This is a genomic window from Pseudomonas sp. M5 (assembly GCF_016907075.1).
Lineage (GTDB): Bacteria > Pseudomonadota > Gammaproteobacteria > Pseudomonadales > Pseudomonadaceae > Aquipseudomonas > Aquipseudomonas putida_E.
Window position 1 is genome coordinate 1408266 of the sequence record NZ_JAFBBH010000001.1, and the last position, 56881, is coordinate 1465146.

Annotated in this window: 54 protein-coding genes and 1 pseudogene (2 of these 55 only partly in view); 19 read left to right on the forward strand and 36 right to left on the reverse strand. The window is 61.9% G+C overall.

Going from position 1 to position 56881, the window contains the following annotated elements; translation table 11 throughout:
• Both JOE27_RS06430 and JOE27_RS06435 read right to left on the reverse strand, forming a co-directional pair.
• On the reverse strand, window positions 1-207 hold the start of the coding sequence (locus JOE27_RS06430; protein WP_204920623.1) for a zinc-dependent alcohol dehydrogenase family protein. Its footprint begins 795 nt before the window's first position; 207 of the gene's 1002 nt are visible here — the first part of the coding sequence; its start codon is at window positions 205-207; its stop codon lies off the left edge, out of view.
• A gap of 49 nt (window positions 208-256) precedes the next feature.
• Window positions 257-1438, reverse strand: coding sequence for a serine hydrolase domain-containing protein (locus JOE27_RS06435; protein WP_204918294.1), 1182 nt, complete (start codon window positions 1436-1438; stop codon window positions 257-259).
• Between the two features lie 115 nt (window positions 1439-1553).
• Between JOE27_RS06435 and JOE27_RS06440 the strand changes: the two genes are divergently transcribed.
• Complete coding sequence (locus JOE27_RS06440; protein ID WP_204918296.1) at window positions 1554-2432, forward strand: LysR family transcriptional regulator; 879 nt, start codon at window positions 1554-1556, stop codon at window positions 2430-2432.
• A gap of 201 nt (window positions 2433-2633) precedes the next feature.
• Here the strand turns inward: JOE27_RS06440 and JOE27_RS06445 are convergent, their stop codons facing one another.
• From JOE27_RS06445 to JOE27_RS06455, 3 genes are all read right to left on the reverse strand, one after another.
• Complete coding sequence (locus tag JOE27_RS06445; RefSeq protein WP_204918298.1) at window positions 2634-3218, reverse strand: tyrosine-type recombinase/integrase; 585 nt, start codon at window positions 3216-3218, stop codon at window positions 2634-2636.
• A gap of 134 nt (window positions 3219-3352) precedes the next feature.
• On the reverse strand, window positions 3353-3778 hold the full coding sequence (locus JOE27_RS06450; RefSeq protein WP_204918300.1) for a hypothetical protein: 426 nt from the start codon (window positions 3776-3778) through the stop codon (window positions 3353-3355).
• Between the two features lie 619 nt (window positions 3779-4397).
• Complete coding sequence (locus JOE27_RS06455) at window positions 4398-4841, reverse strand: MarR family transcriptional regulator (protein ID WP_012051939.1); 444 nt, start codon at window positions 4839-4841, stop codon at window positions 4398-4400.
• 80 nt (window positions 4842-4921) lie between these two features.
• Between JOE27_RS06455 and JOE27_RS06460 the strand changes: the two genes are divergently transcribed.
• The gene (locus JOE27_RS06460) at window positions 4922-6088 is read left to right on the forward strand and encodes a PLP-dependent aminotransferase family protein (RefSeq protein ID WP_204918302.1); all 1167 of its coding nucleotides are present in this window, start codon (window positions 4922-4924) and stop codon (window positions 6086-6088) included.
• Window positions 6089-6493: 405 nt separating this feature from the next.
• Here the strand turns inward: JOE27_RS06460 and JOE27_RS06465 are convergent, their stop codons facing one another.
• Together JOE27_RS06465 and JOE27_RS24800 are read right to left on the reverse strand one after the other, a co-directional pair.
• A complete protein-coding gene (locus tag JOE27_RS06465; RefSeq protein WP_167059207.1) occupies window positions 6494-7249 on the reverse strand; it encodes a DUF3944 domain-containing protein in 756 nt (251 codons plus the stop codon).
• A gap of 447 nt (window positions 7250-7696) precedes the next feature.
• Window positions 7697-7807, reverse strand: a pseudogene (locus JOE27_RS24800) (GNAT family N-acetyltransferase); the annotation flags it as partial.
• A 178-nt stretch (window positions 7808-7985) separates the two neighbouring features.
• On the opposite strand from JOE27_RS24800, the gene JOE27_RS06470 reads away from it, so the two are divergent.
• Window positions 7986-9119, forward strand: coding sequence for an aminotransferase class V-fold PLP-dependent enzyme (locus JOE27_RS06470; RefSeq protein WP_204918304.1), 1134 nt, complete (start codon window positions 7986-7988; stop codon window positions 9117-9119).
• 61 nt (window positions 9120-9180) lie between these two features.
• Here JOE27_RS06470 and JOE27_RS06475 read toward each other — a convergent pair whose 3' ends face one another.
• Window positions 9181-10041: a CAP domain-containing protein gene (locus JOE27_RS06475; protein ID WP_204918306.1), complete on the reverse strand. Its 861-nt coding sequence runs from the start codon at window positions 10039-10041 to the stop codon at window positions 9181-9183.
• Between the two features lie 286 nt (window positions 10042-10327).
• On the opposite strand from JOE27_RS06475, the gene JOE27_RS06480 reads away from it, so the two are divergent.
• Window positions 10328-11365, forward strand: a complete 1038-nt coding sequence (locus JOE27_RS06480) for a sensor domain-containing diguanylate cyclase (protein ID WP_204918308.1) — start codon at window positions 10328-10330, stop codon at window positions 11363-11365.
• Window positions 11366-11513: 148 nt separating this feature from the next.
• Here JOE27_RS06480 and JOE27_RS06485 read toward each other — a convergent pair whose 3' ends face one another.
• Together JOE27_RS06485 and JOE27_RS06490 are read right to left on the reverse strand one after the other, a co-directional pair.
• Window positions 11514-12896: an amidohydrolase gene (locus tag JOE27_RS06485; RefSeq protein WP_204920624.1), complete on the reverse strand. Its 1383-nt coding sequence runs from the start codon at window positions 12894-12896 to the stop codon at window positions 11514-11516.
• 40 nt (window positions 12897-12936) lie between these two features.
• Window positions 12937-14310, reverse strand: coding sequence for a nucleobase:cation symporter-2 family protein (locus JOE27_RS06490; RefSeq protein ID WP_115274432.1), 1374 nt, complete (start codon window positions 14308-14310; stop codon window positions 12937-12939).
• A gap of 138 nt (window positions 14311-14448) precedes the next feature.
• Between JOE27_RS06490 and JOE27_RS06495 the strand changes: the two genes are divergently transcribed.
• Window positions 14449-15339, forward strand: coding sequence for a LysR family transcriptional regulator (locus tag JOE27_RS06495; RefSeq protein ID WP_012314987.1), 891 nt, complete (start codon window positions 14449-14451; stop codon window positions 15337-15339).
• A 20-nt stretch (window positions 15340-15359) separates the two neighbouring features.
• On the opposite strand, the gene JOE27_RS06500 is transcribed toward JOE27_RS06495, so the two are convergent.
• The 8 genes from JOE27_RS06500 to JOE27_RS06535 all read right to left on the reverse strand — a co-directional run bounded on the left by JOE27_RS06500 (window position 15360) and on the right by JOE27_RS06535 (window position 24401).
• Window positions 15360-15776, reverse strand: coding sequence for a DUF6691 family protein (locus tag JOE27_RS06500; RefSeq protein WP_204918311.1), 417 nt, complete (start codon window positions 15774-15776; stop codon window positions 15360-15362).
• A gap of 2 nt (window positions 15777-15778) precedes the next feature.
• Window positions 15779-16213: a YeeE/YedE family protein gene (locus JOE27_RS06505; RefSeq protein WP_204918313.1), complete on the reverse strand. Its 435-nt coding sequence runs from the start codon at window positions 16211-16213 to the stop codon at window positions 15779-15781.
• A 94-nt stretch (window positions 16214-16307) separates the two neighbouring features.
• Complete coding sequence (locus tag JOE27_RS06510) at window positions 16308-17627, reverse strand: serine hydrolase (RefSeq protein WP_046785773.1); 1320 nt, start codon at window positions 17625-17627, stop codon at window positions 16308-16310.
• A 20-nt stretch (window positions 17628-17647) separates the two neighbouring features.
• The gene (locus tag JOE27_RS06515) at window positions 17648-19489 is read right to left on the reverse strand and encodes a DUF1302 domain-containing protein (protein ID WP_348632631.1); all 1842 of its coding nucleotides are present in this window, start codon (window positions 19487-19489) and stop codon (window positions 17648-17650) included.
• Window positions 19490-19739: 250 nt separating this feature from the next.
• Window positions 19740-20171, reverse strand: coding sequence for a thioesterase family protein (locus JOE27_RS06520; RefSeq protein WP_115274428.1), 432 nt, complete (start codon window positions 20169-20171; stop codon window positions 19740-19742).
• A 2-nt stretch (window positions 20172-20173) separates the two neighbouring features.
• Window positions 20174-21337, reverse strand: coding sequence for an iron-containing alcohol dehydrogenase (locus tag JOE27_RS06525; RefSeq protein WP_204918317.1), 1164 nt, complete (start codon window positions 21335-21337; stop codon window positions 20174-20176).
• Between the two features lie 41 nt (window positions 21338-21378).
• Window positions 21379-23166, reverse strand: coding sequence for an acyl-CoA dehydrogenase C-terminal domain-containing protein (locus JOE27_RS06530; RefSeq protein ID WP_204918319.1), 1788 nt, complete (start codon window positions 23164-23166; stop codon window positions 21379-21381).
• Window positions 23163-24401: a 3-hydroxyacyl-CoA dehydrogenase gene (locus JOE27_RS06535; RefSeq protein ID WP_204918321.1), complete on the reverse strand. Its 1239-nt coding sequence runs from the start codon at window positions 24399-24401 to the stop codon at window positions 23163-23165. Before JOE27_RS06535 ends, JOE27_RS06530 begins: the two co-directional genes overlap by 4 nt.
• Before the next feature lie 100 nt (window positions 24402-24501).
• Here JOE27_RS06535 and JOE27_RS06540 point away from each other — a divergent pair, with 100 nt between their 5' ends.
• Together JOE27_RS06540 and JOE27_RS06545 are read left to right on the forward strand one after the other, a co-directional pair.
• Window positions 24502-25401 (forward strand): LysR family transcriptional regulator, encoded by a 900-nt coding sequence (locus JOE27_RS06540; RefSeq protein WP_204918323.1) that lies wholly within the window; start codon window positions 24502-24504, stop codon window positions 25399-25401.
• A 101-nt stretch (window positions 25402-25502) separates the two neighbouring features.
• Window positions 25503-27461, forward strand: a complete 1959-nt coding sequence (locus JOE27_RS06545) for an alkyl sulfatase dimerization domain-containing protein (RefSeq protein WP_204918325.1) — start codon at window positions 25503-25505, stop codon at window positions 27459-27461.
• Between the two features lie 18 nt (window positions 27462-27479).
• Here the strand turns inward: JOE27_RS06545 and JOE27_RS06550 are convergent, their stop codons facing one another.
• The 3 genes from JOE27_RS06550 to JOE27_RS06560 are packed head-to-tail and all read right to left on the reverse strand — an operon-like array spanning window position 27480 to window position 29533.
• On the reverse strand, window positions 27480-27779 hold the full coding sequence (locus tag JOE27_RS06550) for a DUF202 domain-containing protein (RefSeq protein ID WP_174142486.1): 300 nt from the start codon (window positions 27777-27779) through the stop codon (window positions 27480-27482).
• On the reverse strand, window positions 27772-28158 hold the full coding sequence (locus JOE27_RS06555; protein WP_204918327.1) for a DUF202 domain-containing protein: 387 nt from the start codon (window positions 28156-28158) through the stop codon (window positions 27772-27774). The genes JOE27_RS06550 and JOE27_RS06555 overlap by 8 nt, the downstream gene beginning before the upstream one ends.
• 28 nt (window positions 28159-28186) lie before the next feature.
• A complete protein-coding gene (locus tag JOE27_RS06560; RefSeq protein WP_204918329.1) occupies window positions 28187-29533 on the reverse strand; it encodes a DUF1329 domain-containing protein in 1347 nt (448 codons plus the stop codon).
• A 155-nt stretch (window positions 29534-29688) separates the two neighbouring features.
• Here JOE27_RS06560 and JOE27_RS06565 point away from each other — a divergent pair, with 155 nt between their 5' ends.
• Window positions 29689-30651, forward strand: a complete 963-nt coding sequence (locus JOE27_RS06565; RefSeq protein WP_115274421.1) for a LysR family transcriptional regulator — start codon at window positions 29689-29691, stop codon at window positions 30649-30651.
• Here the strand turns inward: JOE27_RS06565 and JOE27_RS06570 are convergent.
• The 7 genes from JOE27_RS06570 to JOE27_RS06600 all read right to left on the reverse strand — a co-directional run bounded on the left by JOE27_RS06570 (window position 30636) and on the right by JOE27_RS06600 (window position 40132).
• Complete coding sequence (locus JOE27_RS06570; protein ID WP_187306343.1) at window positions 30636-31910, reverse strand: MFS transporter; 1275 nt, start codon at window positions 31908-31910, stop codon at window positions 30636-30638. The genes JOE27_RS06565 and JOE27_RS06570 overlap by 16 nt on opposite strands.
• 105 nt (window positions 31911-32015) lie before the next feature.
• A complete protein-coding gene (locus tag JOE27_RS06575) occupies window positions 32016-33179 on the reverse strand; it encodes an acyl-CoA dehydrogenase family protein (RefSeq protein WP_204918331.1) in 1164 nt (387 codons plus the stop codon).
• 15 nt (window positions 33180-33194) lie between these two features.
• Entirely contained in the window at window positions 33195-34742 is a 1548-nt protein-coding gene (locus JOE27_RS06580; RefSeq protein WP_204918333.1) for an AMP-binding protein, read from the reverse strand.
• 165 nt (window positions 34743-34907) lie between these two features.
• Complete coding sequence (locus tag JOE27_RS06585) at window positions 34908-36164, reverse strand: OprD family porin (protein WP_204918335.1); 1257 nt, start codon at window positions 36162-36164, stop codon at window positions 34908-34910.
• A gap of 65 nt (window positions 36165-36229) precedes the next feature.
• Entirely contained in the window at window positions 36230-37534 is a 1305-nt protein-coding gene (locus JOE27_RS06590; RefSeq protein ID WP_161871517.1) for a citrate:proton symporter, read from the reverse strand.
• Window positions 37535-37658: 124 nt separating this feature from the next.
• The gene (locus JOE27_RS06595; protein ID WP_125924022.1) at window positions 37659-38975 is read right to left on the reverse strand and encodes a dicarboxylate/amino acid:cation symporter; all 1317 of its coding nucleotides are present in this window, start codon (window positions 38973-38975) and stop codon (window positions 37659-37661) included.
• 77 nt (window positions 38976-39052) lie between these two features.
• Window positions 39053-40132, reverse strand: coding sequence for a 4-oxalomesaconate tautomerase (locus JOE27_RS06600; RefSeq protein WP_204918337.1), 1080 nt, complete (start codon window positions 40130-40132; stop codon window positions 39053-39055).
• Between the two features lie 147 nt (window positions 40133-40279).
• On the opposite strand from JOE27_RS06600, the gene JOE27_RS06605 reads away from it, so the two are divergent.
• Window positions 40280-41173 (forward strand): LysR family transcriptional regulator, encoded by an 894-nt coding sequence (locus JOE27_RS06605; RefSeq protein WP_012315010.1) that lies wholly within the window; start codon window positions 40280-40282, stop codon window positions 41171-41173.
• A gap of 95 nt (window positions 41174-41268) precedes the next feature.
• Here the strand turns inward: JOE27_RS06605 and JOE27_RS06610 are convergent, their stop codons facing one another.
• From JOE27_RS06610 to JOE27_RS06620, 3 genes are all read right to left on the reverse strand, one after another.
• Window positions 41269-42048, reverse strand: coding sequence for a MetQ/NlpA family ABC transporter substrate-binding protein (locus JOE27_RS06610; protein WP_012315011.1), 780 nt, complete (start codon window positions 42046-42048; stop codon window positions 41269-41271).
• Window positions 42045-43220 carry an N-methyl-L-tryptophan oxidase gene (gene solA / locus JOE27_RS06615; protein WP_204918339.1) on the reverse strand — a complete coding sequence of 392 codons (1176 nt, stop codon included), beginning with the start codon at window positions 43218-43220 and terminating at the stop codon, window positions 42045-42047. Before solA ends, JOE27_RS06610 begins: the two co-directional genes overlap by 4 nt.
• Window positions 43221-43324: 104 nt before the next feature.
• Window positions 43325-44569: an MFS transporter gene (locus JOE27_RS06620; RefSeq protein ID WP_115274412.1), complete on the reverse strand. Its 1245-nt coding sequence runs from the start codon at window positions 44567-44569 to the stop codon at window positions 43325-43327.
• A gap of 115 nt (window positions 44570-44684) precedes the next feature.
• On the opposite strand from JOE27_RS06620, the gene JOE27_RS06625 reads away from it, so the two are divergent.
• Window positions 44685-45611, forward strand: a complete 927-nt coding sequence (locus tag JOE27_RS06625; RefSeq protein WP_046785754.1) for a LysR family transcriptional regulator — start codon at window positions 44685-44687, stop codon at window positions 45609-45611.
• Here JOE27_RS06625 and JOE27_RS06630 read toward each other — a convergent pair.
• Complete coding sequence (locus JOE27_RS06630) at window positions 45608-46555, reverse strand: MerR family transcriptional regulator (RefSeq protein WP_046785753.1); 948 nt, start codon at window positions 46553-46555, stop codon at window positions 45608-45610. The two genes, JOE27_RS06625 and JOE27_RS06630, sit on opposite strands and share 4 nt — an antisense overlap.
• 96 nt (window positions 46556-46651) lie before the next feature.
• Between JOE27_RS06630 and JOE27_RS06635 the strand changes: the two genes are divergently transcribed.
• The 7 genes from JOE27_RS06635 to JOE27_RS06665 all read left to right on the forward strand — a co-directional run bounded on the left by JOE27_RS06635 (window position 46652) and on the right by JOE27_RS06665 (window position 52159).
• Entirely contained in the window at window positions 46652-47098 is a 447-nt protein-coding gene (locus tag JOE27_RS06635; RefSeq protein WP_119687337.1) for a PAS domain S-box protein, read from the forward strand.
• Window positions 47099-47198: 100 nt separating this feature from the next.
• Complete coding sequence (locus tag JOE27_RS06640; RefSeq protein ID WP_115274410.1) at window positions 47199-47621, forward strand: nuclear transport factor 2 family protein; 423 nt, start codon at window positions 47199-47201, stop codon at window positions 47619-47621.
• The gene (locus JOE27_RS06645; protein ID WP_046785750.1) at window positions 47618-48370 is read left to right on the forward strand and encodes an SDR family NAD(P)-dependent oxidoreductase; all 753 of its coding nucleotides are present in this window, start codon (window positions 47618-47620) and stop codon (window positions 48368-48370) included. Before JOE27_RS06640 ends, JOE27_RS06645 begins: the two co-directional genes overlap by 4 nt.
• A 7-nt stretch (window positions 48371-48377) precedes the next feature.
• Entirely contained in the window at window positions 48378-49625 is a 1248-nt protein-coding gene (locus JOE27_RS06650; protein WP_161871511.1) for an FAD-dependent oxidoreductase, read from the forward strand.
• Window positions 49622-50434 carry a DUF1365 domain-containing protein gene (locus JOE27_RS06655; RefSeq protein WP_046785748.1) on the forward strand — a complete coding sequence of 271 codons (813 nt, stop codon included), beginning with the start codon at window positions 49622-49624 and terminating at the stop codon, window positions 50432-50434. Before JOE27_RS06650 ends, JOE27_RS06655 begins: the two co-directional genes overlap by 4 nt.
• The gene (locus JOE27_RS06660) at window positions 50409-51668 is read left to right on the forward strand and encodes a cyclopropane-fatty-acyl-phospholipid synthase family protein (protein ID WP_046785747.1); all 1260 of its coding nucleotides are present in this window, start codon (window positions 50409-50411) and stop codon (window positions 51666-51668) included. The genes JOE27_RS06655 and JOE27_RS06660 overlap by 26 nt, the downstream gene beginning before the upstream one ends.
• Before the next feature lie 2 nt (window positions 51669-51670).
• On the forward strand, window positions 51671-52159 hold the full coding sequence (locus JOE27_RS06665) for a DUF2878 domain-containing protein (protein WP_125924005.1): 489 nt from the start codon (window positions 51671-51673) through the stop codon (window positions 52157-52159).
• Window position 52160: 1 nt separating this feature from the next.
• On the opposite strand, the gene JOE27_RS06670 is transcribed toward JOE27_RS06665, so the two are convergent.
• Both JOE27_RS06670 and JOE27_RS06675 read right to left on the reverse strand, forming a co-directional pair.
• Window positions 52161-52697: a DUF3833 domain-containing protein gene (locus JOE27_RS06670; protein WP_115274406.1), complete on the reverse strand. Its 537-nt coding sequence runs from the start codon at window positions 52695-52697 to the stop codon at window positions 52161-52163.
• 2 nt (window positions 52698-52699) lie between these two features.
• Complete coding sequence (locus JOE27_RS06675) at window positions 52700-53254, reverse strand: chalcone isomerase family protein (RefSeq protein WP_046785744.1); 555 nt, start codon at window positions 53252-53254, stop codon at window positions 52700-52702.
• Window positions 53255-53517: 263 nt separating this feature from the next.
• Between JOE27_RS06675 and JOE27_RS06680 the strand changes: the two genes are divergently transcribed.
• Window positions 53518-54816, forward strand: coding sequence for an MFS transporter (locus tag JOE27_RS06680; RefSeq protein ID WP_046785743.1), 1299 nt, complete (start codon window positions 53518-53520; stop codon window positions 54814-54816).
• Between the two features lie 68 nt (window positions 54817-54884).
• Here JOE27_RS06680 and JOE27_RS06685 read toward each other — a convergent pair whose 3' ends face one another.
• Both JOE27_RS06685 and JOE27_RS06690 read right to left on the reverse strand, forming a co-directional pair.
• Window positions 54885-55637: a TerC family protein gene (locus JOE27_RS06685; protein ID WP_012315026.1), complete on the reverse strand. Its 753-nt coding sequence runs from the start codon at window positions 55635-55637 to the stop codon at window positions 54885-54887.
• Window positions 55638-55662: 25 nt separating this feature from the next.
• Entirely contained in the window at window positions 55663-55902 is a 240-nt protein-coding gene (locus tag JOE27_RS06690) for a hypothetical protein (protein WP_012315027.1), read from the reverse strand.
• A 134-nt stretch (window positions 55903-56036) separates the two neighbouring features.
• On the opposite strand from JOE27_RS06690, the gene nhaR reads away from it, so the two are divergent.
• On the forward strand, window positions 56037-56881 hold the 5' portion of the coding sequence (gene nhaR / locus JOE27_RS06695) for a transcriptional activator NhaR (protein ID WP_119687339.1). 49 nt of this gene lie beyond the right edge of the window; the window shows 845 of its 894 coding nt (coding positions 1-845); the start codon lies at window positions 56037-56039; the stop codon falls past the right edge of the window.

Genomic DNA, 56881 nt, shown 5'->3' on the forward strand with positions numbered 1-56881 from the left:
GATCCCGGCCGCTTCGTAGCCGAGGCGACTCGGAAATGTTGCGGCTTCCAAGTACGCGCCACTGCGATACATCGACTCGGCGCGATTGAGTCCGATTGCATGCACTTCGATGAGCACTTCGCCTGCACCGGGTTGAGCGGCAGGCAAATCTTCGAGGTGAAGCACTTCAGGGCCACCATAATTATGGAAGCGTACGACCTTGGGCATTATTAAACCTCTGGCTGTTTGATGTTCGTTGATCGGCCCAACACGTGGTTCAGCCATCGGCTCCATAAATAGCGGACACGACAAGCTGTCCGAGACTATGCCCAGAGCCTTCAATGTAATTGTTGACCAGCATGACCATGGACAGCTTTTGCGCGGGATCCACGCACCAGGTATGTCCCGCCAGACCGAAGTGTCTCCAGGTGCCAGGAGCTTCAGCGGTGCTCGCCGTAACTGGGTCTTGCAGCACGCTGAAGCCCAGCCCCAGGCCGCGTCCTGGTTGACCCGCGAGCGGATATGCCCCTGGTTGCGGGGTTGCCATTTCCTCGATGTAGCTCGCCGGAATCAGCTGAGCGCCACCAGTGCGTAGGGTTTCAAGCAGAGTCAGATAGTCGCTGGCGGTACCGATTAGACCGAAACCGGCTGAGGCAAACTGCACCTGATCCTCGTGGCGTTGTGGGTCGACCCGCAGACCGACGCGTCGCGGCGCCAGCGAGAGGGTGTGGGCGCCGGACAGGCGCACGGTACGTGCGCCGCAGGTGCGGTAAGCCGCGCACAGACGCTCGGTATCCACCGCCTGAAAGCGCGTATCACGCATTTTGAGCGGGTCGAGCACCAGGTTTCTCAATGCCTGCTGCACCGATTGCCTGCCATCGATGGAGGCGAGCAAAGCGCCCACTACATCGGTCGCCAATGAGTAGCGACAATCACTGCCCGGTGGATAGCGCAGCGCTTGACGCGCGATGCGCTCGATGTTCTCTTGCAGCGTCAAAGCGGTGCGGTCGAGTCCATCGGAAATGCCGGCGCGCTGGTACGACGGCTGGCTAGAGTCCTGCAGAAAGCCATAGTCCAGGCCGGCGGTGTGACTTAGCAGGTGCCTAAGGGTGATGTTCGATGGACTGCCCTGAAACCCGGTGGTCTTAAAGCAGGGCAGCCAGCGGCTGATGGGATCTTCAAGCCCGATGCGCCCTTGCGCCACCAGCACCATCGCAGCTGTACTGGTAATCAGCTTGGATAGGGATCCCAATTGGAACAGCGAGTCAACTGCCATGGCACGCCCTGCTTCCCGGTCGGCGAAGCCGAGCGCGGTTTGGCAGACCAGTTCGCCGCCGTATTTGACGAGCACCACTGCGCCGGTGATCCGATCGTCGGCTATGGCCGTCTCGACGATGTTGCGGATGGCCTGCGAGGTTTTGGACGCAGTGCGGCGTCTTTGGTGGGGGCGATGGGACATGGTGCGGACGCCGACTCAGGAAGTACCGACATCCTAGAAGAGCTCAGGTAATCGAAAAATACGCTACGATTCCGATTATTAAGGACTAAATCATCCGCAATGGAGGCAGGTAGCCGTGAGCAAGCTCAGTGGTATCGGGGACTTCGTCCAAGTGGCTCAGGCCGGTAGCTTCGTGGCAGCAGGTCGAGCGCTTGGCATTTCGGCCTCCGCTGTTGGCAAGAGTATCGCGCGTCTGGAGACGCGTCTGAGCACGCGGTTGTTTCACCGCAGCACCCGTAGCCTGCACCTAACCGCAGAGGGGGCGTTGTTTCTCGCGCGATGCCTGCGCGTGATTGATGAACTGGATACTGCCGAATCCGAGCTGTCCGAGTCAGCAGGCGAAGCACGTGGCCGGTTGCGCGTCAGTCTGCCGATGGCGGGGCAGTTCCTGTTTTCCATGCTGGCCGATTTCATGCAGGCCTTTCCGGCCATCCAACTGGAAGTCGATTTCAGTGACCGACTGGTGGATGTGATCGAGGAAGGCTTCGACGTGGTCATTCGTACCGGTTCGCTCAGTGATTCGAGGCTGGTCTCCAGGGCACTGGGCACTTTCGATTTCCATCTGGTGGCAGCGCCGGAGTACCTGCGCCGCACTGGCACGCCCGTGACGGTCGACGATCTCGAAGGGCATGCCTGCTTGTTCTATCGCTTGCCCTCCAGCGGCCGCCTGGAAGCCTGGCCGTTGGGTGTCGAGCACGAGGCGCTGGCAGCCCAGCTACAGCCCGCGATGACCAGCAACAGTCTCGAAATGATCGTCACCGCCGCCGTGGCTGGACGTGGCCTGGCTTGTCTACCCGATTTCGCGGTGAGAACGGCGTTGAAGGAAGGGGCATTGCAGGTCGTTCTGGCTGACCAAGTCACGCGTACGCTGAATTTCAACATCCTGTGGACTTCGCACCGTTTCATCACGCCGAAGTTGCGTTGTTTTGTCGATTACGTGTCGCGGTCGTTGTAGTCCCAGCAACGACTTATGTGACCGCCTGCTGACCCCAAAGAAATTGATTGCCTCATCCTGATCGTTGGTCGCCTGGAACATGCGACCAACCGCTGCTCGACCAATAGCTCCGGTTTGTCGCTGGTCGCCGGTACCCGCCAGGAAACGAGCGAGTTTTCGCCGGCGCCGACTATCAACTGGCACGTGACCTCAACTGCAGTACTACGCGGCGCATATGATGGCTTGAATGGTCCGTGCATTATTTAATTTGCTGGTTGCCAGATGGACTGCCCTCAGATTCTTGGTTCTGCGATAGATAAATGAGGCCTTCGTTCGCCGCAGCGTGTGGGTGCCGTACAGCGCTGGATCAAGGCCAATGGCTGTCACCCAGGCTTTCACTATTCGAGCGTATTGCCTGGTGGACAGATGATCTGAACCATGTAGCCGACTCGGAAACAGACAGTCGTCGCTACGGAGGTGAGCCTGATGCATCCAGGCTTCCAAAGCCATACGGGTTTGCTCAGTGATCTCAAATTGCACCGGATGTTGAGTTTTCTGCTGCATCACGATCGCTCGTGACGACACATGCTCTCCATGGGCTACGTCCCGTACACGAAGCTTGGTTAAGTCGCAGGCTCGCAGCTTGCTGTCGATGGCCAAGTTGAACAACGCCAGATCCCTAGATTTCTTTGCGATCTGGAGCCTTACCCGGATGGCCCAGATATCTCTGAGTCGGAGCGGGGCTTTCTGCCCGACTAGCTTTCCCTTGTTCCATGGACGATGGGCGTAGGTAGCAGCGGTTTTCATGGGTTGTCCTCCGTATTAGAGGAGAACAAGGGTGAACTCGATACGGTGGACGGTCGCTATCGACCCAAAGCTGCCATGGCGAGAGTACAGCTCTTGCTGATTTTTCTAGGCCGGCGGGGGCCTGTGGGAGCGGGTCAGCAGTTGTACTTCCCCAAGTAGGTGATAGTGGCAGTACTTTCCGGCAAGCGCGTTACGGGCTCGACTTGAGATGAAAGCGAGCGACGGTCGTGCCAGATGGCCTCCCGACTCGTGCCAATCATGATGAAATGAGAGAACGGCGCCCCCTTGGCGATGACATCGGCCCGCTCAGCCGGGCTGCTTATCTGAGAAACGACGCGATCGAGGCCACCTGGCAGTTCCACAAAGTCGGAATCCATGTGGAATTCAAGCTCGTCAGCCATTCGCCAGGTTGGGTTGCGCTCTTCCCAGTCACTGTATTCAGTATCGGAGGCAGCTTCGGGAGGTTCTGGCTCCCATTGCTCGAAGGCGTATGACTCTGCTTCTTCATCACTGGCAAAGTTCGCGCCGAACAGGTGAAAGCCCCACAGTTCTTCATCCATTGACCAAGCCTCATGAAAAGGAAACAGGGATCGCTAACGAATCGCTTGTCGTGCCCGTTCCGCGGTTAGCAGGATGCGCTGGTACAGCAGCTGGAGAGCGATGCATCAGCGGTCACCCGTCGAGTTGCCCAGGTGGTGAGCCCGACAAAGCAGGATGAGTTGCGGAACACTTCTGCTTTCTTGGGCGCAATAGAAAACCGCAGACGTTAATCTGCGGGGCTTTCGAATAATGGAGGCCGAGATCGGAATCGAACCAGCGTAGACGGATTTGCAATCCGATCCAAGAAAACCCCGCCCATGCGGCTTGAAGCACTTTATCAGTTCCAAAATGAAATCGAAACGGCGCGCCTACAGGCCGCATTCTAGAAGGGTCGCCGAAATAGTCTTGGAACCGATTTTTCTACTGCCAAGCACCATGTCAGTTGCCCTCCCTGAAACATGAGCACGCCCTGCGCCGCATCAGTCCCTACACCGACCTCAAAGGGGGGTATCCAAATATCCGAAAGCAGCAGGTCACGACTGACCGCTGTCGACCCATTGCGGACAATCAAATCTGCTCAGCATACGCATGTTCCTAATGAAACCGCGTCTACAGAGGCCTTCTTCCGGGTATCCGGGTTCACGTTGAATTTTGTATCTTCCCCAATGCCGCATTGACAGCCAGCCATCCCTCTACAGCCGGCGCTCCGGCCTCACCGAATGCCCGTTCAAGCAGCTTTACTTGTTCACGTCGCAGCATTTCCTCAAGTCGCGAGCCTTCTTTGGTCAACTGAAGCAAACGCATCCGTTTGTCGGTATGCGATGCCACGCTGTCCACTAAGCCCATCTCTGCCAATTGCCGGAGCGGTATGTTCAGCGCCTGCTTGGTCACGCCGAGCAGAGCCAGCAGCTGCTTGACGCTGAGGTGCGGGTGCCGGGCTATGAAAAAAACGATCCTCTGATGCACACGGCCCAAGCCCCTGCGCTCAAGCATCTCGTCGGCCTTGGTGGTGAACGCCTGATAGCCAAAGAAAAACGCCTCCATGGCCTGCTGCTGTGCTTCCTGGTTTTTTAGGTCAATCATGTTGACTTATTCTCGACGAGCGTTCTACTTTAGGTAAAGGAGTTTGACCTATATTGTTCGAGCTTGGCCAGAGGTGATCCATGGCATTTTCTGAACGTGTTTCGCGCCTTAAAAGCTCTTTGATTCGTGAAATTCTGGCCGCCGCGCAGCGCCCAGGGATGATGTCTTTTGCAGGGGGGCTGCCGGCAGAGGAGAAGCTGCCCTCTGTGGACTGGGCTGAAATGCCCACCAGCATGGGCCAGTACGGGATGAGCGAGGGTGAGCCGATGTTGCGTGAGGCGCTGGCCAGGGAAGCCCGTGCGTTGGGAATCACGTGCGAGGCTAGCCAAGTGCTCATTCTCAGCGGCTCGCAGCAGGCTCTGGACCTGACATCAAAACTGTATATCGACAAAGGAACGCCGGTACTGCTGGAAGCCCCTACCTATCTGGCTGCATTGCAAAGCTTCCAGTTCTTCGGCGCGCACTGCCTTTCGCTGCCGATGGAGCGGGATGGCCCGGACCTGGAGTCGCTGCGCGAACTGCTGAGCCTGAACCGCCCCGCGTTCATCTATCTGATTCCAACGTTCCAGAACCCGACGGGGCTGCGCTACAGCGACAGGAAAAGGGACGAAGTCGCGGCGCTTCTCGATGAGTTCAACGTCACATTGATCGAAGATGAGCCTTATCGAGAGCTGAGCTTTGACAGCGTCGCGGCCATGCCGGTTGTAAGCCGTCTGAACACCACCAGCTGGATTTATACCGGTACTGTGTCCAAGACCTTGCTGCCCGGCTTGCGGATTGGGTATCTGATTGCCAGCCCCGACCTGTTCCCGCACTTGCTGCGGCTCAAGCAGTCGGCGGACCTGCACACCAGTCGGGTTGGCCAATGGCAGGTGCTTCAATGGCTGGGGACAGAAAGGCTTGACCGTCATCTTGAAGAGTTACGCAGCTATTACCGGGGTCGTCGAGACGCTTTCCAAGCGGCATTGGAGACGCACTTCGCCGACCTGGCCGAGTGGCAGATGCCAGAGGGAGGGTTGTTCTTCTGGTTGACGCTCAAGCACCCCATCGATACCCGGGAATTGCTCGAACCGGCACTGGCGGCCAATGTGGCTTTCATGCCAGGTGAGCCCTTCTTCCCGGAGCCTGACAAACATCCAGGGCACCTGAGGCTGAACTTCAGCCATGTTGCTCCCGACAAGCTGGATGAAGGTCTGAAGCGTTTGGCGGATGTCCTGCGTCGGGCTCTGATCCAACAGGCGGCCTGACTATGTCTAATGGGTCGAAATCTGCAATTCACGACAAGCCGATTTCGACCCATAGCTGTCAGTGACCAATAGCGCAAATTGGGTTCGTGTTTGAGGGAACCCAGCGGAATGTGGAATACAACAACGGGCGCTCCCTGAACCTGCACCAGTACAGCCTGCTGGCCACTGACACGGCGGGGCGAGCTTTGCTGGGGGACGATTCCCGCGACGGTGCTATTGCGTGAAAATCAGACGCAGGGCTTCACAAGTGGTATCAGCCTGCTCAAAGTAAACGTCCGGCGAACTCACCTTCCGAACTCCAGCATTAAGTCAATGGTGTCCGCTCAATACGTGGGCACCATCGCTTTCAATGCTGAAGCTCGGAAGATGAGTTCGCCGGACGCTTACAGATCCATAGACAGTGAGTCAACCAAACGAAACCTGTTCAGCCGCTGCGCCGTAAGCCTGTTTCTGCCGAAGTGCGGCGATCTGGATAACGGTCGGAATGGTGACCCTGAAGGCTGGACTGGCAATGTCCACGGCAGTCCACGCTCCGGTGACAACCCAGCCGATCGGCCCGGTGATGACCGCCATCGTTCTCATCATCGTGCCGGTGGCAGCGAAGCTCAGGCCGCGACCGATGAGCGCCTTGAGGACGGCGTTGACCACAATCGCCGTCAGTTGATACGACTTGAAGCCGCCCGCCCGAAACACGGTTTGGAATACACCAAACATCGCTTCCGCCGTAAACAGGTTGGTGTTCTTGAGGCCAATGGATTCGCCCAAGGCCTTGATCTCTTCGGCGGACATCTTTTCCAGCGCGTCGCGCAAAATCTTGCTCAGCAGGTTCTGTTCGATCAGGTCGATGCTCGAGCCCTTGTTGTAGTTGACCTTGAGCTTGTCGCAGACATCCTCCAGTACCTCACGGTACAAGACACCTTTACCACCACGGAGCATCGTGGCAATCGTGTTCCCCCCGAAACACTGGATCTCGGCGGCGATCTGCTGCCAGTAACGTCTGTGGTCAGGATAATGCGACTTATATTCGGGCGTCGTGGACAGCTCTTCGGTCAGCCGCGAGCTACCGTCTTTGTCATAAACCAAGCAATAGACCAGATCATTCAGGTCACTGGAATCCATCGAACCCAGGAATTTCAAATCCGGATCGTCTCTATATGCCATATCTCGCTCCATGCTTTGATCAGTGTGTCAGGCATACGGTAAAAAGCCGTAATGCTCTGCCCTTATCGGCGGCCATTCCGGAACCTTGATTTTAAAAGAGCAGGGGAAACCGGGAAGTCTCCCGCTTGATAAGACCGAACAGAGACACGATGCTCGCATCTATCCTGGCCTGTAACCGGCCTCCGCCAAGGACAGCTATGGGTCGACAGCGGTCAGTCGCGACCGACTGCTGTCGGCCCGTAACAGACATCTGTAACCGGTTAGGCGTACGGCGAACTCCAGTTTCGCCATCAGCCACGGCATCAATGCCAACATCATCCGTAAATGCCTACCGTGCTACCAAGAGCAGCCGGCGGCAACGCTGCCAGCTTTCGTCACGCCAAGAGCGCAAGCGTTGCAGTTGCAGCCCCAGATCGAGGCGATGAGCATAGATAGTCTGGGCTAATCCTTAACGATCACATCAGGCGGGTAGTCCTGTGAATTTGACTCACGCAGGGCGGCTAGAACTACGCGGCTAATCGCTGCTGCATCTCTGCTCGTGGCGGGACGAAGTAACATTCCATGCTGAGACCTCAATCCTGAAGAATTACAGCTTAGCGCATCGCAATGTGCCTTCCCCAAGCTATGGTGGTAACTGCCGTTTGACAGACGCCACATCAGTCACGACTCATCCTTTCATTTGCCAAAGCTTGGGGCAGAGTCGATACCACTGACATCCATGCCAAAGGAGTCACCTATGTCAACGCTTTATCCCAGTATTGATCCTGAGGGGCTGGTCGAGTACTCGGTGGTCTACACCGACCGCTCGCTCAATCACATGTCACAGGCATTTCAAGGCGTGATGAAAAACATTTCCAGGACCCTGAAACAGGTCTACAACGCCCAGGCTGTTGCGGTGGTACCAGGGAGCGGCACATTCGGCATGGAAGCGGTGGCACGGCAGTTTGCCAGCGGCCAGCAATGCATGGTGATACGCAACGGCTGGTTCAGCTATCGCTGGAGCCAGATCCTTGAGATAGGCAACATTCCGGCGGCTACCACGGTGCTGAAAGCCCGACCGATAGACACGGGTCGCCAAGCGGCTTACGCCCCACCACCTCTTGACGAAGTCCTGGCAGCCATCAAGGCGCAGAAGCCGCAGATGGTCTTCGCCCCCCACGTTGAAACCTCATCAGGGATTATCCTGCCCGACGAATACGTCCGGGCCGTCGGCGACGCCGTGCATGAAGTGGGTGGCTTGTTCGTGCTGGACTGCATCGCCTCAGGCACGCTTTGGGTTGACATGCAGAAATGTGCAGTGGACTTGCTGATCAGCGCACCGCAGAAAGGCTGGAGCGCCTCCCCTTGCTGTGCCCTGGTGATGTTCAGCGCGTTGGCCCTGGAGCGCATGGAGCAGACGCATAGCAGCAGCTTTGCCTGCGACCTGAAAAAGTGGCTTCAGATCATGCAGGCCTACGAACAGGGCGGGCATGCCTACCATGCGACCATGCCCAGCGACTCGCTCGCGCGATTCAACGACGTGATGAACGAGATGCAGGCCTACGGTTTCGATAAAGTCCGCGGCGAACAACAGGCTCTGGGCGATCGGGTGCGCACCATGTTGACCCGCAAAGGCATCAAAAGCGTGGCTGCTGCCGGTTTTCAGGCCCCTGGCGTAGTGGTGAGCTACACCGACGATGCGGGTATCAAGACCGGTAAGAAATTTGCCGACCACGGCCTACAGATCGCCGCGGGGGTACCGTTGCAATGCGACGAGCCCGCCGATTTCCAGACCTTCCGCATCGGTCTGTTCGGGCTCGAAAAACTGCACAATATCGAGCGCACGGTCAGCACCCTTGAGCAGGCGATCGACGAAGTGATGGCGAGCTAAGCCATCATCCTGGCCCCAGCACCTACCGCAGGTGAATTTGCCCCCAAAGGCGCGCCCACTTTCAAGGCGCGCCGAACAGCATCGTCCAGTACACACCCTCATCGCTACGCGAGTTCGCAGCAAAAGCAGCGCCCACCTGGGTAAACATCGGGTTCATCAGGTTGGCGCAATGCCCGGGGCTGGCCAGCCAACCTGCCATCGCCTTGCTCGCAGCCCCTTGCCCGGCGGCAATGTTTTCGCCGATCTGGCGTCCACGGTACCCGGCATCGCGCGCCCGGTCTGCCGGTAGATCGCCGTTGGGGTCGCGGTGCGCGAAGAAGTTGGCGTTGGCCATCGCCCGACTGTGTCTCTGCGCAGCCGCGCCCAGGGCGGTATTCCAGGCCAACGGACGTGCAGCGGCGAAGCGCTGGCGGCCACACAGACGCGGCTTCGACCGTGCTGCGTTGACCTGTGCCAGCAACGCTTTGCCAACGGATTGACCATTGCCGAGCTGGGCATCGAGCAAGGGGCGCGCCAACACTACCCGCCACACGTTCCGGTCGCGACTGATACCAATATCGGCAAATTGGCTATCGAGCAAAGCAGCGCAGTAGTCGCTGCGCAGCATGTCAAAGGCCTCCTCGGCATCCCGGGCGCCGACCAGACGGATGGCCCGCACCCTCACCGCCTGGTAGCCGACAGCCTTCAACCCTTCCCGCAAACCACCGCTATAGCCGGCAGGCAACGCCAGCTTCGACTTTAATGCCAGCGGCGTCGACACCTGAACCAGGCCTCTCTGGCAGCGCTGTGGTTGGGCGCGGTAGTCGTTGATGGCCCTTACCAGTTGCCGCTCCCCGCTGGCATGGGCGGGGCTGACGAACAAGGAGAGCAAGGCAACGAGGCAAAACGAAAAAATGGCGGAGTAGCGGACAGCGTGGCGCATGGGCGAACGGCTCAAGAAGGATGACGGCAGCAAAGCCACTTGAAGGGGCTCGGCTCAGACTGGGCGTCTCAAGTAAGGTTCAAGCGGCAATGATGATTTGTCGGTAGAGCGAAACGCTGGCTTGGGGCGTGGCCGCCAGATTTCCGCACTTGGCCTGGAAACGGAGCGGTTTGGCTCCTATACCAGAACAGCCGGTTTTGGTAGACAATCGCCAGCCGATCCTGACCTCGCAGAGAGTGCTGCGGCCTTTGACAGGCGCCGCCCGCCCCCAGAAAAAGGAAGTCCCATGCCAGCTTGCCCCCTCCCCACCGACGAAGCAGCTCGCCAGCGCACGCTGGATGAGATGCACCTGCTCGATACGCCGGCCGAGCATTACCTCGACACCCTGGTACGGCTTACCCAGCAACTGGCACACGTGGACACGGTGCTGATCAGCCTGATCGACCAGGAGCGCCAGTGGTTCAAGGCACGTATCGGGCTGGAGGCCAGCGAGACGCCGCGCAACGTTTCTTTCTGTGGCTACGCCATCCTTGGGGAGGGCACATTGTTGGTGCCCGATGCCACGCATGACCCGCGTTTCGTCGACAACCCGCTGGTAATCAGCGCACCCTATATCCGCTTTTACGCCGGGCACCCCCTGCGCGCGGGGAATGGCAAGGCCATAGGGACATTGTGCATGCTCGACCCCCGCCCGCGCACGCTGAACGAAACGCAGCAAGCGAACTTCAAGGACCTGGCCACGCTTGCAGAGGGTTATCTGCAGCTGCGTGGCCTGATCCAGAGTAACCGTGACTTGCGCCTGGAAATGGACCGAGAGCAGCGCAAGGCCATGCTTGATCCGTTGACGCAGTTGTGGAACCGCAACGGTCTGACAGCGTTTCAGGACCACGAGCGGCGCCGGGCAGCACAGAGCAGCCTGCGCCTGGGGGCGATCTATGCGGACCTTGACCATTTCAAAAGCATCAACGACAGGTATGGCCATGCCAGCGGCGATCAGGTGCTTTGCGAATGCGCCCGCCGCCTGCGCGCAGCCCTGCGCCCGGACGATCTCGTGGTGCGCCAGGGCGGTGAGGAGTTCGTCGCTCTGGTCAGGGTCAACGACAGCGAAGAGCTCAAGGGGATTGCCGAGCGGGTTCGGCAGATGATCGGCAGCGAGCCGGTACAACTTTCCACAGGCCCGCTACGGGTCAGCCTGAGCATCGGCTGCACGCTGCTCAACGATGACGAGCACCTCGACCAGGCGCTGGAACGCGCCGACACCGGGCTCTACAGCGCCAAGCAGAATGGGCGGGACCGGGTGGTTTACGTGCAATCGGTAGCCTGAGCGAAAGCCGCAAGGCACTGGTGCTCCAGCTCGATACCGAAAGCCGCCAGATCCGACTCGACCACGCCCAGGGATACCACCGCACCGCTCGCGTCAGGATGGGGCCCTGGCCGTGCCCTGTATGTCGGCCGTCTGCCTGGAGCCGACCTTATGAAGTCGCTACGCGCTGGAGCTCATTGACCGATACGCCAGTTTGCTCGAGCCAGGCTTTACGTCGGGCAAACAATGCAGGCGCGATGACGTTGACCTCTGTGATCAACACATCCAGCTCGGCATTTTTCAAGTGCCCGTTTTCGACCAGTACCCGCCCGGCCACCATGGTCATGTCGACATCCCCACCCTGGACCGCATGGACGAGGTTGTGATGAAGGTTGGCCAGCGGTCCTTGGGTGATCACCGGTGTCATTCTTGGCGTATCAATGCGCACCGCGATGATGTCCGCTGCCTTGCCTTTTTCCAGGGAGCCTATCTGCTTGTCCATACCCAGCGCGCGGGCGCCGTCAATGGTCGCCATGCGACAAACCGACCATGCGTCGAGGGCAGCAGCATTGAGGCTGACGAACTTGGCCAACAGCGATGACACTTTCATTTCCTCGAACATGTCCAGGTTGTTGTTTTCTTTCTCGCCATCGGTCCCCAAACCGACCGCGACGCCGGCCGCCAGCATTTTTTCCACCGGTGCGGCACCCGAGGCCAGTTTCATATTGCTGACCGGGTTGTGTGCCACTCCGACTTTGCGCTCGGCCATCAAAGCAATTTCGGCATCGTCCACCCAGACACAGTGAGCGAGCAACACCTTCCTGGCATTGAGCAGGCCAAACTTTTCCAAAGCCTGGACGGGCCTGATGCCATGGCGGCGAAGGGTTTCTTCAACATCGAAGCGGCTTTCGTTGCTGTGGGTGTGGAATCCGACGTCATTGGCTTTGCAGATATCAGCAATTCGTTGCCAGGCCTTGGGCACTGCATAGAACAGGTGCTCCAGGCCGACCCAGACATTGATGCGGCCATTGGCTGCACCATGCCAGCGCTCGATCAAGGTTTCATTACTGTCCAACGTCTCGAAGTAGTCATGGTCCGGGTGCTCTGCTACATATGGCACGAGCACCGCCCGGATGCCGAGCTCATTGGCCGCTTCGGCGCTACCGTGCATGTACCGCCACATGTCCACAATAGTCGTGGTGCCGGACAACAGCGCTTCGCTATAGCAGAGCATGGAAGCCAGGCGTGCTTCGCTGGGCAGCAGAACGCGGTGCATGGGGTCAATATACTGCTGCAGCCAGTCCCAAACCGGCAAACCTTCCGCCGTACCGCGAAGGATGCCGGAATGGCAGTGGGTGTTGACCAGCCCGGGCATCAGCAGCCGATCGGTCAGGCGCCGGACCTTGGCTTCGGGATACCGGGTGAGCAGCTCAGTTGCCGGGCCGACGTCGGCAATCACGCCGTCGCAAATCAATACGGCGCCATCCTCAATGACGGTGTTAAAGGCGTCCATGGTAAGCACCACGTCAGCCCTCAGGAGTTCACTGATCATCATGTTCGACCTTTTATGAATGTTTCTGGAGGGCCGGTATTCAGCTTTCGCCAAGTACCGCGTTACGCGCCGCACTGGCCTGCGCTTCATCTGTTTTGGTAGGTCCGTTGAACACCAGGTTGAGGATCAGTGCAGTGAGCACACTGAGAATGATCCCGCTTTCGGTGAACACCCGACTCCATTGGGGAAGGTGGTGGAAATACAGCGGGGAAACCATCGGGATCATGCCAATGCCAACGCTGGTGGCGGCGATCAGCAAGTTGTAGCGCGACTGCTCGAAGTCAACCGTAGACAGGATGCGCACCCCCATGAGCGTAACCATGCCGAACATCACCATGCCGGCGGCGCCGAGCACATACTGCGGTGTCGACGCCACCACATACGCCAGTTTTGGAAAGAGCCCGAGGGCGATGAGGATCAGCGCACCGGCTATGCACACATAGCGACTCTTGACCCCGGTCATGGTGACCAGGCCGATGTTCTGCGAAAACGACGTGTAGGGAAATGCATTGAATACGCCGCCGACAATCGCGCCCATGCCATCGGCACGAAGTCCGCGCACCAGGCGCTGGCGGCTGGTGGGCCGGTCGACCATGCTTCCCAATGCCAGGAACATCCCCGTCGACTCGACCATGGTCACCAACATCACCATGCACATTGAGATCACGGCCACGGCGTCGAACGTCGGCGGGCCAAACGCAAAGGGCGTGATGGTGGAGAACCAAGGCGTTTGAGCGATGCCATCAAGGACGATATCCCCGCGAATGAAGGCAATCACAAAACCGACCAATACACCCAGCAACACTGCGATATTGGCAATAAAGCCTTTAGCGAATCGGTTGAGCCCTAGAATCAACAGTAACTGAGCCAGCGAGATAGCCAGGTAGACCGGGTTGCCGTAATCCGGATTGGGCCCGCCATCAGCCAGCGTTGGTTGTCCGCCGGCTGACCAGTCGATGCCAACGCGCATCAGGCTGATGCCGATCACCAGCAACACAGTCCCCGTCACCACCGGCGGAAAATAGCGCAGCAGCCGCCCCATCACCGGGGCGAACAGAAAACCAAACAGACCCGACGCGATAATCGCACCATACACGCCCGGCAGGCCGAGGCCGGGGGTCACGGCGATGGCAATCATCGGCGTGACCGAAGCGAAGGTCACGCCCATCATGATGGGCAGCTGAATGCCGAAAAAACGGTTGCCCGCGCACTGCAAGAGCGTCGCCAGGCCCGCCGCAAAAAGATCGGCATTTATGATCAGGGTCAACTGGTCCTTGGGAAGTTTCAGTGCAGCGCCGAGGATCAGCGGCACAATAATGCAGGCCGAATACATCACCAGCACATGCTGAAAGCCAAGTACTGCAGTTTGTATCAGCGGTAAGCGCTGATCTACCGGGTGCACGCTAGGGGTCATTTGTCCTCTCCTGAAACGTATTGTCGAGGCAGTGATGAAATAAATAGTTATTGTGGTTATGGGTAGCGCAGCACCACCATGCGCCAGCCCGTACCCGTTGTAAAAATGGGTCCCATTTAATTTTTTTATGGAGCAGCGATGAGGTTGTCTCTTGAACAACTGGCCGCTTTTTCTGCGGTCGTCAGTGAGCGCTCTTTTTCGGCCGCAGCACGCAAATTGGGCAAGTCGCAATCCGCTGTGAGCATTTCCGTTGGCAACCTGGAAATCGATCTGGGAATTACCCTGTTTGATCGCAGTCAGCGCTATCCACAACTCACCAATGAAGGCAGGGCCTTGTTGCGTGACGCCGAGGCCATTCTGGGTCAGTGCTGCAACATGGAAAGTCGTGCGAGCAGCCTGGCGCAGGCGTTGGAGACTGAGCTAGTGATCAGCATCGACGAGGCGATCCCCTATCAGTCCCTTGCACCTGTTCTAGAGGAATTCTCCCGCCGGTTCCCCCATGTCGACCTTACTGTGTTGCATCCTTGCGGGCAGGATGTACTGACAATGATCGAAGACAAAAAACTATTGCTTGCCATGATGTGTACCCGCACTCATTACCCGCGAAATCTGCAATTCATACGTCTTGGCAGCATCACGTTCAGCAACGTCGTCGGCCGCCAACACCCTCTGGTCGCAATGCCCACCGTCAGCTTCAATCAATTGAGCAACTACCGACAGTTGATCTACCTCCCCTTCCAGGACCGCTTGCCCACCAGTGAATACCTGAATTCACCCAACCATTGGCGTGTAGAAAGCTATTTGACCTTGATGGGCATGCTGCGCGCAGGCATGGGATGGGCCACAGTGCCCAGGCAACTGATACAAGCGTTGGGTCCCAATGGGGAGTTTGTGGAACTGCAGCTGGAAGCTTACCCGTACACCGATTGGACGGTAGGCGTCGACCTTGTCTGGTCGTCAGGCTTGCGTTTGGGCAAAGCGGGTACCTGGCTGCGTGAGGCGCTGGGGCGAACGCCGATAGCGACGTAAAAATTAGAACGCAGACCTCATCAAGATGTACGCCCCTGCAGCACAGTGAACGCATACATCCCCGCCAGCATTGCCACTACGAATACCAGTACCTGCCAGTGCCCGATAAGCGAGATGGCGACCGCAGGCCCCGGGCAGATGCCGGCAATGCCCCAGCCTATGCCGAACACCAGGCTGCCACCGATCAGGCGGGCGTCCAGCTCCCTTTTCACAGGTATCTGCATGGGGGCGCCAAGCAACGACCGCTTGTGTTTGCGTGCCCAGTTCAGCGGAGCAGCCGCCACCGCGATGGCCCCTGCCATCACCAGTGCGAGTGACGGATCCCAGGCCCCGGCCACATCGAGAAAAGCCAACACCTTGGCGGGGTTCGCCATGCCTGCCAACAACAGGCCAAGACCAAAGATCAAGCCGGCGAAAAAAGCTGTCAACTTGCTCATTCTCAGGCCCCCAGCGCATGGCGGATGACGTACACGGTCGCAAAACCGCTGGCCATGAAGCACACCGTGGCCACGATTGAACGGGGTGACAAGCGCGAGACTCCACACACACCGTGGCCACTGGTACAGCCTGAGCCGTACCGTGTCCCAAGGCCAACCAGCAGCCCGGCAATCACCAACGCCGGCCACGAGGTGTCGATCTCGATTTCCGGCAGCACGGCGAACAGCCCCCACACCAATGGCGCGATCAGCAGGCCGAGAAGAAACAGCGCCTTCTCGCCCCAGCCCTCACTGCCCCATTGCAGCACGCCTGCAAGCAGGCCGCTGATGCCGGCGATGCGACCATTGGCCAGAATGAACAGGCTGGCGGCCAGCCCGATCAAGGCCCCTCCCCCCAAAGCACTCCAGGGTGTGAAGTTGATCCAATCAATGTTCATGTTGCATCTCCGGCGCAGTGAAGCTGGTATAGGGCGTTGAACAGCACATCAACATGGCAGGCATGATAACGATTTGCCAGGCGCCCCACACCGCTCAACCCGGCAGCGCCGCCAACACCGCAGTGACCATGCCGTTGAACGTCGCCGGCGAGTCCACCACGCGCGCAGTGACTTTCGCCTCACCGTCGGCACGGGTGGCGCGCCGGGCCTGGTCGGCAGTGGCCGACAGCTTGACGATCACCACTTCGCGGCGCGGGTTGATATAGATTTTCTGGCCGAAGCGCCCGCTGGCCTCGACTGAGCCGTCGCCATCATTTTTCTGGAACCAGTAGTTGCGATAAGCGTAGCCCGGGCGGCCGGGGGCAAGGTTGCCTTGGGCAAACAACGCCGGGTCGGCGGGCTGGAAAGTGCTGCGCACCGCTTGGTTGAAGCTGTCATCCTTGACGTCACGGGCCAGCTCACGGCGCACCCGTTCGGCGAAGCGCGCGCTGTCGCGCAGGTTGCAGCTGATACCGCCGCTGGCCATCTCGGTACCGAGCGGGTCGACTTGAACATAGGCATCGTCCTGGGCAAAGCGTGACCAGATACGTTGTTCAACCAGTTGGGCCCAGTTCAGCCCGGTGATGCGCCGCAGCGCCCAGGCCAACGCTTCGGGTGAACCGTTCTGGTAGAAGAACAACGGTTTGGCGCCTGAGCCCGACGCCTTTCGTGCGTGCTGGAGGAAACTGTAGATATCCCCCGGCATGCCCTCGGCCCGAGGTATCAACCCGGTAGCGGCAAACAGCCCAAGGTCCGGCGGCACTTGCGGCGGGTACTCCACAGCCACCTGCATGTCGAGGTTGGCTTGCACCGTCGCCTCGCCAAACGGCGTGCCGCTGAGTTCCGGCACGTAATGCGCCAGTGTACGTTGCGGGTCCAGCGTGCCTTCGGCGATCAGTTGGGCGGCGATCAGGCCAGTCACCGACTTGGTCATCGAGGCCCAGATATGCGGCTGGCCGGGTTGGAAGCCCTCCAGATAACGCTCGTACACCACCTGGCCACGGTGCAGCACGATAAGCCCGTCGGTGCTGGTCTGTTGCAGGTAGCTCGCCAACGTCAGGGGCTGCTCGCCGGCATTGAACGCCACCTGGTCCAGTGGCAGCTCGGTGCCTGCTGGCAAGGCTAACGGTGTGGAAGCGCGGCCGATGCCCCGGGTCGGCGAAACCTCGCGGGCGTGGCGCATGGACCAGCGCAGGTAAGGTGGCTGGAACGCGTTGGCCTGGTTCACGCGCAACTGCGGTGCGGGTGGAAACCCTTGCATCACGCCCTGCTCTGCCGGTGCGCTGCTGGCCATGCCCGGGGCAAGTGTACTGGCCAGCATCAGAGCGATGGCCGGCAGGTTGGCGGGTGAAGCGTGCATGCTGCGTTTGGACATTGTCTTGCTCCTGGGTTGGTCTAGAAGTTGGCGCCCACGCTGAATGCCACATAGTCGCGGTCGCCGCGGGTGCCGTAATCGCCATCGAGATAATCGGTGTAGGCAAGGCTTGCCCAGTACTTGCTGGCCAGCGCCACGTCGACGCCCAGGCTGATCGAGCGCGAGCCTTCATTGAAGCCCGAGCCGTCGGCAGGCGAATAGCCTTTCACATCGTGGGACCAGGCCAGGTTGGGACGGATGTCCACGCCCGGGACCAGGTTCTGATAGCTCCAGGTCGCGCGCAGGCGGTAGCCCCAGGAAAACGGCGTGACGAACCCTTCGCCGTTGCAGTCGCCAGGGCTTTTCGAAATCGCCTGGCAAAGGCTGTTGTCGGCCAGCTCTCCGTTGCCGTAGGCCCCGGAACGGCCATAGCGCGGCCCGAAACGCCCCTCGAGCCCACCCACATAGGTTGCGCCCACCTCCCCCATCAACAGCAGCTGGTTGGCCCCCATGACCTGGCTGAACGCTTGCACTGCCGACACTTGGGCCTGGGTCACCTCTTTGCGTCGATAACCGTCGAACAACGTATCGTCGGTCGAAGGGCGCAGGCCTTCGGCGTTGAGCGGGCTGCGGCCCGGGGCGTTGAGCAGCGACTGCAGTACATCGTTGCCGTTGAGCTGCACCGGCTGGTTGGGGCGGTGACTCAACTCCCCCTGCACAGCGGTACCGTTGTGCAGGGTGGTGGCGAAGGTGATGCCGTAGAGCCGGATATCCTCAGGGTACTGCGCCAGGTACTGCGAGGTTCCCATGCGCAGGGCGCCGGCCACGGTCTGCCCCGCGCTCGAAGCCAGGAAGGCACCGCAGCCGGACAGGGGCACGCCAATGTTGCCGCACAAGTCCCTGGCAAAACCGGTATTGGCGAAGTAGCGGCTGCTGACGGTACCCAGGTAGGGAGAGCGGCTGTGGTAGTTGGCCGCGAACAGGCCAAACTCGGTATCCAGCGACTGGACATACCAGTGCAAGGCAAAACCCCATTGGCCTCCATTGCGCGCATCCTGGTCGGCCCCGCGCGGCACGCGCACGCCCTCATCGGCAAGCGTCACGCCCATGGACGCCAGCGCTTGGGAAACCCCCGGGTTGGTGACCATCTGCCCACCGACATCCAGGCCTTGGCAGCCCTCGGGCATGAAGTCATTGCCGGAGAAGAAGGTCGCACAGTTGTCCAACCGGGTCTGCTCCCAGTCCAGTTGGTAGAAGGCGTCGAATGACAGGGCCTGGTTGATGTTTTGCGTGACATACAACAGGTTGACCGGCGCCAGCGCGTCTTTGACTTCCGAGCCTGGCCGGCGCAGTGCGGCCTGATTGAACGGGCTGATCACGTTCAGGCCACCCTGAATGAACAGGCTTTCGCCCCAGTTCACCACCTGATTGCCAAGGCGCACTGAGCCGGGCTCACCGTCGATGTCGTAGAGGGCATAGGCAAACGCATCGAGCAGTTCCGCTGCGGCGGTTTTGGCCGATGCCTGGCGGTTGTGGTCGTCGATGTCGACAGCACGCTGGCTGTGGTCGCGCTGCACCGTGTCATACCAGTAGGTGCCGCGCAGAAACACCCCGACGTTGTCCCGCTGCAGTTCCAGGTCATGGGTTGCTTTGAAAATGGCCGAGAACACATCACCCGAGCGGTAGTTCCGCCGGCCGTCATTACTGTTGGCGGCCTGCAACAGTTGCTTGTCGGGGTTGGCTGTACTGACGGCAGTGCCGAACGAAAGCGCCGTATCGAAGCGGCCTTCGAGCGGGCCGGCCTGGAATTGCACGGCAGCCGCCGGGGTGGCGAGCAGGCAGCATAGAGCCGCCAGCGGCGCTTGGCGCCGGCAGAAATGGATGTATACGCTCACTCTTAACCTCTTGTTGTTTTATTCGAGAGTGAAAGGTGGGGTACCACAGATGAGGTACCGGCCGCCCAGGCTGGCGGTATCGGTAATGTGGATTATCGGGGCAGTGAAAGCGGGCTCACAAATAGCGTCTTCGGATCAGTGCCATGCCGGATTGTTATGGCCTGGGCGGAGGTTGGGCGAGGCGTTCGGGGGCCTGGCTGGGGTGGGGTGGCGTCAATCGAGCGCCCCCCAGATGACCTCAAACAGCCAACAGTTCCAAGGCCCTGCGCACCTTGCCTGGTATGGCAACCGCGCGCTGCTCACGACGGTCAACGAACACATGGGTAAAGCGACCGGCTGCGCACGCTTCAGGCTCGCCCTCGACGAAAACGGCCAGCGCGTAGTGCACCGAGCTGTTACCTGTGCCCGTGACCGCGATACCCACTTCGATGCGTTGCGGAAAGGCGACCGCGGCGAAGTAGTCACAAGCAGACCCGACCACATAGGCCACGACCGGGTCGCGGTGGATATCCAGACCGGCATGCTCGATCAGCCAGGTGTTCACGGCGCTGTCAAAAAACCCGTAGTAGACGACATTGTTCACATGCCCATACAGGTCGTTGTCGTGCCAGCGCGTGGTGATCGGCTGGAAGTGGCGATAGGCGCCGCGTAGCGGGCGTTCCCTGGCCATGATCAGAACGCCGCCTGGTAGAGTTCGACAGCATCGGCGAGAGTGACCTTGCGCGGGTTGTTCACCAGCAGGCGCTGCTGCTGCAGGGCCTCTTCGGCAAGCTGTTGCAAGCTGTGCCGGGGCACGCCGACATCACGCAACCGGCTCGGCAAGCCGCAGCGTGGTGCCAATTGTTCCAGTTCGGCAATGAACTGGCTGCACAACTCATGGGGGCCGCCAGGCACCAGCCGCTCGCCCAACAGCGCCGGCGCCAGCGCCGCGTAGTCGGCGAATGCCTCGCTACGGTTGAAGCTCATGACATGCGGCAGCACCAAGGCATTGGCCAGCCCGTGCGGTACGTGGAAACGCGCCCCCAGCGGGTAGGCCAAGGCGTGCACCGCAGCCACCGGTGCGTTGGCGAACGCCTGGCCGGCCAGGCAGGCCCCCAGCAGCATGGCCTGACGGGCCTGCAGATTACCGCCGTTGTGCACCGCCTGGTCGAGGTTGCCTGCCAGCAGTGTCAAGGCCTCGCGAGCCAGCAAGCTGGACAGTGGGTTGCGTTTGAACTTGCTGGTGCTGGCTTCGATGGCATGGACCATCGCGTCGATGCCCGTGGCGGCGGTGATCGCCGGTGGCAGGCCCAGGGTGCGCTCGGCATCGAGCAGCGCAAGGTCAGGCAGCAGCAGCGGTGAAATCACCGCCATCTTGGCGCACTCGCCGGTGGTGATCACGGCAATGGGCGTGACCTCCGAGCCGGTGCCGGCGGTGGTAGGGACCTGAATCAGGGGCAGGCGCTGGCCCTTGGCCTGGTCTATGCCATACACCGCCTCCAGGGTCTGGTCGCACCCTGGGTGGGCCAGCAGCGCCACCAGTTTGGCGACGTCCATGGAGCTGCCGCCACCGAAACCGACAATCAGCTCGGCACCGATATGCCGGGCCCGGCCGACGGCAGCCAGCACGCAGGCATGGCTGGGGTCGGCGCTGACATCACTGAAAATCGCCGCGCTCAGGTTCGCCCGGGTGAAGCCAGGCAGTACATCGTCAAGCATCCCCAGGCTGACGATACCGGGGTCGGTGACGATCAGCACGCGGCGCACGCCGCGTTGCTGGCACAGCTGGGCCAAGCGGCCAGCGGCGCCCGGTTCACAGAGCAGCTGGGCGGTGGTGGCAAAACTGAATGGCTGCATGTTCATGTTCCTTTTGTTCTTGTGGGTGAACGGCACAGCGATCAGAAGGCGAAGTGCGCTTCATCCAGGCTCATCAGGCACGGGGCGCCGCCACGCAACGCCTCACAGTGGGCACTTGCGCGCGGCAGGATGCGCCGCCAGTAAAAGTCCGCTGCGTGCAACTTGGCCTGGTAGAACGCGCTGTCGCCGCTGCCAGCGGCCAGTGCCGCACTGGCCCGCTCGGCCGCCCGCAGCCACAACGCAGCCAGCAGCACATAGCCTGAATAGGCAAGAAAATCGACCGACACCGCTCCAATTTCCTGGGGGTCGCAGCGGCAGGCGTCGAGCACCTCGGCGCTCAGGTTGCGCCACTCCTGCAAGCGCAGGGTCACTGCCCCGGCCATCCCTGTCAGGTCATCTGCGCGGCACTCGTGCGCCGCCTCCAGCAGTTCATCGATCAACAGGCGCAGCTGCTCGCCGCCGTCGGCCAGTACCTTGCGGCGCACAAGGTCCAGGGCCTGGATGCCATTGGTACCCTCATACAGCTGGGTGATCCGGCTGTCGCGCATCAACTGCTCCATGCCCCACTCGCGAATGTAGCCATGGCCGCCATACAGCTGCACGCCCAGGCTGGCGACCTCCTGGCCGACATCGGTGAGGAAGGCCTTGACCACCGGAATCAGCAGCGCCGCCCGACGCCCGGCGGCGGCCTGCACTTCAGGCTGCGCCGCACCCTGTTCCAGGTCGAGCGCCTGGGCGGCGTAGGCCGCCAGCATCCGGCAGCCCTCGCTGAGGGTCTTCTGGGTGAGCAGCATGCGCCGCACGTCAGGGTGGCAGATGATCGGGTCGGCGCTGCGCTCGGGCGCCACCGGGCCGGCCAGGCTGCGCGACTGCAAGCGCTCCCGGGAGTAGGTCAGGCCACCCTGGAACGCGGCTTCGGCAATGCCCAGCCCCTGCAGCCCCACCTGAAAGCGCGCATCGTTCATCATGGTGAACATGCAGGCCAGGCCCTGATTGGCCTCACCCACCAGCCAGCCGCGGGCGCCGTCGAAGTTCATCACGCAGGTGGCAGCCCCCTTGATGCCCATCTTGTGTTCAAGGGCACCGCAGCCCAGGGCGTTGGCCCCCCCCGGCCCACCGTCAGCCGCGCACTCGAACTTGGGCACCAGGAACAGGCTGATGCCGCGCACTCCGGCCGGCGCATCGGGCAACCGGGCCAGCACCAGGTGGATGATGTTGTCGGTCAGGTCCTGGTCGCCGCCACTGATGAAGATCTTGCTGCCACTGATGCGATAGCTGCCATCGCCTTGCGGCTCGGCACGGGTACGCAGCAGCGCCAGGTCGGTGCCAGCCTGCGGCTCGGTCAGGCACATGGTGCCGGCCCACTCGCCGCTGACCAGCTTACCCAGGTAGTCGCGCTTGAGCGCCGGGCTGCCATGCCGGTGCAGGGCCAGCACAGCACCCTCGGTGAGGCCCGAATAGATACGAAACGCCAGCGAGGCGCTCATCAGCATTTCGTGAAAACAGGCTGCAACCATCTGCGGCAGGCCTTGGCCATCGTGCTCGGCCGGGCCGGTCATGCCGCCCCAGCCCTGCTCGACATACAGCCGGTAGGCCTGGCGGAAGCCTTCGGGGGTCAGCACCTGCCCTTGCTCCAGGCGGCAGCCCTGCTCGTCGCCCTGGCGATTGAGCGGGGCCACCACCTCGCTGGCAAAGCGAGCGCCTTGTTCAAGGATGCCATCGATGGTTTCACGGTCCAGGCCGTTGCCCAGGCGGGCGCAATGTTGCGTCACATCGAAGACTTCATGCAGGACGAACTGCATGTCACGCAAGGGGGCTCGGTAGTTCATACGCGGCCCTCGCTCACGTCTGCCAGCTGTTTGCCAGCCGCCGCCAGCCGCATCAAAAGACCAGCCGGGCGCCAATGTTCGCCAAACAGGCCTTGCAGCCGCTCCAACCTTGCCAGCAGCAGCCCCAGCCCTTGTTGATCGGCCCAGCACATCGGCCCGCCCGTCTCTGCCGGGAAGCCGTAGCCATGCAGGTAGACCCGGTCGATGTCCTGGCTACCACTGGCTATGCCCTGCTCAAGAATTTTCGCCCCTTCATTGACCAGCGCCAGCAGGCAGCGCTCACGGATCTCTTCGTCGTCGATCGCACGCCGACGCACGCCAAGGTCCTGAGCGATCTTGAGCACCAAGGCATCGACCTCGGGGTCATGCAAGGCTTCGCGGCTGCCGGGTGCGTAACGGTAATAGCCCTGGCCAACCTTCTGCCCGAAACGGCCGAGCGCGCACAAGGCATTGTCGACCTGGACCAACGGGGCATCCATCCCCTCCCCGGCCAGTTGACGTGCGCGCCACTCCAGGTCGATGCCGACCACGTCATACATGCGGAACGGGCCCATGGCAAAGCCGAACCCCTGAAGCGCCTCGTCCACCTGCCGCGGTGTGGCGCCCTCGAGCAGCAACTGCCGGGCCTCGGCGACATAGGTACGCAGCATGCGGTTGCCGATGAAACCGGGGCAGTTGCCTGCCACCACCACCTCCTTGCCCATGCGCTGGCCCAGCGCCACAGCCGCGTCCAGCACTGCGGGCGCGGTAAGCTGCCCGCGCACCACCTCCAGCAGCTTCATCACATGCGCCGGGCTGAAAAAGTGCAGCCCCAACACCTGTTCAGGCCGCCCGGTGACGGCGGCGATGGCATCGATGTCCAGCGCCGAGGTATTGCTGGCCAGGATCGCCTCAGGCTTGAGCGTGCTGTCCAGGGTGCGGAAGATCTCTTGCTTGAGCGCCAGGTTTTCGTACACCGCTTCAATCACCAGGTCGGCCTCGGCCAGCTCGGTGTAGGCCGTTACCTGCCGCACCCGCGCCAGGTAGGCATCGGCCTGGGCCTGGTCGATACGGCCTTTGGCGACCTGCTGGGCCCAAGTCTGCGCGAGCATGGCAAGGCCAGCCTCGGTGGCGCTGGGGTCGTTGTCCAGCCACAGCACAGGCAGCCCGGCACGGGCCAGGCTGATGACGATGCCGCGGCCCATGGTCCCGGCCCCGATCACGGCCGTCTGCTGAACGTTGTAGGAAGTACTCACGCGTGACACTCCTGATTCGGTAGGTGAAGGCATTGCCCTCACCCTAGTCAGGCGCCTACTATTTTTGAAATTCTAATTTTCCATCCCATGTATTTTTCACATGAATATATCCAACTTCGATCTCAACTTGCTGCGCGTGCTGGACATGCTGCTGCGTGAACAGAACGTGTCACGCGCAGCGGAACGTCTGGCCCTGACCCAGCCTACAGTGAGCAACGCCTTGGCGCGCCTGCGCGACGTGCTCGGTGATCCGCTGCTGGTGCGGGTCGGCAGACGCATGCGCCCCACCCCCCGCGCCCTGGCCCTGGAAGGGCCGATTCGCGCGGCGCTGCAACAGATCGAGCAGACGCTCGGCGCCGGCGACAGCTTCGACCCGGGCCGCAGCCACAGGCAACTGCGCATTGCCCTGACCGACTTCGCCGAACAATTGTGCATGCCCAGGTTGCTCGCCACCCTGCAAACCCAGGCGCCGCACTTGCGCGTGGATGTGCTGCACCTGGCACCCAACCTGCCAGCCGACGCCCTCGACCGTGGCGAACTCGACCTGGTGCTGGGGCGCTTCGACGATGTGCCGGCGCGCTACGAGCGCCGCCACTGGCGCAGCGAAACCCTGCACGTGGCGGTGCGCCAGGGGCACCCAGAGGTCGATGGCGCGCTCGATCTGCAAGCCTTCCTGGGCTTGCGTCACTTGTGGGTGCACGGCGGCCAGACCCGGGGCATGGTCGACCAGTGGCTGGCCGAACAGGGCCTGGCGCGGCGCATTGCCTACACCACGCCCAATTACCTGCAGGCCGCGCACCTGGCCGCCAGCTCCGACCTGTGCGTGGTATTGCCCACCGCACTGGCCCGCCATTTCGCCCAGCTACTGCCCTTGCAGGTCTTTGACCTGCCTTTCGCCCTGGAGCCCTTCGAGCTGGAACTGGTGTACCTTGCCCACCGTCAGCACGACCCGGCACTGGCCTGGCTGGTAGCGCGCATCATGGAAATTCGCGGCGGCTGAGCCATCGCATTCAGGTATGGCCACCCATGCAAGAGTGGTATTGGTTTGCCGGCAACCTCTGTCCTTAGAGTGGTTGCCCCCATAACAACAAGGACCACCCCATGCGCCTACGCTACCTGCCCACCCTGCTGGCCCTCGCCCTGCCCTCTGCGGTGCTTGCCCAGGCGCCGGCCAACGATGCCACCGACCTGACGCGCCAAAGCAACCAGCAATGGCTGCAGCGCCTGCCCTTCGACGACCGGGCTGACTTCGACAACGCCCGCCGCGGCCTGCTGGAAAGCGTCGACCAGGCGGTGCTCAATGCCGATGGCAAAACGGTCTGGGACCTGCAGCGCTACGCCTTCCTCAAGGGCGAGGCACCGGCAACGGTCAATCCCAGCCTGTGGCGCATCGCCCAACTCAATACCATCGCCGGGCTGTTCAAGGTCACCGACCGCATCTACCAGGTACGCGGCCTGGACCTGGCCAACATGACCCTGATCGAAGGCGAGCACGGGCTGATCGTGATGGACCCGCTGCTGTCGGTCGAGACCGCCCGGGCCGGGCTGGCCATGTACTTCAGGCATCGCCCGCAACGCCCGGTGGTGGCGGTGATCTACACCCACCCACACGTCGATCATTTCGGCGGCGTGCGCGGGGTGGTCGACGAGGCCGACGTAAAGGCCGGCAAGGTCCAGGTCATTGCCCCTCAAGGTTTCTTCGAACATGCCATCAGCGAGAACGTACTGGCCGGGCCGGCGATGAAGCGCCGGGCGCAGTACATGTATGGTGCGCCGCTGCCACGCGGGCCACGCGGCCAGGTTGACGCGGGGCTGGGCAAGGGTGTGCCGGCCAATGCCACAGTCAGCCTTATCGCCCCGACTCGGCTGATCGAAAAACCGTTCGAAACCCTGCGTATCGATGGCGTCGATATCGAGTTCCAGCTCACGCCCGGCACTGAAGCACCCGCCGAGATGAACCTGTGGTTCCCTGCGTTCAAAGCCCTGTGCATGGCCGAAAACGCCTCCCATGTGCAGCACAATATCCTCACCTTGCGTGGCGCGCAGGTGCGCGATGCCAAGGTCTGGGCGCACTACCTGGACCAGTCGCTGCTGCGCTACGGCGATCAGGCCGAGGTGGTGTTCGCCCAGCACCATTGGCCAACCTGGGGCGGCGCGGCGATCCGTGAGTACCTGGCCGATCAGCGTGACATGTACGCCTTCCTCGACAGCCAGACGCTGCGCCTGCTCAACCGCGGCCTCACCCCTACCGAGATTGCGGCCGAACTGACCTCGCTGCCACCCCGGCTGGCCAGCAAATGGTACAGCCGCGACTACTACGGCTCGCTCAGCCACAACGTGCGGGCGGTGTATCAGCGCTACATGGGCTTCTACGACGGCAACCCGGCGACCCTAAACCCCTTGCCGCCAAGCGAGGCAGGCCAGCGCTATGTGGCGGCGCTGGGCGGCAGCGAGCGGGTGCTGACACTGGCGCGCGAGGCGTACGGCAAGGGCGACTACCGCTGGGTGGCGGAGCTCACCCGGCACCTGGTGTTCGCCCAGCCGGACAACAGCGCCGCACGTGACCTGCAAGCCGATGCCCTGGAGCAACTGGGCTACCAGAGCGAGAACGCCACCTGGCGCAATGCTTACCTGACCGGTGCGCAGGAACTGCGCAACGGCGTAGCGGCCGGTGCCAGCAAAGGCGGCAGCGCCGACGACCTGGTACGCGCACTGACCCCGACGCTGTTCTTCGACTACCTGGGTGTGCGCGTCGATGCAGCCAAGGCGGCAGAGCAGGACCTGACCATCAACTGGCGCTTCACCGACCTCAACGAAGACTACGCCCTTACCCTGCGCAACGGCGTGCTCACCCACCGCGATCACGCGCAACACGCCAAAGCGGATGTGCAGATCAACATGAGCAAGGCCACCCTGGACCGCATCGCACTGAAGCAGACCGGTTTTCTCAAGGAAGCCAAAGCGGGAGGAATCGACATCAGCGGTGAGCGCATGAAGTTCATGCGCTTCATGGCTGGGCTGGATGAGCCTGACGGGCGCTTCAATATCGTCACGCCCTGAGCACCCAATAGCGCCGCGCTAAGCAGTGCGGCGCAACCACACCCCTAGCACCAACCCGGCCACCAGTAACGCAGTCAGCGGTACGGTGCGCGCCGCGGCCCAGCCGCGCTCGCTGCGCAACATGGCCAGGCCGCGGCGGTAGATGGCGCGTTCGCGTACCCTGCCCAGCAGCGCCAAACACAGTGCCGCGCCGGCCCCAGCCTCCATGCCGCCGCGCCAGGCCAGGCAAGCCAGCACCAGTAAAGACAACTGTGTTCGTCGCCAGGCCAACACCGTACGCTCGGCCTGCAAACCGGTGTCGACAGTGCCGTCAGCCATGCCAATGCCCCCACAACAGCGGCACCAGTGCCGCGCAGGCCAGCGCGCAAGCCACGCTCAGCAGCGGTACCAGCCGTGGCAGCGGCAATGGCGCATCGCGACGCAGTGCGCGCTCCACCACCAGCCAGCGCCACCCAGCCCCCAGGCTTACCAGCAGGCTCGCCAGCAGCAACGCGAACTCCATGGCCAGGCGCCCGGACTGTGGCCAGGCATGCGCGGCAAAGGTTTCAAGGGCAATGGCACCACCCAGCAGTGCCAGGGCGGTGCGTAGCCATGCCAGAAAGGTGCGTTCATTGGCCAGGGTGAAGCGCGGGTCAGGTGGCTTGCCAGGCCCCAGCAACCAGCGCTCCCAGGCGCTGTAATGGTGATCGGAACTCATCGGCTGTCCTGTGTGTGGCCCTGGGTGCTCAACGCAGCCCTTGGCTGCGCAGCGCCCCAGGTGAGAAGTACGAAGCGCTGGTGCGCAGATCGAAGGTGAACGGCTTGGGTTGCTCGTTGGTCAGGCCCGACAGTTGGTAACGCCCGCTGCGCAGGTCGTAGATCACCTCCATGGCGTTGACCAGTGCCTGCCCGGTGACATGGTAGTAACTGTGCGCCTGGGCCGTGCGCCACAGCCGCCCTTGGTGGTCGAAGAAGTCTGCCTCGACGATGGCCCAGCTGTCCTCGTCCAGGTAATAGCGGCGGCTGGCATAGATATGCTCGGCCCCAGGCTTGAGGGTACCGACCAGCTCCCATACCCGGTGCAATTCGTAGCGTGTTGGCTGCGGGTTGACGTGGCCTTGGCCTATCAGCGCGGTGTAGCTGAGCTGTGGCGAAGCCAGGCGATAACTGTTGTAGGGTACGTGCAGGGTTTTCTTGCCGACCAGGGTCCAGTGGTAAAGGTCGGGGGCACCGTTGAACATGTCGCGGCTGTCGGCGGTGCGCAGCCCGGCAGTGCCCGGGCTGATGTTGTCATAGGCCACTGCAGGCGCGCGCCTGACGCGCCGCTGGCTGCTGCTGTACAACCACGACAGGCGCGGCTGGGCGACCTGGTCGAGGGTTTCGTGCAACACCAAGGCATCACCTGCCAGGCGCGATGGCGCGGTCATGCGGTAGCTCAGGTAATACAGTACGTTGCTTGCCTGGCCGCCGGGCAGCACATCGGGCCGGGCGAAGGTTTGCTGCGCGCTGAACATGACGAAGCGACCATCACGACGCGGGGTGATGCTGTCCGACGCCAAGCTGTAACTGCCGTTGCGTGGCCGCGTCAGGTGGTTCCACAGTACCTGCAGGCCATTGCGTGGCAGCGGAAACGCCAGAACCCCGGCAAAACCCTGCACGCCGTTGCCGTCATTGACCAGATGGGCGCTGGCGGCGTTGTGCCTGGCCCACTCGCTCACCCGAGCGGGCACCGCGACACTGCGGTGCGACGGGTAGACCGGCAGGCGAAAAGAGCCGGGGTAACGCTCGAACAGCGCCACCTGGCCTGCCGTGAGCTGCTCGCGATAGTGCGGGTAGTTCTGCGCAGTGATGGTGTACAGCGGCTGCTCATCGGCGTAGGGGTCCAGTGGCGTGCCGTTGACCGCCAGCGAGACCTGCCCCGGTTGCAGCCCCCCGCTCCAGGCCGGTATGCGGCCATCACTGCTGGGTGCACGCTCGGCACCCACGGGTGTCAGCTGCGGGGGCAGTGGCGCGAGTGGCGTGGCGCCAAGGTGAAGGGCCAGCAGGCTGGCATTGACGAACAGAATGCTTCGCAGCAGGGCGACAGGTTTCATGGGTTTGGCCTCTTGTTGTTGTTGGCTGACCTGGCCGGGCGGGCTTGCCTTGGCACGCCCTTTCCGGGTGATACTAGGAGCCACCCTTCGAACCCCACAAATAACGTGTTCGGATACGTGCCATATCAGTTCGGCATACCCTTGGAACCGCTGCGATGACCCTCAAACAGCTCCGCTACCTGATCGCAATCGTCGAAGCCGGCAGTTTCTCCTCGGCCGCGCGTCGCGCCTACATCGCCCAGCCGGCGCTAAGCAGGCAGATCGGCCTGCTGGAGAGTGAACTGGAAATGCAGTTGCTCGACCGCCAGCACGACGGCATCGTTCTGACCGACGCCGGGCGGCAGCTTTACGAGGTGGCCCGCCAGGTGGTGCAGAAACTCGATTCGGTGAAGGACGAGCTCAAATCAAGCCGCGGTGACCCCAAGGGGCATGTCGCCATTTCCATTCCGGCCACTGCCGCAGACCTGCTGCTGCCGGAAATCCTCAAGCGTGCCGAACAGCGCTTCCCCGGTGTGACCTTGACCGTGTGGGATGGCCTGAGCCGCAACGGTGGCCAGGCCATCGAACTGGGCAAGGTTGACTTCGGCGTGGTGCCCAACGCCGAGGAGCTTGAACATGTCGAAGCCGAGGCGATCTTTACCGAGGCGCTGTACTGGGTCGGCCCTTCAGCAGCTGGCGCCGCCGACACCATTACCCTGGCCGAAGCCGCCGCCACGCGGCTGGTGCTGCCACCAAAGGCGCTGCACCTGCGCCGGCGCATCGAACAGGCGGCCATGGAAGCCGGTGTGCCGTTGGCGGCCGCCTACGAGCAGCAGTCGGCACCCGGCATCGCCAGCCTGGTGCGCGCAGGGCTGGCGGCGACCATCAGCAACTGGCCGCCGCTGTGCGAGCTGCTGGAACCTACGCAGGCACGGCTCATCGTCGAGCCACGCATCAGCCGCACCATTGCCCTGGCGCACTCACGGCACAAGCCCCTGTCGTTTGCCGCAGGCTGCTTGCACGACCTGGTGCGCGGGCTGCTGATCGAACTGGTACTCGGCGGCCGTTGGCGTGGTGAGCTGATCGGCGGCGATGACGCGCCGCTCGGGTCGGTGCCCGGGGTTCAGCTGGCTGTCTGAGAGCGCGCCGGCACGCCATGCTCGACCGCAACCGGTTCACCCAGGCGCTTCAGGGTGCGCTGCGGGTTCAAGGTCACCAGGCCCGCCAGCCCGGCCACGACCAGTACGGCGCCACAGACCAGAAAGCCCTGGGCATACCCTGCAGGGTGCTCGGCGCCTGCGCCTTGCACCAGCACCCCGGTTATCACTGGCGCAGCCAGGCCGGCCAGCGAAGCGATACCGTTACCGATCGCAAGCACCCCGCCCCGCTGGGCCGTCGGGGTGAACTCGGCGAGCATGGCCGGCCCCACGGAGTACATGACCAGTGCCAGCCCGCCACTTAAAGTCAGTGCGCCAACCCGCACGGCGGTGCTCAGGCCTGGCAACATCAGCGACGCAGACAGCAGCCCGGCAAGTATCAGGCACAGCGAGACGAATACGCCGCGCGCCACGCGCGACGATACGCCACGGCGCATCAGGCGTTGTGACAACCAGGCCATCAACAGGCTCAACGGCGTGGTCACCACCACGAACATCACAAAGATCCGCCCCGTCTGCAGCGGGTCGATGCCCAGGCCGACCTGCAGATAACTGGGCACCCAGGTAAGCGTCAGGGCCAGCGACCAGTTGGCGGCGAAGTGGCAGAGGTAGTTGCCCATCACGCTGGGGTCACTCAGCAGCTTGCGATACGGTATGGCCGGCTCATCGCTCTTGAGCTGGCTGGCGCGCAGGCGCTCAAGGGTGCCCTCCTGCCCCAGCCGCCACCACAACAGGCACCACACCAGGCCGATCAGCGAAAGGATGATGAAGTTGGTGCGCCAGCCGTAGTGCAGGCTGACCCAGGGGATCATCGCGCCAGCCACCAGCAGCCCCATGGCGCTACCGGCATGCAGCAGCGCCACAGGCAGGTTGCGACGGTCATTGGGGAACCACTTGTACAGCGCATGAGTGGCGACCGGCGATGCCGGCCCCTCACCGATGCCCAGCAGCACGCGGCAGGCAACGATGGCCCACAGTGAAGTGGCGAACAGCATCGGCAACTGGATCACCGCCCAGAACAGGCCCATGCCCAATAGCAGTGTGCGAGTGGGGCGCCGGTTGGCCATGAAGCCTCCGACCACGGCGGACAAGGCGAAGAACCAGTGCAAAGCGCCGCCAATGAGCCCGAACTCGGTTGCCGTCAGGCCCAGTTCGGCGCTCATCGGCACCGCAACCAGGCCGATCACCACCTTATCGAGAAAGTTGACCAGCATCAGCAGGGCCAGCAGTACGGCCACCATCCAGGCCGTACGGGGGTTGGGCAGGGAAGCATCCACAGTCATGGCGATTACTCTTGTTATTGTTGTGGAATGTAACAAAAGGCCACCGCAGTGGCGGCCCAAGGGTCACGCGGGCATCAGGACGCCTTTGGCGATGGTGTTGCGCTGAATTTCACTGGTACCGGTCAGGATGCGCATCATTCGGGTGGCACGGAAAATCCATTCCACGGGGTGGCCCTGCATCAACCCGGCACCGCCATGCACCTGCACGGCCTTGTCGGCAATGCGGAATGCGGCCTCGGATACGAACAGCTTGCACATCGGCGCCTGGGTACGGATGTCACCGCCGGCATCGTTCACCTGCGCAGTGGCGTAGACCATGCTGCGTGCTGCGTGCAGCTCAGTGGCCATGTCGGCGATCATATGGTTGACCGCCTGGAACATGGCGATCGGCTGGCCGAACTGCTTGCGGCTACGGGCATGCTCGATCGACAGGTTCAGGGCCAGGCCGGCCATGCCCAGCAAAGTCGGGCAGTGCAGCAGCCGGTTGAGGGTAATGCGCCCCATGGCCAGCTTGAACCCTTGGCCCTCCTCGCCGATCAGGTTGGCCGCCGGCACGCGCACCTCATCCAGCACGATGTCGCCATGAGCCCCACCACCGGACATCACCGCATAGTCGCTTTCGACACGCACGCCCGACGCCTTGAGGTCGACGAAGAACGCCGAAATGCCCTGCGCGCCTTGCCCGGGCCCGGTCACGGCCAGCAACACCGCCAGGTCAGCGTAAGTGGCACCAGAGATGTAACGCTTGCTGCCGCTCAGCACGTAGTGATCACCGTCGCGGCGCGCCTGGGTGCGGATGGCAGTGGCGTCCGAACCCGCCTCGGCCTCGGTCAGGGCGAAGCACACGGCTTTCTCGGCGCGACACACCGGCTGCAGGAAATGCTCCACCTGATAGGGGCTGGCCACTTTGAGCAGGTGGCCCACCCGCGGCGGCCCGGACAGCTCGCCCAGTACATGCGGGGCGAGCATCGAACCGGTCAGCACCGTGGCTTCCTTCACAGCGCACAGGTCAGCCACGCTCAAACCTGCACCCCCCATGGCCTCTGGCAGCATGAGGGTGTAAAGGCCCTGCTCGCTGGAGCGCTTCCATACTTGCCGCAAGACTGCCTGAGGATGCGGGCGCGCCCAGTTCAGCTGCATCTCCTGCTCCAGCGGGCGAACCTGGTCGCGGACGAACCCTTCGATGGCTTCGATTATCTGCGCAGCTTTTGCACTCGGTTGATACATGGTCATGCTCCCTGATCAGATACGACGATCGCTGTGTTGCCAGTAGGCTTCCCGGACCAGGCGGCGCACCACCTTGCCATTGGGGTTTTTCGGCAGTTCGGTGACAAAATCCACGCCTCGCGGCTTCTTGAAACCGGCCAGGGCGCGGCCGCAGCGCTCGATGAGCTCAGCGGCGTCAAGCTGTGCGCCGGGCTTGAGCACCACCACGGCGCGCACCGCTTCCCCCCACTGCTCGTCAGGCACGCCGACCACTGCCACCTCGAACACTTCTGGGAAGCCGTAGATCACCTGCTCCACTTCGCTGGGGTACACGTTGAAGCCCCCGGAAATGATCATTTCCTTCTTGCGATCGACGATGAAGACGTAACCCTGCGCATCGACCGTGGCCAGGTCGCCGGTCAGGTAGTAGCCGTCGCGCATGACTTCGGCGGTGAGCGCCGGCGCGCGCCAGTAGCCCTGCATGATGTCCGGCCCCTTGACCACGATTTCGCCGATCTCGCCCGGTGCCACATCCTCGAATGCCTCGTTCACCACCCGCAGGTCGGTTTCGAAATAGCAGCGCCCGCAAGAGGCCAGGCGCTGGTAGTTGCCGTCTTCGATCAGGTGGTCCTGCTCGGTCAGTACCGTGACCAGCGAACAGGTTTCGCCGGCACCATAACCTTGCACGAGAATCGGCCCGAACAGTTCGATGGCCTTTTTCACCAGGGCCGGGGCCATGGGCGCGGCGCCATACATGACCAGTTTGAGGCTGGACAGGTCGAAGCGCTCGACGTCGGGATAATTGACCAGCCGGTTGATCATGGCCGGTACCAGGAACAGCCGCGTCACCCGCTCACGTTCGATGGCCTCCAGCAACAGGCGATCGTCGTAGCGGTCGAGCAGCAGGTTGCAGGCGCCCACCGCCAGCAGCGGCATGATCTGCATGCCGCTGGCATGGGTAATCGGCCCCACATGGGCCATCACATCATCAGGGCCGGAGCGCCGCGTGGGGCTGGCGATGCTCTTGCGGACCAGCGCCTTGCGGTTGCCAAACGACAACATGGCCGCCTTGAGTACACCGGAGCTACCGGAGGTGTAATGCAGCACTGCCAAGGCGTCGTCGGCAGGGTCCAGGCTACACGGTGCCTCGCTGCCGCGCTCAAGCAGCGCGGCATAACCCAGGTCACCGCCCTCGCCTTCCAGCGCGATCACCTGGCGCAACATCGGCAAGGCCTCGCGTCGTTCAGCCAAGGCCTGGGCGAAGGTGGCATCGGTGATCAGCGCAACGCTGCAGGAGTCTTCCAGCACCCGTACCACTTCATCCAGCGACAACCGCGCGTTGATCGGCACCTTGACCATCGCCGCCTTGTACAGCGCCACCTCTGCCTCTACCAGCTCCACGCGGTTGGCAGCCAGGATCGCCACATGTTCACCGCTGGCAACGCCCAGTGCACCCAGCCCCGAGGCAAGGCGGTTGCTGCGCCGTTCCAGCTGGGCATAGGTCAGGCGCGTCTGGCTGTCCGCCACGGCAGTGTGGTCCGGCCAGTAGCGGGCACCGCGGGTAATGATCTTTCCAAGGTTCACGTTGTTGTTCTCGTCGACAGGAAGACATCGACGATGCTAAACAGCCAGGCGCGGGCGGATGTAATACCAGTTTCCGATGCCGGCCATAACGAATTTGGCTGGCATCGGACAAACGCCTGAAACCGTTGGCGCATTGCCCCAGGCACTGGCGTTTACAGGCCAGTTTCACCAGATGGCAATGTCATAGGTCAGGTAGAGGCGATTGCTGTCCCTTCCGCGGGAATAGTCAGACCTGTAGACATAGTTGCGCAGCCGTACCCCCAGCCCTTTGAGTGCCCCGCCCTGCACCACATACGCAAGCTCGGCGTCACGCTCCCATTCACTCAACCCCTGCGCCCCGGAGCGGCCGTTGTCGCCGCTCAGGTAGCGTGTCATGAAGGTCAGCCCAGGCACGCCTGCGGCGGCAAAGTTGTAGGCATAGCTTGCCATCCAGGTCTTTTCTTCTTCCTCGATGAACTTGCCGATGCCAACGTTGCTGAACGAATACACCGTGGCACCACTGATGTACGGCAGGCCGGCTTCACCGTCCAGCACCTGATACCCGGCGCCGAAGGTGTGCCCTGAATGGGCGTAGGACACCTGTGCGCTGAACATGTCGTTGTCGATGCTGCCGCCGTACGCCGCGCCGCTGTCACGGCTGGTGAAATACCGCAGGTCGGTGGTCAGCACCCCGCCGGCCAGCGCAAGGTCATGTACCAGGCCGGCAAAGTCCTGGCGGTAGAAATGCTCGAGCTGACCGTGGAAGTAGCTCAAGCGCAAGTGTTTGCTGAACGCGTAGTCGGCGCCGGCGAAGCTGAAGTCGCCAGACTCGGCGCCGCCATAACCGTCCAGGTACAAGCCGGTACTGTTGGACGAGTCGCGTTGCTTGAACCGGTCCAGATGCCCGGCAGTGAGCGTCAGCCCCGCGATATCGGTACTCGTCAGCTGCGTACCCTGGTAGGTCTGCGGCAGTACTCGGGCATCGTTGTAGACCAGTACGGGGGTCTTGGGCAGCAAGGTACCGTGCTTGACCACCGTACTACCCAGGCGGGCCTTGGCCGTTACCCCGGCACTGGCGAACTCCTGGGCGGCGCGACCGTCGTCATGCACCGGCAACAGGCCCGTACCGCTGCGGCCACGGCCGGAGTCCAGCCTGACCCCCAAGAGCCCCATCGCATCGAGCCCCAGGCCCAGCGTGCCTTGGGTAAAGCCCGACTGATAGTCGAGCAGGAAGCCTTGCGCCCACTCGGTTCGCTCGCTTTTGGCGGTGGCGGCGGCGCGGGCGCTCATACCCTGCTCGTCGCGGAAATTCTCGTTGAAATAAACGTTGCGCAGTTGCAGTTTGAGCTTGCCGTCATCGACAAAACCGGCAGCGCCGGCAACAGGCAGGCAGCCGCAGAGCAGGCCACAGGCGGCCGCCGCACGCAGAGCAGTTGGGGACATGTTCGGTACTCTGTTGTTGTTTTTGAATGAGTAGAAAGCGGGCGCCAGGGGGCGCCCAGGGCCAATCAGACGAAGAAGGACAAGGCACCGGTGGCCAGAGCCAGCGCGGTGATCACCAGCGAGGTGAGCACCGCCCATTTGACGGTGGCCTTCTGAAAGTCGCCGATATCGCGGTCGACCATGCCCACCAGCAACAGGGTCGAGGCCACCAGAGGGCTCATCAGGTGCACCGGCTGGCCGAGCACCGAAGCGCGGGCGATCTCAACCGGGTCGATGCCGTAGGCGGCAGCCGCGTTGGCCAGGATCGGGACTACGCCAAAGTAGTAGGCATCATTGGACAGGACGAACGTCAGCGGCATGCTGGTGATCGCCACCACCAGCGGGAACCAGTGGCCCCAGGACTGCGGAATCCAGTCCACCAGTGTCTGCGCCAGCGCATCGACCATCTTCGTGCCGGAGAAGATGCCGGCGAAAATCCCTGCGGCAAACACCAGCAGCACGACCGTCATGGCGTTGCCGGAGTGGGCCAGGATGCGCTCTTTCTGCACCTCGAGTTGCGGGTAGTTGATCATCAAGGCAGCGACAAAACCGATCATGAACAGGATCGCTGCGTGCATCACGCCCAGGACCAGCGCGATCATCACCGCCACCACCAGCAACAGGTTGACGTAGGCAAGCCGCGGACGCTTGTGCGGCGTGTCCTCGAGAATCGCCTTGATGTAGCAATTGCCGCCACCGGATTCGAGCTTGATGTTGCCGATGCGTTTGCGTTCGGCACGGCCCAGCAGGAACGCGGTGAAGACTACCCAGGCAGCCCCACCGATCATGGTCGGCAACATCGGGATGAAGTACTCGGTCGCATCGAGCCCCAGCGCGGCGATGGCCCGTGTCGCCGGCCCGCCCCATGGGCTCAGGCCACTCATGATGCTCAGCGAAAGCATCGCCACCGTTGCCAGGATCATCGGGTTCATGCCGATGCGCTTGTACAGCGGCAACATGGCCGCACAGGTGATCATGTAGGTGGTAGTGCCATCACCATCGAGCGCCACCAGCAGCGAAAGCAGTGCAGTGCCGATGGCGATCTTGATCGGGTCGCCATTGACGCGTTTGAGAATCTTGCGGATCAGCGGATCGAACAGCCCTGCGTCGATCATCAGGCCAAAGAACAGAATGGCGAACAACAGCAGTGCAGCCGACGGGGCAACCATCTTCAGGCCGTCGAGCATCATCTTGCCGGTTGTCGGCGCAAACCCGCCGATCACGGCGAACACGATGGGGACTACGGTGAGCGCAACGATCGGCGACAGCCGTTTGCTCATGATGAGGTAGGTGAAGGTCACCACCATGATCAGGCCAAGCAATGCGAGCATGATTGGGTTCTCTTGTTTTTATTCTAGGCGTGGCCATCTGGCGCGCAGGCGGCCCCCTGCCCCACTCGGCATCACAGTGATGCTGAGCGGGGTTCAAGTCAACGAAGGGTGTTACGGGTGATGATCAGCCGTGATGACGGGGCTCTGCAGGCCAACTGGGCGCTGTTGGCGCGGCCTGCCCGGCGAGCGGCTCACGCTCACCGTTAAGGGTGCGCATCAAGGTATCCCGCTCACAGGCATTTTCCGAAAGCGAGACCACCACGGTGGCAACTGCATTGCTGGCCAGGCTGGTCAGGGCGCGCGCCTCGGACATGAAACGATCGACGCCGATCAGCAGCGCCAAGCCTGCCAGCGGGATGTCGTGGATGACGGTCAGGGTCGAGGCCAGGGCTACGAAGCCACTCCCGGTCACACCGGCAGCGCCCTTGGAAGACAACAGCATGATGGCGAGCATGGTGATGGTCTGCCCCAGGGTCAGGTCGATGTTGCAAGCCTGGGCGATGAAGATGGCCGCCAGTGACAGGTAGATCGCCGTGCCATCCAGGTTGAAGGAGTAACCGGTGGGCAGCACCAACCCCACCACCCCTTTTTTGCAGCCCAGTTTTTCCAGCTTCTCCAGCATGCGCGGCAACACCGGCTCGGTAGAAGAAGTACCGAGCACCACCAGAAATTCCTCACGGAAATAACGCAGCAGTTTCCACAGGCTGAACCCATGCGCACGGCAGATGCCACCGAGTACGACGATGACGAAGAAGGCGCAGGCGATGTACAAGGTGCCTACCAGCTTCGCCAGGGCGCCAAGCGAGCTGATGCCGTACTGGCCTACGGTAAAGGCCAAGGCACCGAACGCACCGATCGGCGCGAAGCGCATCAGGTAGCCAAAAATGCGAAACACCATGGCCGACGCGGATTCGAGCACATCCAGCACCGGCTTGCCCTTCTCACCCATCGACGACAGGGCAAAACCGCTGAGTACCGCGATGAACAGCACCGGCAGCACTTCGCCTTTGTTGAATGCGCCGATGAAGGTATCGGGAATGATGTGCATGAAAAAGTCGACCACGCTCAGTTTCGCCGCCGACGCCGCATACTGGCTGAGCCCCTCGGTGCTGAGGGTGGCGGGGTCGATGTTCATGCCCTCGCCGGGCCGGAAAAGGTAGACCGCCGCAAGGCCGATGATCAGGCTGACAACGGTCAACCCCAGGAACAGGAGCAAGGTCTTGCTCATCAAGCGCCCCAGCGAACGCTTGTCGGTCATGCCGGCAATCCCGGTGACGATGGTGCAGAACACGACAGGCGCGATCATCATCTTGATCAGCTTGATGAAGGCATCGCCCAGCGGTTTGAGCGCAACGGCCTGTTGCGCCCAGAAATGCCCGACCACTACGCCCAGCACGACGGCGCAGAGAATCTGGAAGTACAGTGATTTTGCGATCTTCATGAGGCATCACCCATTGTTGAAATTGTGCGGATGCGCTTTGTTGCCTGGGTTACCACGGTTTGACGCCAGGCCGGGTTTCAACCGGCCATACGCTGAAAACCAGGGGCGTATACAAAACCGGAGAACAGCCTGCGGGCAGTTCGTACCACCGAGGCCTGAATGGTCTGGCCATCAGGGCCACCGCGCGAAAGCGCGACATCGATACCGCCGCTGGGATGTTCCAGGCGTACTTGGGTGAGTGCTTCGGCAGCATCACCGAGCATGTCCATCACTACAGTGCCAGGGCTGACGCAGGCAGTTGCCAGCCCGATGGACCCTGTGATGGCCAGCGCCCGGTGGCAGTTGTGCGGCATGAAATACCGGACCTGCAGCGTACCGTCATAGCGTGGTGCCGATATCAGCACGGGCTTTGGGATCACCATGCCGCTGACGTCGCCCAGGCCCATGGCCTTGCCCGCTTTCAGGCGCAGGGCTTCCAGGCGCTGCAGCAGGGCCGTGTTCGCATCCAGTTGCGCTGGGGTTTCCGACCCCGTTACACCCAGTTGCGCGGCATCGACGATCATCATGGGCATGGCCATGTCGATGCAGGTGACAGAAATACCGTCGATCACATCCTTGGCCTGCCCCGTCGGGAACAACTTGCCGGTCTTGCTACCCACGGCATCGAGGAAAGTCAGGTGAACCGGGGCGGCAGTGCCCGGCACGCCGTCGATCGCCGTACGCCCTTCGTAGCGCACGATGCCCCCGGGTGTCTCCACCAGCGAATTGACGAAAGTGTTGGTGTTGAGGTTGCGGATACGCACCAGGGTCTTGCCGTCATTGCCCTTGACCAGCCCTTGCTCGATGGCGAAAGGGCCCACGGCACACAGCATGTTGCCGCAGTTGGGGGCGGTATCGACGCGGCGCTGGGCAACCATCACTTGCACGAACAGGTAGTCGACATCGGCGTCGGCATGCAGCGAAGGGCTGATGATGGCCACCTTGCTCGTCTGCGGGCTGCCACCGCCGATGCCGTCGATCTCAAGCTCGTGACCGGAGCCCATCAGGTTGATCAGCAGCTCGTCGCGCTCGACCACATTGGCTGGCAGATCCCACGCATGAAAGAACGGGCCTTTGGAGGTACCGCCGCGCATGAGCACACAAGGAATTCGTTGCATGACTACTGACTCTTGTTGATCAATTGGGGAAATTGATGTTCTGGACACAAGAGTGACAAAGATTGATAAATCGATCCAATGCAAATATCGTCGCCATTGTTGCGTTTAACAAAACAATAAAGCGGTGAATTCCCTTAGGAACACATCATGGAATATGAGCTGCAAGACATAAGATCTTTCGTGAAAATCGCCGAACTTGGCAGCTTTCACGAGGCGGCTGAGGTGCTGCACCTCTCGCAACCTGCGTTGAGCCGGCGGATAAAAAAGCTCGAAGAGGGTCTGGGAACACCCCTGCTCGAGCGGACCACCCGTCGCGTGAGCCTGACCACCGTCGGCCGCGATTTTCTGCCCAAGGCCAGGCGCCTGCTGGATGATTTTGAAGATTCGATCCTGAGCATTCGTGAACTTGCAGAGCGCCAGACCGGCCAGGTGACCCTGGCCTGCATCCCAACCGCCGCGTTCTACTTCCTGCCCTCGGTGATTCGGGACTACAACGAGCAGTACCCGAAAATCCGGATTCGGCTGCTGGACCTCAGTGCCAACGAGGGGCTGGAGGCGGTGCTGCGCGGCGAAGCCGATTTCGGCATCAACATGATGAGCGGCCAGCATCCGGATATCGAGTTCGTGTCGCTGGTGCAGGAGCGTTTCGTGCTGGCCTGCCGGCGCGACCACGAGCTGGCCGATCGCGCTTCGGTCACCTGGACAGAGCTTGCCGATTACCGGCTCATCGGCGTCGGCCGCCTCAGTGGCAACCGCATGTTGCTGGACCATGCGCTGTCCGGGCTTAGCTGGCGGCCGAAGTGGTTCTATGAGGTGCAGCACCTTTCCACCTCGTTGGGCATGGTCGAAGCCGGGCTGGGGGTGTCGGCCATGCCAAGCCTGGCCATGCCGGCTGCCGACCATCCAACGCTGGTGAGCATTCCGCTGATGGAGCCCGAGGTGACGCGCACGCTCGGGCTGGTGTATCGACGTGGGGCCTCGCTTTCACCAGCGGCAGAGAAGTTTGTTTCCATTTTGCTGGAGAAGTGGCCGAACCGTTGATCGGTTGGGGTTACTCAAGAGTCAGGTTTTTAACGGATTGTCCGGGGGCGGGATATCGGGAGGTGGACGCCACAGCAATCCCCAAAGGCCAAAAATCAGAACGCCGGCACAACATCGCCGTGGTAGCGATCCAGGATGAACTGCTTCACCTGAGGCGAATTCAACAATGCCCCAAGCTTCTGTACAGCCGGGTCGCTAGCCTTGTCCCTGCGTACATACAGGTAGTTGGCGTACGGCGATTCCGAGCTTTCGATGAACAACGCATCCTTGTGCGGCTCAAGCTTGGCCTCCAGCGCGTAGTTGGCATTGATCAGCGCCAGGTCCACCTGACCAAGGACGCGCGGCAGCATGGCGGCTTCAAGTTCCTTGAACTTCAGATGCTTCGGATTGCTGGTGATGTCAGCGGCGGTCGCCATGATATTGCCAGGGTCCTTGAGCGTGATCAGCCCCTGCTTGGCAATCAGTAGCAGTGCGCGCCCGGAGTTGGTGGGGTCGTTGGGAATTGCAACGATGGCGCCGTCCTGCAACTCGGCCACAGATTTGACCTTGCTTGAGTAGGCCCCGAACGGTTCGATGTGTACAGCAACAACCGGGACCTGGTCGCTATTGGGCCGGTCTTTCTTGTACGCCTCGTAGTAGGGCTTGCTCTGGAAGTAGTTGGCATCCAGCCGGCCCTCGTCTACCTGGCGGTCAGGCTGGATATAGTCGGTGAAGACCTTGATATCCAGCTCGACCCCCTGCTTGGCCAGCTCAGGTTTGAGGAATTCCAGAATCTCGGCGTGAGGCACAGGCACCACAGCGATCTTGAGCGTTTCAGCCTGTGCAGTACCGAGCGTGGCAGCCAGCAGAGCCAGCGAAAGTGCAATGCGCTTCACGAGAGTTTTCCTTGGAATCGTTGGAGGGTGAACGATGAAAGATCGAGGTCGGTCGAGCCCCGGATGCACCACTGGGCGAATGCCTCGCCCAAGGCGGCGGAGTGTTTGAAACCATGGCCAGAGCACGCTGACACCACCAAGGTGTGCTTCAGCGCAGGGTGTTCGTCGATAATGAAGTGGCGATCTGCAGTGACGGTGTAGGCACAAACGGCAGACTTGACGACCTTGTCGGTCACCCCGGCGATACGGCCTTGTACTTGCAACTCGTACATCTCGCGCTCTTCTGCCGCGCTCACGGTCCGGTCCAGCAGGTCGGGCAGCGATGCCGTGTGGTATTGGGCCGTGGCGATTTTCAGGCTGCCCTCACCCGGCAGCGCAGGGAAACCGTAATTGATTTTGTCGTCCCCGCGCCCATGGGTCAGGATGAACGTTGGCGATGCACCCTCAAGGCCCGCCTCGGCTTCGAGCTCGAACCAGAACAGCTTCTGCCGGTAGACACGCAGCAAACGGTCGAACGGCTCGCCCAACAAACCACCCGCCCAGTTGCCGGCACTGAACACCAGTTTGCGGGCCTTTAACGTACGCAGGTTGGTGCAGACCGTGACGCCGCTTTCATCCGAGCTGATCTGAGTAACCGTTTCACCTGTGTGCAGCGTTGCCCCGTGTTGCACTGCCAGGCGCAACTGCGCGTCGATGCACCGTTCGGGGCGCACGAAGCCGCCACCGGGCTCGAAGTAGCCGATCGCATCGTCGCGCACGTTGGCAAATTGCGGGAAGCGCTGACGGATCTGTGCAGCGCCAAGCACTTCGTGCTCGATTCCGTAGGCTTGGGCCAGGCCTATGGTGCGCAGGGTGAAATCGCTTATATCGTCCGGATCGAAGTCGGGACTGGAGGTCAGTGCCAGCAAACCGGACTGCTCGAACAACGATTCGCCAGACAGCGCCTCAAGTTCACGCCAGATTTGCTGAGCCCTCTTCACGATGGGCACATACTGGGCACCCTCGCCTACGGAAAGCCGGGTAATGCGCGTATCACCGTGGCTCGAGCCAAAGGTATGCGGTGGGTGGTAGCGATCGACCCCCACCACATCCACGCCCGCCTTGGCCAATTGATAAACGGTGGCGGCCCCCATGGCACCAAGCCCGATGACGACTACTTCGCAGTGCTCCACTGAGTATCGCTCGCTCAAAAAGGCGTTAGTTGAAAGCAGGCGGGCTCAGTAAACAAAGAATTAAAGGGTATATCGATATGCCCTTGAGTAGACCGTGTTCAACCTCAGCTTTCTTTCACTGGCGCGGGTGCCGTTGCGCGAGCGCGTTTAGCAGCATTACCGGACCGATCGCTTGCCATCCACAACAGCAGTGACAAGCCCACCGCCAGCACTGCAATCAGCGCACCCACCCAGCCCAGCGCAGCCAGCCCCAACTGCTCAATGGTGACGCCGCCAATCACAGCGCCCAACCCGATGCCCGCGTTCGCCGCAGAGACGTTCAGCGTGCCGGCAAGGGCCTGCGCTTTGGCGCCTGCGATCATCACGCGCACCTGGCAAACAGGGAACAACGCGGTATACGCAATACCCCACGCGGCCAGGGCCACTACCAGCAGCCACAGCGTATCGACCGCGGGCGGTGCACCCGCCATGCCGGCGCCCAGCACCGTCAACAACACGATGGTCGCGCCAAGCGGGCTGCGGTCGACCAGCCGCCCGCCGATGGCGTTGCCAATCATGCCCACCGCACCGAAGCCCATCAGCCACCAGCCGACCTGCGCGCTGGGCACATGGGCAAGGCGCTCGAGCATGTCAGCCAGGTAGGTGTATGCGCTGAACATGGCAGTGAACACCACCACCGAGAGCGCGACGTGGAAGACGAACTTCGGATCCCGCAGGATGACCGTCTGGCGCTCGCCGCCCGCCCTTTTGGGGGCCTCTGGCAACTGTGGCAGGAACACCCACATCAGCAGCGCAATGACCAGGCAAAGGCCCGAGATCAACCAGAAGGTGCCCCGCCAGCCGAGCGCATCGGCTGCCAGTGTGCCCAAGGGAATGCCGAACACGAACGCCGCCGTGATGCCCAGATAGACCCGGGCGACCGCCTTGCCTTCATTGCCTTTACCCGCCAGCTGGGCTGCCGATTCACTGGCGGTGCCCCAGAACACGGGAAGCGTCGCAGCAGCCAGGATACGCGACAATGCCATGGTCCAGAAGTCAGTAGCGACCGCCGACAGCGCATTGGATGCGGCGAAGATCAGCAGGACCCCGAGAAACACCTTTTTGCGATCCCAGTGGGATATCGCAGCGGTGAGAAACGGCCCGACAAGCATCACGGTAAAGGCGAACACGGTGACCAACTGACCCGCTTTGGGCACAGTAATACCCAGATCCCGGGCGAGCCCGGGCAAGATGCCGAGAATGATGAATTCGGTGGTCAGCACCGCGAACGCCGCCATCGTGAGGATCAGAATGCTGGTGCCTGCACGGGCATCTGCTGCCCCCGACAGGGACGCAGGGTTGGCATGCATGAGCGAATACTCCAGAACAGGAAAATGGAGCAGGAGGTTATACTGGAATAAAATTATCATCTTGGGTATTTAAGCAAGGATACTTAAGAAATTTATTCAACAGTTGGAGGCGCCATTGCTCAGTGAACAACGCTTGAAGGGCATTGCGGTTTTCATTTGCGTGGCAGAGGCCGGAAGCTTCACTGCTGCGGCCGAACGCATGAGCCTGACCACCTCCGCAGTCAGCAAAAGCGTGGCGCGGCTGGAGCAGCGCCTGAACATGAAGCTCTTCGCACGCACCACACGGCGCCTGGCACTGACCGATACGGGGGCCAATTACTACCAGACCTGCAAGCAGATCCTGGCCAGCCTGGAAGAGGCCGAAATGCAAATGCACAGTGCCCAGACCGAGCCCTGCGGCCGGGTGCGCATTGACCTGCCGGCGTCATACGGCAAACTGCGGGTACTACCGCTGCTCATCGAGTTCATTGCCGAGCATGAACTGCTGATGCCACACATCACGCTCACGGACCGCTTCGTCGATCCCATCGAGCATGACATCGACATCCTGGTGCGCATTGGCGGGCCGCAGACCTGGCCCCAGGGTGTAGAGCGGCGGCTGATTGGCATCCAGCAGCACATCTTTTGCGCAGCACCGGGTTATCTGCAACGACGGGGAGTGCCTGAAACGGAGCGGGACCTTCATGAGCACGGGTGCGTGCTTTACGGCAGGACCGACGGCGGTGTGTATCCGCTGCACTTCCCGGGCGCTCATGCCAGTGACAGCGAGCAGCGCGTGGTCTCGGGCCGTATTGCAATCGGCAACGCAGAAGGCCAGCTTGCCATGGTGCTGGCCGGGCTGGGGGTGGCCCAATTGCCCTCCTGGCTGGTGCAGGAACATCTTGACGCTGGCACGCTGGTCCAGATCCTGCCTGAGCTGAGCACCATCGGCCTGCCTATCAACGTTGCATGGCTGAAAAGCCGGCAGTCGCTTCCTAAAGTAGCCGCATTGGTCGATGTGATCTGCGCCAGGCTGAGCCAGCAAGCAGCCAAAGCCGGCTAGAGGGGTTGCTCAGCGCTTTGCTCCCCTTCTGCAGGCTGGGTGGTCGAGAGCTCCAGCGCCCCCCTGAGCAAGGCATTGAGCATCGCGCCTGCCTCGCCACCCCGCCCCTCCAACAGCCTCAGCGGAATTCCCTTCAGTGCAGTGGCCGACTCGGCCAGGCCATCACCCAGCAGCGCCAATGGGCAGGCGATATCCATCTGCAAGGCGCGCAGACGATCTGCCAGGCCACTGCTCACTGGGGGCTGCACCAGAACCACCAGCGCGGCAGGCGCAATGGCTGCACACAGCAGTGGCAACTCCTCAAGTGGTTGTTCGCTGCTCAGCACGTCGATACGCTGCTGCTCACCGCTCAGCAGCAAGCCGTGGCACAGCAGTTCAAGCTCAGCACTACCCCCGGTACCGGCCAACAGCACGCGCGGGGCGCTGGCCTGGTTCAACTGCAGGCGCAACAGCAACCGGGCGCGCAGAAAGGCATCGAGAAACAGCCACTGGCTACGCTGGCCGTAAGAGCTGCCCGACTGTAATGTGCGCCACACAGGCATCAGTACGTCGAGCAACACCGTGGTTTTGGGGAACAGGGTGAACAGCTGCCCGTGAATACCCTCGAGCGCCTGGCCATCGAACGTCTGGGTTGCACGTAGCACGGCAGCACGCCACGCGGCAAAGCCATCAGCAGCCGGTTCAACCGTTTGCTCGTATGCGTCTCGCCGTCTGGCCAGCATTTCGCTGACTTTGCCGATCGGCAGGCCACTGGCGGTCCAGCGCAGTATGTCGCGGATGTGCTGGACATCCTGTGCGGTGTACAGGCGATGGCCGCCCTCGGTGCGCTGTGGGCGGATCAGGCCATGACGACGCTCCCAGGCACGCAAGGTCACCGGGTTGACCCCGGTCAGGCTGACAACGTCACGCATTGGCAACAGGTCGGTGAAGGTCGCTTCGTTCATTGCGGCGGGTCATCAGGACGGTTACACATACTAAACCTATAGCTGCATGCAGGCTAAGCTGCGCATAAGCATACGCAACCACTTCGAGGAGGCCCCATGATCGACGCAAAACTCCTGCAATTGATGGTCGAGGCGTCCAACGACGGCATCGTCATTGCCGAGCAGGAAGGAAACGACAGCATCCTCATCTACGTCAACCCCGCCTTCGAGCGCCTGACCGGCTACGCGGCCGATGACATCCTCTATCAGGATTGCCGCTTCCTGCAGGGCCAGGACCATGACCAGGAAGCGCTGGATGCCATTCGCCAGGCCATCCTGGACGGGCGCCCGTGCTGCCAGGTGCTGCGCAATTACCGCAAGGACGGCAGCCTGTTCTGGAATGAACTGTCGATTTCGCCGATACGAAACGAGGCCGATCAATTGACGTATTACATTGGCATACAGCGTGATGTCACGGCCCAGGTGTTCGCCGAGGAGAGAGTACGAGAGCTGGAAGCGGAGGTCGCCCAATTGCGGCGACAACTGGATGACAGGGGCAGCTGACACCCCCGCGCAAAACTGTACAAAATTATGACCCTGTATAGCTTTATGCAGCGGGATCGACTATACCTGTACAAGAAACCATTTTTGTACAGGGCCGCGCATGTCCAGCTACCTGCAAACCTTCGCCGAACGCTTTGCCAGCCTCGATGCGGACAACCTCGACCGCCTGGGTGACTTGTACAGCGAGGATGTCACCTTCCGCGACCCACTGCACAAGATCGACGGGCTGAGCGACCTGCGTGCCTACTTCGCTGAGCTCTACGCCAACACCCAGGAGGTGCGTTACACCTTCGAGGGTACCGACGAGGTCCAACCGGGCCACGGTTATATTCGCTGGACCCTGCATTTTCGCCACCCACGCCTGGCCAACGGGCGCCTGATCAGCCTGCAGGGTTGCAGCCACCTTCGCTGGCACGAACGCGTGCACTTTCATCAAGACTACTTCGACGCCGGTGCACTGCTTTACGAGCATGTGCCAGTAGTAGGCAGCGCTGTGCGTTGGCTCAAGGGGCGGCTGGCATGAGCCGCTGCTGGCTGACCGGTGCCAGCAGCGGCATCGGCGCCGCGCTGGCGCAACAGCTGCTTGAACAGGGGCATCAGGTTGCGCTGGGTGGCCGGCAGGCCGAAAACCTGGCGCCGCTGACCGCGCAGTTTCCCCAGCAGACGTTGCTGGCCATCGGCGATATCAGTGACCCTCGGCAGGTCGCTGATGTTGCCGCGCACATCGAACGCAGCTGGGGCGCGCTCGACCTGGTGATTCTCAATGCAGGCACCTGTGAATACCTGGAGCCGGGCCATTTCGACCCAGAGCTGGTCGAGCGCGTGGTGCGCACCAACCTGATCGGCGTCAGTCACTGCCTGCACGCTGCCCTGCCCTTGCTGCGCCGTGGCCAACGCCCGCACCTGGTGGTGATCGGCAGCTCGGTGTCCTGGCTGGCGCTGCCCCGTGCCGGGGCCTACGGTGCCTCCAAAGCGGCCGTGCGCTACCTGATCGAGTCGCTGCGCATCGATCTGGTCAACGAGGGCATCGATGTCACGCTAATCAGCCCTGGCTTTGTCGATACGCCATTGACCCGCCGCAATGACTTCCCCATGCCCCAGATCTGGAGTGCAGAACGCGCCGCCAGGCACATTGCCGTGCGTTTGCCCAAGCGCCCGCTAGAAATCAACTTCCCCGGCGTATTCACTCTGGTACTGCGCCTGCTGGGCGCAATGCCGGTGCGCTGGCGACTGAAGCTAGGCCAGCGCCTGGCACGCAAGCAACAGGACTGAAACAGACATGCGCATCGCAATCATCGGCAGCGGTATTGCCGGCCTCACCTGTGCCTATCTGCTCTCTCGGCGGCATGAAGTCACTGTGTTCGAGGCCGCCGACTGGGTCGGTGGCCACACCCATACCGTCGATGTCCAATGGGGTGGCCGGCAGTACGCAGTGGATACCGGTTTTATCGTATTCAACGACTGGACCTACCCGCACTTCATCCGCCTGCTCGACCAGCTCAAGGTTGCCTCCAGGCCCACCGAAATGAGCTTTTCGGTGCATGACCCGCGTAGCGGTTTCGAATACAACGGCCATGACCTCAACACGCTGTTCGCCCAGCGCAGCAACCTGTTATCGCCAGGCTTCTGGGGCATGCTGCGCGATATCCTGCGCTTCAACCGCAAGGTCCTTGCTGACCTGGACAGCCAGCGTATCGACGAAGCCACCACCCTGGGTGGCTACCTGCAGACGCAGGGCTATGGCCAGCGCTTCATCGACCACTACATCGTGCCGATGGGCTCGGCTATCTGGTCGATGTCACGCGCCGACATGCTCGGTTTTCCGCTGCAGTTCTTCGTGCGCTTTTGCCGTAACCACGGCCTTCTCTCGGTGAGCAACCGCCCGCAATGGCGGGTGATCGAGGGTGGTTCACGTAGTTACCTGGCGCCGTTGTGCAAGCCATTCGCCGAGCGCATCCGCCTCAACTGCCCGGTTGACCGTGTCAGCCGTGACGAAGGCGGCGTGACCGTGTTCAGCGCGGCCGGCAGCGAGCGCTTCGATAATGTGGTGTTCGCCTGCCACAGCGACCAGGCTTTGGCCTTGCTGGAGGCGCCAAGTGCCGATGAGCGCGCAATACTCGGCGCCATCACCTACGCCAGCAACGACGTGGTGCTGCACACCGACACCCGCCTGCTGCCAACCCGGCGCAAAGCCTGGGCCAGTTGGAACTACCGCCTCGGCGGCCCGCAGCAGGCACCGGCCGCGCTGACCTACGCGATGAACATCCTGCAAGGTATCGAAGCGCCGGTGACCTTCTGCGTGAGCCTGAACCAGACCGCACTGGTGGACCCGACGCAGATCCTCGCCCGCTTCAACTATGCGCACCCGCAGTACAGCCTCGTCGCCCTCGCAGCCCAGGCCAGACAAGCTGAATTGCAGGGCCGACAGCACAGCTACTTCTGCGGCGCCTACTGGGCCAACGGCTTCCACGAGGACGGCGTGGTCAGCGCCTTGAAAGTGGCTGAGTTTTTTGGGGAAGGCTTGTGATCAGCAGCCTGTGCCACGGCTGGGTCAGCCATAGGCGCCTGACACCACGCCAGCATGCCTTCCGCTATCGGATCGGCATGTTCTACCTGGACCTGGACGAGCAACCCCGCCTGCTCAGCCTCAGCCGCTGGCTGGGGCGGTCGCGACTGGCGCCGCTGAGCTGGCGCGAAAGCGATTACCTGCCGGCGCTGACCCGCAATGGCATGCCATTGGCCCAGGCCGCTCGGCAATTGGTCGGCCAGGCCACCGGGCAAACGCCTGAAGGCGCCGTGCACCTGCTAACCCAGCCGCGCTGCTGGGGGCTTTCGTTCAACCCGGTGAGTGTCTACTTCTGCCACGACCCCGCCGGCCAGTTGCAGGCGATCCTGCTGGAAGTGCGCAACACGCCATGGCGCGAGCGCTTTCACTACGTGTTGCCGGTGCAAGACGGCCTGTCTACCGGGTTTTGCGTGGCCAAGGCGTTCCATGTGTCGCCGTTCATGCCCCTGGACATGGAGTACCGCCTGCGTTTTCTGCTCGATGCGCGGCGCGTACACGTGCACATGGAGAACTGGCGGGAGGGGCAAAAGGTGTTCGATGCCGACCTCGCGCTGCAACGCGGGCCGCTGGATCGCGCCGCTCTGCACCGCCATATCCTGAGTTTCCCCTGGATGAGCCTGCGCACCGTAGCAGCCATCTACTGGCAGGCCTTGCAGCTGCTGCTCAAGCGCACGCCCATCCACGACCATAGCGCCAGCCTGGGTAACCTGAGCCTGGGCCAAGCCGCCTCCAAGGAGTTAGATGATGACCGAGCCCACCCTGAGCGTTAGCAAGTCCACCGGCCTGACACCACTGCTTGGCAACCTGGCCAGGACGGCCGTGCTGGCCCAGTTGCGCCGCTTGGCCCGCGGCAGTTTGCGGGTGATCTGCAACGATCGTCAGTGGACCTTCGGTGAAGCCGGCAGTGCTCTGCACGCCCAGGTCGAAATCGTTGACGAGGCCGCCTGGAGCCTGGTCGCCAGTAACGGCTCGATCGGCGCCGGGGAAGGCTATATCCATGGCTACTGGCGCACACCCGACCTGGCCGCAGTCACCCGTGTGTTCGTCGCCAACCTTGAGGTGCTCGATGCCATGGAGGGCGGGCTGGCACGCCTGGCACGCCCGGCCCTGCACCTGCTGCACCGGCTCAACCGCAATAGCCGACGCGGTTCACGGCGCAACATCCTGGCCCATTACGACCTGGGCAACGCCTTGTTCGAACGCCTGCTCGACCCAACCATGATGTACTCGGCGGCGCAGTTCGAGAGCGCCGAGCAAACCCTGGAGCAGGCGCAACTGAACAAGCTTGAACGCATCTGCCAGAAGCTCGAGCTCAAACCCCACGAACACCTGCTGGAAATCGGCACCGGCTGGGGCAGCCTGGCCATCCATGCTGCCACCCGGTATGGCTGCCGCGTCACCACCACGACGCTGTCCGAGGCGCAGTACGCCCACACCCTGCAACGGGTGCAAGCGCTGGGCCTTACGCAACGCATCACGGTGCTGCGCGAGGACTACCGCGACCTGAGTGGGCGCTTCGACAAGCTGGTTTCGATCGAGATGATCGAGGCCGTCGGCCACCGTTACCTGCCCACTTACTTCCGCCAGTGTGCCGCACTGCTCAAGGAGGATGGCCTGATGCTGCTGCAGGCCATCACCATTCGCGATCAACGTTACGCCCAGGCGCGGCGCTCGGTGGATTTCATCCAGCGCTACATATTCCCAGGCGGTGCGCTGCCATCACTGAGCGTGCTGCTGGACACCGCCAGCCGCAAGACCGGGTTGAACCTGGTGCATATGGAGGACTTTGGCCAGGACTATGCGCGCACCTTGCGCCATTGGCGCGATAACCTGCGCCAGGCGCGCACGGCACTCAAGGAACTGGGTTACGACGAAACCTTCCAGCGCCTGTGGGAGTTCTACCTGTGTTACTGCCAGGGCGGCTTCGAGGAACGTGCCATTGGCGTGGCGCAACTGCTGTGGGCCGCGCCGCAAGCCCGTCGGGCGCCTTTGCCAGGCGCCTGAACATGTCACGTACCTGGCTTATCGCCAATGCAGTGTGGTTGCAGGCTGGCTGGTGGGTGTGTGTACTCGGCGCCCACACGCCCTGGCTGCTTGCCCTGGTGCCGATAGGCTTGGCGCTGCACCTGGGTTATTGCCATGAGCGGCGCGCAGAACTGCGTGCGCTGCTGGCGATAGGGCTTGCAGGTTGTCTGCTGGACAGCCTGCTGGGGGCACTGGGGGTATTCGCTTTTGCCCAATGGCCGCTGCCCGGCTGGCTGGCCCTGATGTGGCTGGTGCTGGCAAGCGGGTTGCGCCACAGCCTGGCGTGGGCTGCCCGCCCGTTGTGGCTAGGAGGGCTGCTTGGACTGTTCGGTGGGCCGTTGGCCTACCTGGCGGGGGCGCGGCTGGCCGGGGTGGAACTACCAATGGGTCCCCTGCCTACCGCCCTGCTGCTGGCACCGATCTGGGCGGTGGCATTTCCGTTGATGCTACGGCTCGCGAGAGCGGCCTGAGTCACGGCGAGGCCTTTGGCAGGCGGCGGAAAAACAAGGTGATCTGCCCGACCTCCACACCCAGTTTGCGCATGCTCGAACGGTTGATCAGGGTGTCCTCATCCATCAGGTACATCCAGTCATCGATGTCCATTTCCCAATGCCGGCCGTCGACCGGCAGGTCCAGGCGGTAGCGCCAGTGCAGGGCGTTGCCCGCCACCTCGCCGCGGGCTTCGCCGATCACATCGCCCGCACGACCACGCCAGCGCCCGGGGCCGTCCGGGGTCAGGGTCCAGATGCGCCGCTGGCGCGTACCGTCGCTGTACACGAAGTGCTCGTCAAGAATCAGCCGGTCACCTTCGCGGCGGCTGTCGATGCGCACATCGAAGCGTTTGACCACTTCCCCCGAGCGATTCTGGAACATGCCCCAGGCCTGCACCGGCACGGAGAAGAACGTGACCAGGTCCAGCGCCGGCTTTTCACCGGCGTAATGGTCGACCTCGACATTGCCGCAACTGCCCAGCAGCAGGCAGCCGACCAATAGCAACACTCTTCGCATGTTCAATCTCCTTGATCATTACCGGCCAGGCCGAGCAGGCGCTGGCGCAATTCGGGGTCCCGGGCCCGCGGGTCCAGCCAGATGGCAAAAAATGCCCTGGCAAACGCCGGGTCGGCGATTTCGCGACGCAGTTGACCATCAACATAGAACCGGGAGCCCTGCCCCGGCAGGTACACCCCGGTGATGCGCATGCCCGGGCGCACATCGACGAACGCCTCGTTCATCGCTTGCTCCCAACGCTCAAGCGTGGCCTCGGGCAAAGGGCGGTCGCTCAGACGACGCATTTCATCCAGACTGGCCTGCACCAGCGCCTCGCGTGACAACCTCCGGTGGTAGAGAAGGTCCAGGGCAAAAGGCTCACTCCAGCCCTGCGGCGAGCCTGCGCTCCACAAACGGGCGGTGTAGACACGCAGGCCAAACCAGGTGAACTCACCGCTGCCGACGCTGCGCGCCTCGGGCACCGCTGGCCGCCAGTCCGCCACGGCGGGTGGCATGACGGCAAGCGCAACGGCAAGCACGAACAGGTTGAGGGCTGTGACAGTGCTTCGCATGGCCATACTCTGGAGACCGGAACACTCAAATATTGTACAAGTATATTTTCATGTACAACTTTATGTAGAGATATCGAGTCTTTCACGCAAAATAATGACGGACGGCAATCGTTCGGTTATCGAACGGTAGCGCGTTTTCTGGCATTGACGGTCCTTGCTTCACTGCTCACCATGCCACGGCCTTGCGGGTCCTCACTGCCTTGAGCCAAACCCGCGGGCCAGAAGCATCCAGCAGCTCATTACAATTTCAAGAAACAGGTACATCGGCCATGCCTCCTATCCCCCATGCTTCCATGGGCAGCAAGATTCGCGACGCCTTTGCTGTCGGCAAGACGCGCTGGGGCATGCTCGCCCTGGTGTTCTTCGCCACCACACTGAACTACATCGACCGCGCCGCCCTCGGCATCATGCAGCCCATGCTGGCCAAGGACATGAGCTGGACGGCAATGGACTACGCCAACATCAACTTCTGGTTCCAGGTGGGTTACGCCATCGGCTTCCTGTTGCAGGGCCGGTTGATCGACAAAATCGGCGTAAAACGTGCATTTTTCATGGCGGTCCTGCTCTGGAGCCTGGCCACCGGTGCCCATGGCCTGGCCACATCGGCCGCAGGTTTCATGGTCTGCCGCTTCATCCTCGGCCTGACCGAAGCCGCCAATTATCCGGCTTGTGTGAAGACCACACGGCTGTGGTTCCCCGCGGGTGAAAGGGCCATTGCCACCGGGCTGTTCAACGCCGGTACCAACGTTGGCGCGATGATCACCCCGGCGCTGCTGCCAGTGATCCTGGCGGCCTGGGGCTGGCAGGCCGCCTTTATCGCCATGGGTTGCCTGGGCCTGGTCTGGGTGGTGTTCTGGGGCTTGAAATACTTCAACCCTGAAGAGCACCCGACTGTGCGCCAGAGCGAACTGGAGTACATCCAGCGCGAAGCCGAGCCTGAGGCGGTACGTGTGCCCTTCAGCCGCATCCTGCGCATGCGCGGCACCTGGGCCTTCGCCGTGGCATTCGCGATCACCGCACCGGTGTTCTGGTTCTACCTGTACTGGCTGCCACCTTTTCTCAACCAGCAGTACAACCTGGGCATCAGCGTGACCCAGATGGGCATCCCGCTGATCCTGATCTGGCTCACGGCCGACTTCGGCAGCATTGGCGGCGGCATCCTTTCGTCCTGGCTGATAGGCCGTGGCGTACGCGCCATACGGGCACGCCTGATATCGATGCTGATCTTCGCCTGCACCATGATCAGCGTGACCTTCGCCGCCAACGCCAGTGGCCTGTGGGTAGCGGTGCTTGCCATTGCCGTGGCGGTCGGCGCGCACCAGGCCTGGACGGCGAACATATGGAGCCTGCTGATGGATTACACGCCCAAGCACCTGATAAGCACGGTGTTCGGCTTTGGCAGCATGTGCGCGGCCATTGGCGGCATGTTCATGACGCAGATCGTCGGCACCGTGCTGACGGTTACCAATAACAACTACGCAGTGCTGTTCACCATGATCCCGGCGATGTATTTCATTGCACTGGTGTGGTTGTACTTCATGGCGCCGCGCAAGGTCGAAGCGCAGTAAGCGTCAGTTGCCCCCTTCCTGGAAGGGGGCCCGCCGGCGAATGGGGCGCAAAGCGCCCCCGCCATGAATCAGCCTTCGGTCGCTTCGCGCTTCATCCGTGCCCGGCGGGCCAGGATGTTGAGCACTTCGATCGCCGTAGAGAAGGCCATCGCTGCATACACATAACCTTTTGGCACATGGGCACCGAAACCTTCGGCGATCAGGGTCATGCCGATCATGATCAGGAAGCCCAGGGCCAACATGACCACGGTCGGGTTGTCGTTGATGAAGTTCGCCAACGGGTCAGCGGCCACCATCATGACGATCACGGCAGTGATCACGGCAATGATCATGATCGGCAGGTGCTCGGTCATGCCCACAGCGGTGATGATGCTGTCAACCGAGAACACGATGTCCAGCAGCAGGATCTGGAAGATCGCGGCCGCGAAGCCCAGGGTAACCGTGGAGGACACCTTGGCTTCTTCCTTGGCGCCGTGCGGGTCGACGTTTTCGTGGATTTCCTTGGTCGCTTTCCACAGCAGGAACAGGCCACCGGCAATCAGGATCACGTCCTTCCAGGAGAAGGCATTACCGAACACTTCGAATACCGGGTCGGTCAGCTGAACGATCCACGCCACCGTGCTGAGCAGCGCCAAACGCATGATCAAGGCCATGCTGATACCGATACGGCGTGCCTTGGAACGGTATTCGACCGGTAATTTGTTGGTCAGGATCGAGATGAAGATCAGGTTATCGATGCCCAGTACGACTTCCATGGCCACCAGTGTGGCAAGGGCTACCCAGGCGGTGGGGCTTGCGGCGAGTTCCAGCAAATATTCCATTTTTCAGTCCTGCAACGTTTCTGGGTCAGATGTCCTGGGTTTTATCTTGCTGGTCGGCGTCCTTGGGCTTCTGCCCTTCGGTGCCGATAGCGTCGCTCAGCGCCTGCTGCGCCGCTTCGTTGGTGTCATCGATGGCCTGCTTGGCCGATTTGGCGGCCTGGTCGAGCATCTGCTGGGCAGATTTCTCGGCCTGGTCGCAGCCTGCCAGGCTCATCAGTGCCAAGGCTAGCACCAAGGGTGTGCCAATGGATTTGAATTGCAGCATGGGGTCCTCGCTTGTCGATATCCCGGCGGCGCGCAATGCGCCTGATGGCGTCGAATTCTAAAGATGCCGATACATCAGGAAAATTCGTATTTTCAGCGGTTATACTTCGGTTTTTACGAATCGGGAACGCGGTGATGCTCAACTATCGACAGCTTCACTATTTCTGGGCCGTGGCCAAGACCGGCAGCATCGCCCGCGCCAGTGAGCAACTGAACCTGACCCCGCAGACCATCAGCGGTCAGATCAGCCTGTTCGAGCAGACCTACGGCCTGGAGCTGTTCCAACGGGTCGGGCGGCAGCTGGAGCTGACCGAAACCGGTCGCCAGACCTTGGTCTACGCCGAGCAGATGTTCCAGATCGGCGGTGAACTGGAGGCCATGCTGCGCGCCGGCCCGCAGGAACAGATCCTGTTTCGCGTGGGGGTTGCCGACGTGGTGCCCAAATCGATCGTCTATCGCCTGCTCGCGCCCACCATGGAGCTGGACGATGTGCTGCGCATCAACTGCCGTGAGGACAAACTCGAACGCCTGCTGGCAGACCTGGCGATCCAGCGCCTGGACCTGGTGATATCCGACAGCCCGATGCCCAACCACCTGGATATCAAGGGTTACAGCCAGAAGCTCGGGGAATGCGGCTTGAGCTTCTTTGCTACAAAAGCCTTGGCCGAACGCCACGCTGGCGTCTTTCCTGGCTGCCTGCACGATGCACCATTGCTGATCCCGGGCCAGGAAACGGTAGTGCGCAGCCGGCTGCTGCGCTGGCTTGGCGAGCAGCAGGTGCAACCGCGGATAATCGGCGAATTCGACGACAGCGCCTTGATGCAGGCATTCGGCCAGTCGGGCAGCGGTATCTTCGTGGCTCCCAGTGTGATTGCCGAGGAAGTGTGCCGCCAGTACGGGGTGGAGCTGATCGGGCAGACCGAGGCGGTGCACGAGTCGTTCTATGCTATTTCGGTTGAACGCAAGGTCAAGCACCCCGG

Coding starts and splice junctions, on each gene's coding strand:
- JOE27_RS06435 (WP_204918294.1), bottom strand. CDS start 1,438: ATGTCCCATCGCCCCCACCAAAGACGCCGCACTGCGTCCAAAACCTCG.
- JOE27_RS06445 (WP_204918298.1), bottom strand. CDS start 3,218: ATGAAAACCGCTGCTACCTACGCCCATCGTCCATGGAACAAGGGAAAG.
- JOE27_RS06450 (WP_204918300.1), bottom strand. CDS start 3,778: ATGGATGAAGAACTGTGGGGCTTTCACCTGTTCGGCGCGAACTTTGCC.
- JOE27_RS06455 (WP_012051939.1), bottom strand. CDS start 4,841: ATGATTGACCTAAAAAACCAGGAAGCACAGCAGCAGGCCATGGAGGCG.
- JOE27_RS06460 (WP_204918302.1), top strand. CDS start 4,922: ATGGCATTTTCTGAACGTGTTTCGCGCCTTAAAAGCTCTTTGATTCGT.
- JOE27_RS06465 (WP_167059207.1), bottom strand. CDS start 7,249: ATGGCATATAGAGACGATCCGGATTTGAAATTCCTGGGTTCGATGGAT.
- JOE27_RS06470 (WP_204918304.1), top strand. CDS start 7,986: ATGTCAACGCTTTATCCCAGTATTGATCCTGAGGGGCTGGTCGAGTAC.
- JOE27_RS06475 (WP_204918306.1), bottom strand. CDS start 10,041: ATGCGCCACGCTGTCCGCTACTCCGCCATTTTTTCGTTTTGCCTCGTT.
- JOE27_RS06480 (WP_204918308.1), top strand. CDS start 10,328: ATGCCAGCTTGCCCCCTCCCCACCGACGAAGCAGCTCGCCAGCGCACG.
- JOE27_RS06485 (WP_204920624.1), bottom strand. CDS start 12,896: ATGATCAGTGAACTCCTGAGGGCTGACGTGGTGCTTACCATGGACGCC.
- JOE27_RS06490 (WP_115274432.1), bottom strand. CDS start 14,310: ATGACCCCTAGCGTGCACCCGGTAGATCAGCGCTTACCGCTGATACAA.
- JOE27_RS06495 (WP_012314987.1), top strand. CDS start 14,449: ATGAGGTTGTCTCTTGAACAACTGGCCGCTTTTTCTGCGGTCGTCAGT.
- JOE27_RS06500 (WP_204918311.1), bottom strand. CDS start 15,776: ATGAGCAAGTTGACAGCTTTTTTCGCCGGCTTGATCTTTGGTCTTGGC.
- JOE27_RS06505 (WP_204918313.1), bottom strand. CDS start 16,213: ATGAACATTGATTGGATCAACTTCACACCCTGGAGTGCTTTGGGGGGA.
- JOE27_RS06510 (WP_046785773.1), bottom strand. CDS start 17,627: ATGTCCAAACGCAGCATGCACGCTTCACCCGCCAACCTGCCGGCCATC.
- JOE27_RS06520 (WP_115274428.1), bottom strand. CDS start 20,171: ATGGCCAGGGAACGCCCGCTACGCGGCGCCTATCGCCACTTCCAGCCG.
- JOE27_RS06525 (WP_204918317.1), bottom strand. CDS start 21,337: ATGCAGCCATTCAGTTTTGCCACCACCGCCCAGCTGCTCTGTGAACCG.
- JOE27_RS06530 (WP_204918319.1), bottom strand. CDS start 23,166: ATGAACTACCGAGCCCCCTTGCGTGACATGCAGTTCGTCCTGCATGAA.
- JOE27_RS06540 (WP_204918323.1), top strand. CDS start 24,502: ATGAATATATCCAACTTCGATCTCAACTTGCTGCGCGTGCTGGACATG.
- JOE27_RS06545 (WP_204918325.1), top strand. CDS start 25,503: ATGCGCCTACGCTACCTGCCCACCCTGCTGGCCCTCGCCCTGCCCTCT.
- JOE27_RS06550 (WP_174142486.1), bottom strand. CDS start 27,779: ATGGCTGACGGCACTGTCGACACCGGTTTGCAGGCCGAGCGTACGGTG.
- JOE27_RS06555 (WP_204918327.1), bottom strand. CDS start 28,158: ATGAGTTCCGATCACCATTACAGCGCCTGGGAGCGCTGGTTGCTGGGG.
- JOE27_RS06560 (WP_204918329.1), bottom strand. CDS start 29,533: ATGAAACCTGTCGCCCTGCTGCGAAGCATTCTGTTCGTCAATGCCAGC.
- JOE27_RS06565 (WP_115274421.1), top strand. CDS start 29,689: ATGACCCTCAAACAGCTCCGCTACCTGATCGCAATCGTCGAAGCCGGC.
- JOE27_RS06570 (WP_187306343.1), bottom strand. CDS start 31,910: ATGGTGGCCGTACTGCTGGCCCTGCTGATGCTGGTCAACTTTCTCGAT.
- JOE27_RS06575 (WP_204918331.1), bottom strand. CDS start 33,179: ATGTATCAACCGAGTGCAAAAGCTGCGCAGATAATCGAAGCCATCGAA.
- JOE27_RS06585 (WP_204918335.1), bottom strand. CDS start 36,164: ATGTCCCCAACTGCTCTGCGTGCGGCGGCCGCCTGTGGCCTGCTCTGC.
- JOE27_RS06590 (WP_161871517.1), bottom strand. CDS start 37,534: ATGCTCGCATTGCTTGGCCTGATCATGGTGGTGACCTTCACCTACCTC.
- JOE27_RS06595 (WP_125924022.1), bottom strand. CDS start 38,975: ATGAAGATCGCAAAATCACTGTACTTCCAGATTCTCTGCGCCGTCGTG.
- JOE27_RS06600 (WP_204918337.1), bottom strand. CDS start 40,132: ATGCAACGAATTCCTTGTGTGCTCATGCGCGGCGGTACCTCCAAAGGC.
- JOE27_RS06605 (WP_012315010.1), top strand. CDS start 40,280: ATGGAATATGAGCTGCAAGACATAAGATCTTTCGTGAAAATCGCCGAA.
- JOE27_RS06620 (WP_115274412.1), bottom strand. CDS start 44,569: ATGCATGCCAACCCTGCGTCCCTGTCGGGGGCAGCAGATGCCCGTGCA.
- JOE27_RS06630 (WP_046785753.1), bottom strand. CDS start 46,555: ATGAACGAAGCGACCTTCACCGACCTGTTGCCAATGCGTGACGTTGTC.
- JOE27_RS06635 (WP_119687337.1), top strand. CDS start 46,652: ATGATCGACGCAAAACTCCTGCAATTGATGGTCGAGGCGTCCAACGAC.
- JOE27_RS06640 (WP_115274410.1), top strand. CDS start 47,199: ATGTCCAGCTACCTGCAAACCTTCGCCGAACGCTTTGCCAGCCTCGAT.
- JOE27_RS06645 (WP_046785750.1), top strand. CDS start 47,618: ATGAGCCGCTGCTGGCTGACCGGTGCCAGCAGCGGCATCGGCGCCGCG.
- JOE27_RS06650 (WP_161871511.1), top strand. CDS start 48,378: ATGCGCATCGCAATCATCGGCAGCGGTATTGCCGGCCTCACCTGTGCC.
- JOE27_RS06660 (WP_046785747.1), top strand. CDS start 50,409: ATGACCGAGCCCACCCTGAGCGTTAGCAAGTCCACCGGCCTGACACCA.
- JOE27_RS06665 (WP_125924005.1), top strand. CDS start 51,671: ATGTCACGTACCTGGCTTATCGCCAATGCAGTGTGGTTGCAGGCTGGC.
- JOE27_RS06670 (WP_115274406.1), bottom strand. CDS start 52,697: ATGCGAAGAGTGTTGCTATTGGTCGGCTGCCTGCTGCTGGGCAGTTGC.
- JOE27_RS06675 (WP_046785744.1), bottom strand. CDS start 53,254: ATGGCCATGCGAAGCACTGTCACAGCCCTCAACCTGTTCGTGCTTGCC.
- JOE27_RS06680 (WP_046785743.1), top strand. CDS start 53,518: ATGCCTCCTATCCCCCATGCTTCCATGGGCAGCAAGATTCGCGACGCC.
- JOE27_RS06685 (WP_012315026.1), bottom strand. CDS start 55,637: ATGGAATATTTGCTGGAACTCGCCGCAAGCCCCACCGCCTGGGTAGCC.
- JOE27_RS06690 (WP_012315027.1), bottom strand. CDS start 55,902: ATGCTGCAATTCAAATCCATTGGCACACCCTTGGTGCTAGCCTTGGCA.